Origin of the sequence: Flagellimonas baculiformis, assembly GCF_033441575.1 — a bacterium.
GTDB lineage: Bacteria > Bacteroidota > Bacteroidia > Flavobacteriales > Flavobacteriaceae > Flagellimonas > Flagellimonas baculiformis.
The window spans coordinates 115,344-156,667 of sequence record NZ_JAUZVW010000011.1 but is presented as its reverse complement, the minus strand read 5'-3'; the positions used below and the strand labels follow the sequence as shown (position 1 = coordinate 156,667).

General features: G+C 46.9%; 35 protein-coding genes and 1 tRNA gene (1 of these 36 only partly in view). 19 read left to right on the top strand and 17 right to left on the bottom strand.

The window, feature by feature from the left end; genetic code table 11:
- Window positions 1–89 precede the first annotated feature (89 nt).
- Complete coding sequence (locus tag SD450_RS15360; protein ID WP_318345344.1) at window positions 90–386, top strand: hypothetical protein; 297 nt, start codon at window positions 90–92, stop codon at window positions 384–386.
- A gap of 277 nt (window positions 387–663) precedes the next feature.
- Here the strand turns inward: SD450_RS15360 and SD450_RS15355 are convergent.
- Window positions 664–736, bottom strand: a tRNA-Phe gene (locus SD450_RS15355).
- Between the two features lie 155 nt (window positions 737–891).
- Here SD450_RS15355 and SD450_RS15350 point away from each other — a divergent pair.
- From SD450_RS15350 to SD450_RS15320, 7 genes are all read left to right on the top strand, one after another.
- Window positions 892–1,620, top strand: a complete 729-nt coding sequence (locus SD450_RS15350; RefSeq protein ID WP_318345343.1) for a type III pantothenate kinase — start codon at window positions 892–894, stop codon at window positions 1,618–1,620.
- Window positions 1,621–2,898 (top strand): hypothetical protein, encoded by a 1,278-nt coding sequence (locus tag SD450_RS15345; RefSeq protein ID WP_318345342.1) that lies wholly within the window; start codon window positions 1,621–1,623, stop codon window positions 2,896–2,898.
- A gap of 103 nt (window positions 2,899–3,001) precedes the next feature.
- On the top strand, window positions 3,002–4,372 hold the full coding sequence (locus SD450_RS15340; protein WP_318345341.1) for a tetratricopeptide repeat protein: 1,371 nt from the start codon (window positions 3,002–3,004) through the stop codon (window positions 4,370–4,372).
- A 1-nt stretch (window position 4,373) separates the two neighbouring features.
- The gene (gene lptC / locus SD450_RS15335; RefSeq protein WP_318345340.1) at window positions 4,374–4,979 is read left to right on the top strand and encodes an LPS export ABC transporter periplasmic protein LptC; all 606 of its coding nucleotides are present in this window, start codon (window positions 4,374–4,376) and stop codon (window positions 4,977–4,979) included.
- Complete coding sequence (locus SD450_RS15330) at window positions 4,976–5,179, top strand: hypothetical protein (protein ID WP_318345339.1); 204 nt, start codon at window positions 4,976–4,978, stop codon at window positions 5,177–5,179. The genes lptC and SD450_RS15330 overlap by 4 nt, the downstream gene beginning before the upstream one ends.
- Window positions 5,180–5,181: 2 nt before the next feature.
- A complete protein-coding gene (locus SD450_RS15325) occupies window positions 5,182–6,471 on the top strand; it encodes a hemolysin family protein (RefSeq protein ID WP_318345338.1) in 1,290 nt (429 codons plus the stop codon).
- 84 nt (window positions 6,472–6,555) lie between these two features.
- Window positions 6,556–8,676, top strand: coding sequence for a peptidylprolyl isomerase (locus SD450_RS15320; protein ID WP_318345337.1), 2,121 nt, complete (start codon window positions 6,556–6,558; stop codon window positions 8,674–8,676).
- Between the two features lie 83 nt (window positions 8,677–8,759).
- Here SD450_RS15320 and SD450_RS15315 read toward each other — a convergent pair whose 3' ends face one another.
- The 4 genes from SD450_RS15315 to SD450_RS15300 form a co-directional block, all read right to left on the bottom strand.
- Window positions 8,760–9,341 (bottom strand): hypothetical protein, encoded by a 582-nt coding sequence (locus SD450_RS15315; RefSeq protein ID WP_318345336.1) that lies wholly within the window; start codon window positions 9,339–9,341, stop codon window positions 8,760–8,762.
- 127 nt (window positions 9,342–9,468) lie between these two features.
- Window positions 9,469–10,197 carry a subclass B1 metallo-beta-lactamase gene (bla, locus tag SD450_RS15310; RefSeq protein ID WP_318345335.1) on the bottom strand — a complete coding sequence of 243 codons (729 nt, stop codon included), beginning with the start codon at window positions 10,195–10,197 and terminating at the stop codon, window positions 9,469–9,471.
- A complete protein-coding gene (locus SD450_RS15305) occupies window positions 10,194–11,105 on the bottom strand; it encodes a GYDIA family GHMP kinase (protein WP_318345334.1) in 912 nt (303 codons plus the stop codon). Before SD450_RS15305 ends, bla begins: the two co-directional genes overlap by 4 nt.
- Window positions 11,102–12,421 (bottom strand): hydroxymethylglutaryl-CoA reductase, degradative, encoded by a 1,320-nt coding sequence (locus SD450_RS15300; protein ID WP_318345333.1) that lies wholly within the window; start codon window positions 12,419–12,421, stop codon window positions 11,102–11,104. The genes SD450_RS15305 and SD450_RS15300 overlap by 4 nt, the downstream gene beginning before the upstream one ends.
- A 179-nt stretch (window positions 12,422–12,600) precedes the next feature.
- Between SD450_RS15300 and SD450_RS15295 the strand changes: the two genes are divergently transcribed.
- Both SD450_RS15295 and SD450_RS15290 read left to right on the top strand, forming a co-directional pair.
- Window positions 12,601–14,760, top strand: coding sequence for a S9 family peptidase (locus SD450_RS15295; protein ID WP_318345332.1), 2,160 nt, complete (start codon window positions 12,601–12,603; stop codon window positions 14,758–14,760).
- A 19-nt stretch (window positions 14,761–14,779) separates the two neighbouring features.
- Window positions 14,780–16,282: a peptide MFS transporter gene (locus SD450_RS15290; protein ID WP_318345331.1), complete on the top strand. Its 1,503-nt coding sequence runs from the start codon at window positions 14,780–14,782 to the stop codon at window positions 16,280–16,282.
- Here the strand turns inward: SD450_RS15290 and SD450_RS15285 are convergent.
- From SD450_RS15285 to surE, 5 genes are all read right to left on the bottom strand, one after another.
- Window positions 16,275–18,293 (bottom strand): ComEC/Rec2 family competence protein, encoded by a 2,019-nt coding sequence (locus tag SD450_RS15285; RefSeq protein WP_318345330.1) that lies wholly within the window; start codon window positions 18,291–18,293, stop codon window positions 16,275–16,277. The genes SD450_RS15290 and SD450_RS15285 overlap by 8 nt on opposite strands.
- A gap of 17 nt (window positions 18,294–18,310) precedes the next feature.
- Window positions 18,311–18,871 (bottom strand): C40 family peptidase, encoded by a 561-nt coding sequence (locus SD450_RS15280; protein WP_318345329.1) that lies wholly within the window; start codon window positions 18,869–18,871, stop codon window positions 18,311–18,313.
- Between the two features lie 33 nt (window positions 18,872–18,904).
- Window positions 18,905–20,017 carry a lipid-A-disaccharide synthase gene (gene lpxB / locus SD450_RS15275; RefSeq protein ID WP_318345328.1) on the bottom strand — a complete coding sequence of 371 codons (1,113 nt, stop codon included), beginning with the start codon at window positions 20,015–20,017 and terminating at the stop codon, window positions 18,905–18,907.
- Between the two features lie 90 nt (window positions 20,018–20,107).
- Window positions 20,108–20,395, bottom strand: a complete 288-nt coding sequence (locus SD450_RS15270) for a hypothetical protein (protein ID WP_318345327.1) — start codon at window positions 20,393–20,395, stop codon at window positions 20,108–20,110.
- Complete coding sequence (gene surE / locus SD450_RS15265; RefSeq protein ID WP_318345326.1) at window positions 20,382–21,164, bottom strand: 5'/3'-nucleotidase SurE; 783 nt, start codon at window positions 21,162–21,164, stop codon at window positions 20,382–20,384. Before surE ends, SD450_RS15270 begins: the two co-directional genes overlap by 14 nt.
- A 204-nt stretch (window positions 21,165–21,368) precedes the next feature.
- On the opposite strand from surE, the gene SD450_RS15260 reads away from it, so the two are divergent.
- Both SD450_RS15260 and SD450_RS15255 read left to right on the top strand, forming a co-directional pair.
- Window positions 21,369–23,540, top strand: a complete 2,172-nt coding sequence (locus SD450_RS15260; RefSeq protein ID WP_318345325.1) for a carboxy terminal-processing peptidase — start codon at window positions 21,369–21,371, stop codon at window positions 23,538–23,540.
- Window positions 23,541–23,611: 71 nt separating this feature from the next.
- Entirely contained in the window at window positions 23,612–24,409 is a 798-nt protein-coding gene (locus SD450_RS15255; RefSeq protein WP_318345324.1) for a DNA/RNA non-specific endonuclease, read from the top strand.
- Here the strand turns inward: SD450_RS15255 and rodA are convergent.
- From rodA to SD450_RS15220, 7 genes are all read right to left on the bottom strand, one after another.
- The gene (gene rodA / locus SD450_RS15250) at window positions 24,406–25,689 is read right to left on the bottom strand and encodes a rod shape-determining protein RodA (RefSeq protein WP_318345323.1); all 1,284 of its coding nucleotides are present in this window, start codon (window positions 25,687–25,689) and stop codon (window positions 24,406–24,408) included. The genes SD450_RS15255 and rodA overlap by 4 nt on opposite strands.
- Entirely contained in the window at window positions 25,679–27,547 is a 1,869-nt protein-coding gene (locus tag SD450_RS15245) for a peptidoglycan D,D-transpeptidase FtsI family protein (RefSeq protein ID WP_318345322.1), read from the bottom strand. The genes rodA and SD450_RS15245 overlap by 11 nt, the downstream gene beginning before the upstream one ends.
- A gap of 59 nt (window positions 27,548–27,606) precedes the next feature.
- Complete coding sequence (locus SD450_RS15240) at window positions 27,607–28,113, bottom strand: rod shape-determining protein MreD (RefSeq protein WP_318345321.1); 507 nt, start codon at window positions 28,111–28,113, stop codon at window positions 27,607–27,609.
- Entirely contained in the window at window positions 28,106–28,921 is an 816-nt protein-coding gene (gene mreC / locus SD450_RS15235) for a rod shape-determining protein MreC (RefSeq protein WP_318345320.1), read from the bottom strand. The genes SD450_RS15240 and mreC overlap by 8 nt, the downstream gene beginning before the upstream one ends.
- 65 nt (window positions 28,922–28,986) lie before the next feature.
- The gene (locus SD450_RS15230; protein ID WP_072875703.1) at window positions 28,987–30,015 is read right to left on the bottom strand and encodes a rod shape-determining protein; all 1,029 of its coding nucleotides are present in this window, start codon (window positions 30,013–30,015) and stop codon (window positions 28,987–28,989) included.
- A 54-nt stretch (window positions 30,016–30,069) separates the two neighbouring features.
- Window positions 30,070–31,599, bottom strand: a complete 1,530-nt coding sequence (gene purH, locus SD450_RS15225; protein ID WP_318345319.1) for a bifunctional phosphoribosylaminoimidazolecarboxamide formyltransferase/IMP cyclohydrolase — start codon at window positions 31,597–31,599, stop codon at window positions 30,070–30,072.
- 92 nt (window positions 31,600–31,691) lie between these two features.
- On the bottom strand, window positions 31,692–32,144 hold the full coding sequence (locus tag SD450_RS15220; protein WP_318345318.1) for a GAF domain-containing protein: 453 nt from the start codon (window positions 32,142–32,144) through the stop codon (window positions 31,692–31,694).
- Window positions 32,145–32,274: 130 nt separating this feature from the next.
- Between SD450_RS15220 and SD450_RS15215 the strand changes: the two genes are divergently transcribed.
- From SD450_RS15215 to SD450_RS15185, 7 genes are all read left to right on the top strand, one after another.
- On the top strand, window positions 32,275–32,661 hold the full coding sequence (locus tag SD450_RS15215) for an HYC_CC_PP family protein (protein ID WP_318345317.1): 387 nt from the start codon (window positions 32,275–32,277) through the stop codon (window positions 32,659–32,661).
- A 93-nt stretch (window positions 32,662–32,754) separates the two neighbouring features.
- Complete coding sequence (locus SD450_RS15210; protein ID WP_318345316.1) at window positions 32,755–36,492, top strand: efflux RND transporter permease subunit; 3,738 nt, start codon at window positions 32,755–32,757, stop codon at window positions 36,490–36,492.
- Window positions 36,489–37,709, top strand: coding sequence for a TolC family protein (locus SD450_RS15205; RefSeq protein WP_318345315.1), 1,221 nt, complete (start codon window positions 36,489–36,491; stop codon window positions 37,707–37,709). Before SD450_RS15210 ends, SD450_RS15205 begins: the two co-directional genes overlap by 4 nt.
- Window positions 37,710–37,720: 11 nt before the next feature.
- The gene (locus SD450_RS15200; RefSeq protein WP_318345314.1) at window positions 37,721–38,047 is read left to right on the top strand and encodes a heavy metal-binding domain-containing protein; all 327 of its coding nucleotides are present in this window, start codon (window positions 37,721–37,723) and stop codon (window positions 38,045–38,047) included.
- Window positions 38,048–38,077: 30 nt separating this feature from the next.
- Window positions 38,078–38,629 carry a helix-turn-helix domain-containing protein gene (locus SD450_RS15195; RefSeq protein ID WP_318345313.1) on the top strand — a complete coding sequence of 184 codons (552 nt, stop codon included), beginning with the start codon at window positions 38,078–38,080 and terminating at the stop codon, window positions 38,627–38,629.
- A gap of 69 nt (window positions 38,630–38,698) precedes the next feature.
- Window positions 38,699–41,197 (top strand): heavy metal translocating P-type ATPase, encoded by a 2,499-nt coding sequence (locus SD450_RS15190; protein WP_318345312.1) that lies wholly within the window; start codon window positions 38,699–38,701, stop codon window positions 41,195–41,197.
- A gap of 7 nt (window positions 41,198–41,204) precedes the next feature.
- Window positions 41,205–41,324, top strand: partial view of a hypothetical protein gene (locus SD450_RS15185; protein WP_318345311.1) — the 5' portion only. 594 nt of this gene lie beyond the right edge of the window; 120 of the gene's 714 nt are visible here — the first part of the coding sequence; the start codon lies at window positions 41,205–41,207; its stop codon lies beyond the right edge, outside the window.

Genomic DNA, 41,324 nt, shown 5'->3' with positions numbered 1-41,324 from the left:
AAGGTGGGTCACTTTCGTCCGGCCAGCTATGGTCACTTTGAACCGGCGAGGGTGGTATACTATGTCCGGCGTTTCCATTAAGGGAAAGATTGAAAGAAATAATAGTAAATTACTTTGCTGAATACGAAAATAATAGCACGGAAAACACCTTACTTCTTATAGATGTATTGACTTGTCCTTATCTTGGTAAGGATGATTCAGAGGTGATAGAGTTTAGGAGAAAAGTATTAGAGGAAATAAATTTCTTTGATCAAGGAGAATCTAAAATCGTGAAAAACCAGATTGTTAAAGATATATATGATTATAGCCCAAATTGGTTTTTTAAGTGGGTTAACAGTGACCTAGGTATTGAATTAAATACTAAGAGAGGTCATGTTGTATATTAAAATACATAGGGCAAGCAGTTAACTTGTTAATTGCAGCTCCAAAAGCCTTGAATTACTGGTTGAATTTGGTAATCAGCACACACAAGCCCTTATAAAACTTTTATAGTTTTTTGAAGACAGAGGTGGAGTCTCTGTCTTTATTTTTTGCATCGCTTTAAACGTTGGATAAACTAGCCAATGTAAATGGAAAAGACATGTCGCAATACACAAATCGTACAAATATAAATGCAAAAAATCCGCAAATCACTGTATAACAGATTATTGCGGATTTTAAAAGTGGTACCTCCAGGAATCGAACCAGGGACACACGGATTTTCAGTCCGTTGCTCTACCAACTGAGCTAAGGTACCAGTATTTCAATTATGCCTACCATTTGGCGGGCCTGCCCGTCGCAGCGAAACTTCGTTTTGCGAAGGCGGGTGCAAATATAATTTCAAAAATAGGATATACAAACAAAAACAGGAAAAAAGGCATTGATTTTTTTCCATTTCCCGACCTTTGCCCTATGAATCTGGTCATAGACATCGGGAACACCTTGGTAAAGTATGCGGTTTTTCACAACGGCAAGCTGGTTTATACCGAAAGTTCGGAATCCGGGCTCTTCCTTTCCAAGGTGAAGGAGCTTTTTGCGGAGTTCCCCGAAACCGACCATGCACTCATTTCCTCCGTGGGCAAATTGGACCGAAAGGCGCGTGACATCGTTGCCCTCTTCTGCAAGGTGCATGTGCTCTCCAGTGCATCCAAGGTGCCGTTCAAGAACAGTTATGCCACACCGGAGACGTTGGGGGTGGACAGGCTGGCCCTGGCCACGGCGGCCTTTTACCAGAACCCGAGGGGAAACACCTTGGTGATCGATGCCGGCACCTGCATCACCTACGACATGGTCAACAACATCGGAGAATACATCGGCGGGGCCATTTCCCCCGGCGTGCAGATGAGGTACAGGGCCATGCACCAGCAAACGAAAGGCCTGCCGTTGCTCCAGCCCGAGGAGATCCTGGACTTTATCGGCAACTCCACCCAGGCGTGCATGCACAGTGGGGTGATCAACGGGGTTGCCCAGGAAGTGGACGGGATTGTGGACCAATATCGTTCCCGCTTTCAAGATTTAACAGTTATTTTAACAGGCGGTGATGCCCATTTTTTTGCCAAAAGGCTAAAAAACACCATATTTGCGAACCCCAAATTTCTCTTGGAGGGTCTAAATTACTTGCTGGAATACAACAAAAGCTAGATGGTTAAAAAAATATTGATCGCTTTTTTTTGCATGGGCGCCCATGGGCTCTTTGCGCAAAATGCCACCATATCCCCCTATTCATATTTTGGAATCGGTGACCTTCGGGACAATGGTTCCGTGGAAAATCAAATGATGGGCGGCGTAAGCATGTACGGCGACAGTATCCACATCAACCTCTCCAACCCTGCGGCCTATTCCAAGTTGAAGCTCACCGCTTACACGGCAGGAATTTCACGAACAGAATATCGATTGAAGGACTGGTCGGAGCAGCAGAACACTTCGGTGACCAACCTGGACTATCTTGCCATTGGTTTTCCCGTGGCCAAGAACATGGGTGTGGGCTTTGGGCTGATGCCGCTTTCGTCGGTAGGCTATAGCCTGAGGGACGAGACGACCAACAATGGGGCAGAGGTGATCAATGTGTACTCAGGGGAAGGAGGCCTGAACCGGCTATATGCTTCCATTGGTTATGAACCCATAAAGGACCTTAGTCTGGGGATCACCGCCAATTTTAACTTTGGGACCTTGGAATACCAAAGGATACAAAGTGTGGAGGGCGTCCAGTTCGGCACATTGGACAACAGGGAGTCCCGCATAAATGGGTACGACTTCAATTATGCCCTTAACTACACCCCAAGAATAAAGGACAAATACACGCTGTACACCTCCGTTTTGGTGAACACCCAGGGCAATCTGGTTTCAAGGAACACCCAGACGCTGGGATCTTTTTCGGTATCGACCGGGAGCAATATAGAAGTGATCGATGTGGATCTGGATGCCACCAATTTGAGGAACACGGAACTTAAGATACCTACCAAGACCACAGTGGGCCTCGGTTTTGGGGAAGACAGAAAGTGGTTCGTGGGGGGCGAGTACAGTTTTCAGCAATTCAGCGATTTTGAGAACAGGTTCTTGGGGCTGAGCAATGTGACCTACAACGATGCCAGCACCATGGCTTTGGGAGGGTATTGGATACCCGATCACACGGCGTTGACCGGCTATTTTAAAAGGGTCACTTATCGCGCTGGACTGCGCTACGATAAGACCGGTCTAGAGGTGAACAATAAAGAGATAAACAACTTTGGCATAACTTTTGGAGTTGGATTACCGTTGAGCGGTGCGACCTTCGACACCTACTTTTCCAACCTGAACCTTGGTTTTGAACTGGGAAGAAGGGGAACGACCGACGCAGGGCTCATCGAAGAAAGCTATCTGAAGATCAATGTGGGCTTATCCCTAAATGATAGATGGTTTCAGAAAAGAAAAATAAATTGATATAGCTTTTTTTTGAAAAAATGATAAATAACCACCCATAAAAAATCCAGTAAGCGGATTTTTTAATGAAAATTTGTACTTTAACCACTTTAAAATTAGAAAGATGAAAAAGAGACACTACTTAACAATGATAACGGTCGTGATGCTGACAGGATTAAGTATGGCCCAGGCACAGAACCCCGAGTGCATGACCAATCTTTCCATTTACGCCGAACATGCAAAGGTAAAGAACTACGATGCCGCCTATCAACCTTGGAAAATGGTGTACGAAAGTTGCCCGGACATCAATAGGGCCAACTTCACCTATGGTGAAAGGATCCTTTCCCATAAAATAGAAAATTCCACAGGTGCGGACAAGGACGCATATGTCCAAGAACTGATGTCGCTCTATGACAACAGTCTCAAATATTTCCCGACCAAGTTCACCAAAGCCGGAGTGGCCATGGACAAGGCACTGTTGCTGTATGAGAACAAAATGGCTTCGGACGAGCAGATTTTCAACATGTTGGACGCTGCTTTTAAAGAGGACAGGGCCAATTTCAACAACCCTAGGGCGCTTTACCTTTATTTCTCAGCCTTGGTGGATTTGCACGGATCTGGCAAGAAGGACCTTCAGGATGTGTTTGATACCTATGACGATGTCACAGCGAAAATAGAGGAAGAGAACAAGAAGCTTACGGATGTGATCACCAAGTTGCTTCCCAAAGATTCCTTGGGCACCTTGACCTCTACAGAGAAAAAAACACTCAGTGCCTACAGTACCAACTCCGAGTCGTACGGTAAAGTGGCCAGCAGTGTCGATTCCAAATTGGGTAGCCTTGCAGATTGTGACAACTTGATTCCCTTGTACGAGAAGAACTTTGAATCCAGAAAAGGTGATGTGAACTGGGTAAAAGGAGCCGTGGGAAGAATGTTCTCCAAAGACTGTACCGATGATCCCATGTTCAGAAAACTGTTCGAGGCACAATTGGCCTTGGATCCTTCGGCAAGTGCCTACCTCTATGGAGGAACGTTGAAGCAAAAGTCTGGGGACAACAAAGGAGCCATCGAGGACTTCAACAAAGCGGTGGAACTGGAAACAGATTCATATAAGAAATCCAATATCCTATATAAGATTGCGACAACGGTCAGAAAGACCAGCAAATCCCAAGCAAGGAACTATGCCCTGAAAGCTATCGATGCCGATCCAGCCAACGGAAAAGCATATTTGTTGATCGCCAACCTATATGCCAGCAGTGCCAACGATTGTGGAAGCACCCCTTTCGAAAAGAGGGCCATCTATTGGAAAGCTGCCGACATGGCCAGAAAAGCAGGAAGGGTTGACCCCGCTCTAAGTGGAACGGCCAGCCAAACAGCGGCCAGCTATGATGCAAAAGCACCTACCAAAGAGATGATATTCAGCTCCGGTATGGCAGGGAAGACCATCACTTTCAGCTGTTGGGTGGGAGGTAGCGTTACGGTGCCAAGCCTATAATGTGAAACGAAAGTCAAAAAATAATTTAAAGTGTTTTGCCACGGTATTTACCGTGGCAATCCTTTTTATGTCCTGTGGGGACGACTACGAGAGGGTGGGCGAGGAAGCAGTTAAACCCATTTTTCCACAAATGGTGGCACAAAATTTCACACTTACCTACACCGAGACCCTTGAGGCCATGAATGCACAGGATTCGGCAAAATCAAAGGTGATCGCTGTGCTCAGCAGCCCCATTTCAGAGGATTTTGACAACCAATCCTTTAAATTCCGTACCTTTCCCGAAGGACTCCAAGTGGATTTTTTTGATGATAAAAACCAAAAAAGTGTGATCACTGCCGACTATGGTATCGTATATTCACAGACCAATTTGATAGATTTGCAGGGAAATGTGGTCATTGAGACCCACGATGGAAAAAAATTGGAGTCAGAGCAATTGTTTTTTGACCGAAAGAACAATTGGATCTTTACCGAGGCCAAATTTAAATATACCAATCCGGAGGACGGTACGGTAATGGACGGTCAGGGAATGGATTTCAACAAGGATTTCAGTTTTTTCAAGGCGCACAAGACCTTTGGTCTGATGACTATAAAAGAAGAAGAGGAATGATCAATATTCTAAAGTACACCGAATACCTATACTTGGCCGTCGCGGTCGTATCCATCTACAAAATTGTGACGCTCTGGAGCATCGACCCCAAGGAAACCTATATTTTTATCTTCTTTGCGGTCGTGTCCATTGCCATGTTCGTATTCCGAAGAAGATATCGGAAACGTTTTGAACAACGACAAAAGGAAAACCAGAAATAGCCTTGGACACCTCGGTCATTATCATACTTTTTTCCCTATTGTTCTCGGCATTCTTTTCAGGAATGGAGATTGCCTTCATTTCTGCCAATAAGATCCACATAGAAATTGAAAAAAAGCAGGAAGGCATCGTGGCCAAGGTACTCACCTGGCTCACGGAAAAGCCATCCAAGTTCATTGCCACCATGCTCATCGGCAACAATATTGCCTTGGTCATTTACGGAATGTTCATGGGGGATTTGCTCATGGCATGGTTCCAAAGCCTGGTGCCCACGAGCGTTGCTTTTTTGGATGTGGTGTTGACGGATTTCAGCCTGGTTTCCCAAACCGTGATCTCCACCTTGGTCATCCTGTTCACTGCCGAGTTTTTGCCCAAGGTCATTTTTCAGATCTATTCCAACACCCTATTGAAGATCTTGGCCATACCCGCCTATATCTTTTACGTACTGTTCTCCATCATATCGTGGTTCGTTATCAAGGTTTCCGATTTCATACTGCGTGTGTTTTTCAAGACGGACGGGGATGAGGTACAACTTTCCTTCACCAAGCTGGAACTGGGCGATTACATTACCGAACATATGGAGACGGTGGAAGAGGAGGATGAGGTGGATTCGGAGATACAGATATTCCAGAATGCACTTCAGTTTTCAACTGTGAAGGCCCGTGAGGTGATGGTGCCCAGGACGGAGATCACCGCCGTGGAACTGAACGATACCCCAAAAAACCTGACCAAGCTCTTCACCGAGACCGGCTATTCCAAAATTTTGGTCTATAAGGACAGCATAGACGAGATCATCGGGTATGTGCACTCCTACGAACTGTTCAAAAAACCCAAGACCATCAAGAGCATTTTGATGCCGGTGGAATTTGTTCCGGAGACCATGATGATCCAGGACATCCTCAATGTGCTCACCAAAAAGCGGAAGAGCATGGCCGTGGTCTTGGACGAATATGGGGGAACGGCGGGTATCATGACCGTGGAGGATATCATCGAGGAACTCTTCGGGGAGATAGAGGACGAGCACGACACCATTGACTTCCATGAAGAACGGGTCGAGGAAAACCTCTACAAGTTCTCAGCCAGGTTGGAGGTGGACTATATCAACGAAAACTATAAACTGGAACTGCCCGAAGGCGAAGAATACGAAACCTTGGGCGGCCTCATCGTCAACAAGACGGGACACATCCCCGAGCAGGACTCGGAGGTCACCATCGACAATTTCACCTTTCAGATCCTAGAGGTGTCCAATACCAAAATAGACTTGGTGAGCGTACGGGTCCATACTGAGGATTAATGGTTTCCGTATCTTTTTACGCTTTCCTAATTGAAAAGAAAGTGGTATTTTCGCCCACTGAATTTAAAGAAAACTAGCAGTAAAATGGCAATATTAGAGAATATTAGAAAACGGACCACCGTTCTGATCCTTATCATCGGTTTGGCGTTGTTCGCATTTGTAATATCAGGCGTCTTCAGCAGCAACGATTTTGCTGGGGGCAAAGTAGGTTCCTCGATCGCCGAGGTAAATGGGGAGGATATTTCCATTGATGAGTTTAGGAACAAGGTAGAGACCGCTTCCAGGAGCTATGGTCCAAACTTCTCTTCCACGCAGTTGGTGAACATGGTGTACGATCAGGAAGTGCGCAAAGCGCTCTTGAACCAACAGTTCGAAGACCTGGGCATCGATGTGGAGAGCGATCAGATCATAGAATTTGTCCGGACTTCGGGATATGCACAGATACCCGACTTCCAGGATGAGAACGAGATCTTCAATGAAGCGGTGTTCAAAAGTGCCATTGCCGATTGGAGGGCCAACGACCCCCTTCGCTACGATGCTTGGTTGCAGGATGAAAAAGCCATTATAGAAGCGGCCAAAGAGCGTATGTACTTCAACCTGATCAAAGGAGGCGTTGGCGCAACACTTTCAGAAGGAAAGTTTGATTACAAATTGGCCAATGACAAAGTGGACATCCAATACGTCCGTGTCCCTTATTCCTCCATTCCGGACAGTACCATAGAAGTTTCCAAGAGCGAAATTGAAAAGTACATCAACAACCACAAGAAAAGGTTTGAGCAGGACAAGGCACGCGACATCCGTTTCGTATATTTTGAGGAAAAACCATCAGCTGCAGATGAGAGCAGTGTAAAAGAGGCCATTACCGCACTGCTTGACGATACTGTGGAGTACTCACAGGAAACCGATTCCAATGATACCATTGCCGGCTTCAGGAACACCACGGACATGGCGGCATTCTTGGACAGACATTCGGATATCAAGTTCGATACCATATATAAGGCAAAAAATGACCTTCCTTCTGTTGCTGCGGATACGTTGATGGCAATGCAGGTGGGACAAATCTATGGACCTTACAAAGACGGGGATTTTTATAAGATTTCCAAGGTAATGGACAGAAAGGCCAACGGAACCGTAAAAGCCAGCCATATCCTGATTGCTTGGGAAGGTGCAGAACGAGCCAATCCCGCCATTACAAGGACCAAGGAGGAAGCGGAAGCCAGGGCCAAGGAACTTTTGGCCGAGGCCAAGAAAGAAGATGTGGTCTTTACCTCATTGGCCAGGGACAATTCGGATGGTCCTTCAGCGCCACGGGGAGGTGATTTGGGATACTTTCAAGAAGGCATCATGGCCGATGAGTTCAACGACTTTAGCTTTGGAAACCCAACAGGCACCATAGGATTGGTAGAGACCCAATTTGGTTACCATATCATCAAAATTGATGATAAGCAGGATGTGATCCAAGTGGCCACATTGGCACGGGAGATCGAGCCTTCCGAAGAGACCATCAACACCCTGTTCACCGATGCTACCAAGTTCGAAATGACAGCTTTGGACTCCGAAGCTGAGAATTTTGGCGACATCGCAAGGGAAAGCAATTATACCGTAAGACCAGTGAACAAGATCAAGGAAATGGATGAGAACCTTCCCGGTCTTGGTTCCCAAAGAAGCATAGTGCAGTGGACATTCAACGAGGACACCAAGGTGGGCGATATCCGACGTTTCAATGTGAACAATGGCTATGCCGTGGTGCAATTGACCAAAAAGTACGATAAAGGCCTGATGTCCCCTGAGGATGCTTCTGCAACAGCATTGCCCGAAATCAGGAAAGAGCGCAAAGCGGAACAGATCATTGCCGCCAACAAAGGAAAGGCCATGGATGCCATCGCTTCCAGCAACAATGTGACTACGAGCAATGCATCGGCACTGACCGTAAAATCCCCCACCTTGCCCGGAGCAGGTAGGGAGCCTATGGTGGTGGGAACAGCTTTTGCCCTAGATCAAGGCCAGACTTCCGGATTGATCAAAGGTGAGACTGGGGTTTACATGCTAAAAGTGACCAAAAAAGAAGAAGCTCCCAACGTGGAGAACTACAGTACCTATGCCAACAGCTTGCGGGCCAGCACTGCAGCCAGGGTGAGCGGTTCTGTGTACAATGCCCTTAAGGACAAGGCAGAGATAGAGGACAACCGTGCTACCTTCTACTAGGATTTGCACCGATAGATTTTTTAAAAAAGCCCCCTTTAAAAAGAGGGCTTTTTTTTGTATCCTCATTCAGTGAACAGCGATGATTACCTGCTCTCCGATTCGTCCCATTTCATCTTGTAGCAAATGGAAAGGATTTTCCCCTCGGCATCAACGGTCACCTCAAAACCTTGCTTGGTCCGGAAATAGGCATCCCGGAGAAAATACCACTTGCCATGGGCGAAAAAGAACTCCCTTTTGTCCGGTTTCCAAGAAGGTAGGGGATAGGTCACGTCCAGCACACCTTGAAAATAAAGAGCTGTCTGGTCCGTAAGCTTAAAATCTTCCCGGATGTAACTTTGAAACTCTGGAAGGTCGGTGTCCCCATGGATCTGCTCAAAACTGTTTACCTTTTCCCCGGTATCGATCACGATCAACCTATTGATGTCCGTGTCCTTGTTGCTATAAAGATTTTTTGTTTCCTGTGTGATGTGGTACACCGCATATTTTAGGACCTGGGCTGTAGAGTCCGGGGATACTTCCCGATATGTTGTGATGGAGCTCTCCCTCATGAACTGATCCAGACGGTGAAGGGCCGATCCATCCCGTTGGGAAAGGATAACGGAGGGCAAAAGAAAGAGGATGGCCCAAAGGGATTTGCGTGCCAGTGATGTATGGATTTGGGTCATATCGATCAAAGGGTTTGATAAACAATTGTCAAACATAAGATCAATAATCCAGATGATCGGACCCCAATTGACGGATGCCCCGTTTGGGTTGACGGATAGATGAAAAGCTGGGGGAAATGTTAAAAAATCACTCCCTAAAAAGAGCTATGGTGTAATCGAGAAGTTCGCTGTCCCCACTTTTGCCATGACCTGGCACAACAAACGCGGTATTGGGGTATTTCGATTTGATTCTGGAAACCGTTTGGGACCATTCCGAAACATTGGCATCCTCTAAATTTCCTTTACCAGCCCCCGTGGATTTGATCAAACAGCCTCCGAACATCACATTTTCAGTCAGGAAATAGGCAATGATGTTGTCTGGAGTGTGGCCTTCACCGATATAGTCCAGAAGCACTTTTTCATCCCCTACCTCTAATTCCATAAAGTCAGCGAACCCATGTTGCGGACGCTTCCCTTCTTTTTCGGAGAGCAATGCAAGGGTCTTTTGATGGGCATATGAAGGAATGCCCCTTTCATGAAAGGTGTTGAGCCCGCCAACGCAATCATCGTGAAAATGGGTGGCCACAACAGCCTCTATCGCAATGTTTTGTGATTCCAACCATTTGATGAGTTCCTCAGATACCAAGCTGTCCACAGGGGTGTCCAGCACGATGGCCTTCCCGTCATCCACCACGATCATCCCATTGCAGGCCACCCTTCCAAAGCTCTCGGTCTCCAGATAGGAGATGTGTATGAAGGTGTGTTCCGTGAGCGGCACGATTTCCAGAGTGTCGGTTGTGAGGGCAATCTGCCTTTCTTTCTTTCCGCATGAGAAAAGGATAAGGCAAGTCAATAGGATAAACAACGTTTTTTTCATTGGAGGACCATTCTTGAATAGGGTACAACAGTTTCATAGCCTTTTGCCTTGAAGTAGGCCAAGGATTTTTCATCGCCTGTGGCCAGCACAAAATCACCGCCCCAAGCCCCAAGGCTTTTCACCGAGCCAAAATAATCGGGAAAAAGACGTTGCTTCACCGGGGCACATTGCAAAACTTCGGAAAGCAGGGCTTCGTGTTCTTCCATGAAGGTCTCGAATCCGGCCAAAGTAGAGGCAGCTATCATTTTTTTGGTGATGTTCGAAATGTTTTTTACCAATTCCGATGGATCTGACTGCTGTTTCCTATAGTTGGCAATGGCTTCTTTGCTGCTCTGTTTTTCATTGAGGTGGACAAAGTAGAGCGATTCTTTGAACAGCGGGTCAAAATCCACTTTTTCAACATGTGGGGCACCATTTTTTAACTGATAGGTTATCGGCGAATTGTATTGTGCGCAGGCAATATCGTACCCGCTTCCGCCAAACGCGTTCCATAGCAGTTGGTATGCATCCACCCGTGCCCATTGCGCCAAATTGTTGATGAGGGTCGAGGATGTGCCCAATCCCCATGATTTGGGAAAGGTAAGATGCGTTTCTATTTGAAGACCATCGCTATCGGGCAACAATAAAGGGTTTTGGGCATTGGCCTCCAAAAGCAAGGTGGTCAATGTTTGGGAAGTCGCTTCATCGGAAGTGGAAAGTGTGGCCAAATTTTCCAGGTCAAATTTTGCCCTGAACCAAACTTCATGGTTCTCATCAAAACTGGTCCATTCCAATATCCCCGAAGAAGTGGGCATCACCTCGAGGGATTGCCCATAACTTGTGGGAATGGCCAGCCCCAAGGCCCCATCCAAAATAGCATACTCCCCGGAAAGCAATAGTTTGCCGTTGCTGTAAAAGGCTTTTTTCATTGTTGTGATTTCATCTTTTCCAAAGCCTCCTTGACCGAGGCATTCGTCACCGTATGGTACTTGAAGTGTTCCACAAGTTGCTGCTTTTCATTTTCCGTGGCCCCCATCTGGTTGAGCATGTTCAACAAGTGCATCTTCATGTGTCCTTTTTGGATGCCCGTGGTCACCAGGCTTCGGATGGCGGCAAAATTTTGGGCCAATCCCGCAACGGCAACAATCTGCATCAATTCCTTTGCTGATGGATTCCGGAGGATTTCCAAGGCCAATTTCACCAAAGGGTGCAAAGAGGTCAACCCGCCTACCGTGCCAAGGGCCAAAGGCACCTCGATCCAAAAGCTGAAAATCCCATCTTCGATCTTGGCATGCGTCAAGCTCGAGTATTGCCCATCCCTTGCCGCATAAGCGTGCACACCTGCCTCAACTGCCCTAAAATCGTTCCCGGTGGCAAGGACAACGGCATCAATGCCGTTCATGATGCCTTTATTGTGCGTAACGGCCCTGTAGGGCTCCACTTTGGCAATGTCAACGGCCCTCACGAATTTTTTGGCAAATGTTTCCCCGGGCATTTCACTATTGCCCAAATCCGAGATAGGGCAACATACCTCTGCCCTTACGAGACAATGGGGAACATAGTTGGATAAAATGCTCATCACCACTTCAATGTTTTTTTCCTCTTCGGTGAAAACATCAAAAAGGAGCGCCTGCTCTTTAAAGGTTTTGGCAAATTGCTCCAGACAGGAATTGATGAAGTTGGCCCCCATGGCATCCAAGGTCTCAAAAGTGCAGTGGAGTTGATGGTACCCTTCTATTTTATCACTGAGATCACGAAGTTCAATAGTGTTGATGCCGCCCCCGCGTTTTACCATGTTCTGGGTGATGGAAGAAACACTTCCCAGAAGCTTTGGTTTTACCCAAGCGAAAAATTCGGATAGTTTTTTGGGGTCACCTTGGTATATAAAATGTACCTGTCCAATTTTTTCCGTACCCAGAATTTCCGTTTTAAATCCGCCGCGTTCCAACCAAAACTTGGCCGCCTTGCTGGCTGCCGCGACCACAGAGCTCTCTTCAATGGCCATGGGAACCGCATACAGATTGCCGTTGATCAAAAAATTGGGCGCAATGGCAAACGGCAGATAGTAATTGGAAACGGTGTTTTCTATAAACTCATCGTGCAATTTTTGGACTCGGGGGTCCATGTTCCAATACTGCTCCAAAAGTTGCTTCGTGGCCTTGGCATCCTTGGTGCAGTGGGTGGCTATCCAATCGATTTTTTGGGTTTTGGACAACTTGGAAAATCCTTCAACGGGAGCGTTCATAAAGTTGGGTTAAAGGAATCAAATATAAGGATAATACCATCTTTGGTCGTACTAAGTACAACAATTGGGTATGGACGGTCTGTTCCAAAAGCACTGTTCTTGTTGCACTTGCAACATTAAAGTTTATTTTTCCGATAAATATTAGTAAACTTGGGAGTTTTTAATCAATTTTTCACTTCATGAACAAACAGTCTCTCCTAGTCCTGCTCCTTTTGGGATTTTTGACTTTTTCCACGGCACAAAAGAAAAAAATAACCCTTGAAGAAATTTGGGGCGGGGAATTCAGGACCGAATACATGGACGTGCTCCGCTCCATGAACAACGGGACACAATACACCATTTTGAATACCGAACGTTCCCCACGTTCCAGCAGTCTGGACAAATATGATTACGAGACCTTGCAGAAGGTGGAGACCATTGTGGCCTCTTCGGAAAGTGTGCCCTATTTTTCATCCTACTCCTTTAGTGATGATGAGTCCAAGGTACTTTTGGCGACAGAGGTGGAGCCTATTTTTAGGCGTTCCAGTCTGGGCATTTTCTATGTGTACGATATCTCCTCCAAGGATTTGGTGAAAATCTCCGAGACCAAGATCCAAGAACCCACACTTTCCCCTGACGGAAGCAAAGTGGCCTATGTGCTCGATAATAACCTTTATATTTTGGATCTTTCTGCAAGGACCACAAAGCAAGTCACCACGGATGGGAGCAAGGGCACCATCATCAACGGGGTCACCGATTGGGTATATGAGGAGGAATTTGGGTTTGTGCGCGCCTTTGAGTGGAACAGTAACGGCACCAAAATCGCATTCTTGCGATTTGATGAGACCGAAGTTCCCCATTTTTCCATGGATGTGTATGGAAAAGAACTCTACCCCTATCAACATGAGTTCAAATATCCCAAGGCAGGCGAGAAGAATTCCGTCGTAACCCTTCACATGTATGATGTGGCCTCGGGTAAAATTTCAAATGTGGACATGGACGATCCATACTATATCCCACGGATCCAATGGATGAACAACCCCGACCACTTGAGCGTACAGACCTTGAACAGGCACCAGAACGATTTGAAACTCTACGCAGTGAATGCAAAAGATAATTCAATTTCCGTTTTGTTGGAAGAAACGGATGAAGCCTATGTGGACATTGATGACGACCTGACTTTTTTGGACAATGACAGCTTTATCTGGACCAGCGAGGCCGATGGATACAACCACCTTTACCTTTATGGAAGGGATGGAAAATTGAAGAACCGCATTACGCAGGGCCCTTGGGAAGTGACACGATATTATGGTTACGATGAAAAGCACGACCGTATTTTTTATCAGTCCGTGGAAAACGGTTCCATCAACAGGGGCCTTTATAGTATTTCCACCAATGGAAAGCGCAAAAAAGGCCTATCAACCGAAGAGGGAACCAATTCAGCCGCGTTCAGCAATGATTTCACCTATTACATCAACACCTATTCAAGTGCGAGCGTTCCTTACAGATTCACATTGCACGATGCATCCAGCGGTAAGTTGGTGAAGGAGATCAAGGACAACTCAGCTTTGCTGAACAAACTGGAAGAATACGAAATTGCCCCCAAAGAGTTTTCCACCATCAACATCAATGGGTATGATCTAAATATGTACATGATCAAACCCTCCGATTTTGACCCAAACAAAAAATACCCGTTGTTCATGTTCCAATACAGTGGTCCCGGTTCCCAATCGGTCTCCAACAGTTGGATGGGCAGTAACGATTATTGGCACCAGCTTTTGGCATCCGAGGGTTACATCGTGGCCTGTGTGGACGGTAGGGGCACCGGTCTAAAAGGGCGCGACTTTAAAAAATTGACCCAAAAGGAATTGGGCAAATATGAAGTGGAAGACCAGATTGCCGCGGCCCAAAAATTGAGTGAGCTCCCTTATATCGACGGGAACAGGACCGGCATTTGGGGGTGGAGCTACGGCGGGTTTATGTCCACCAACTGCATTTTGAAGGGCAATGATACTTTTGAAATGGCCATAGCCGTGGCGCCCGTGACCTCCTGGCGATTTTATGACACCATTTACACCGAAAGATACATGCAGACCCCACAGGAAAATCCCAGTGGGTATGATGACAATTCCCCGTTCAACTATCCAGAATTGTTGAAAGGAAAATATCTGTTGGTACATGGTTCGGGCGATGACAACGTTCACGTCCAGAACACCATGCGCATGATCGAGGCCTTGGTGCAGGCCAACAAACAGTTCGACTGGGCCATTTATCCCGATAAGAACCACGGAATCTATGGGGGCAACACCCGACTGCACCTCTATACCAAAATGACCAACTTCATCAAGGAAAATCTATAATCAAACCAACCAAATAATTATGTCAGATGTTTTAAAATCTACTGCGGGCAAACCTAAATTCAGACATCCAAGAGGATTGTATGTACTGTTTTCCGCTGAAATGTGGGAGCGCTTTTCATACTATGGCATGCGTGCCATCCTTATTTTGTTCATGACCACCGATGCCGCTCAAGAAGGGCTTGGTCTGACCACTGAAACTGCGGGTGCTGTTTATGGCCTTTATACTGCTTCGGTGTATTTGATGACCTTGCCGGGAGGCTGGTTGGCCGATAATATCTTTGGACAGCGAAAGGCCGTTTTTTATGGAGGTGTCTTGATTATGATAGGCCATTTGGTTTTGGCCATTCCAGGTTCCCCGATGATATTTTTCACGGGACTTGCTTTTGTGGCCTTGGGGACCGGATTGTTGAAAGGAAACATCAGTACCTTGGTTGGAGAGCTTTATGAAAATGAAGATGGTGCCAAACGAGATGCAGGATTCTCCATCTTTTATATGGGAATCAACTTAGGGTCTTTTGTTGGGCAGATACTGGTTCCCCTTTTGGCAGAATATAATTGGCATTTAGGTTTTGGATTGGCCGCTGTGGGGATGTTGTTGGGACTTATTTCCTATAAATTCTTCGCTCCAAAATATTTGGGGGATATAGGGATGGTGCCAAAGGTCAAACAATTGGAAAAAACTGGAAAAACCAATAAAAAGGGCACTTATGCGATAGTTGCCTTTGTTCTGGTTCTGTTGGTTGTTCTTCAATTCACGGGCAGTATAGATGTGACCACGGCAACGGGAATTGCCCAAGCTTTGGGGCTTATCATTGTGGTGATCACCATGGGATATTTTCTCAACATCCTTTTCAATGGAGGCCTTTCGGTTCCCGAAAAGAAAAAGGTGTCCGTAATATTCATCCTTTTTGTGGGCATTGCCATTTTTTGGTCAGGTTTTGAACAAGCAGCATCATCTTTGAATTTGTTTGCACGCGATTTTACCGATCGATTTATAGGAGGCTGGGAAATGCCTGCCGGGATGCTGCAATCCTTCAACTCAGGTTTCATCATCATTTTTGCTCCGATTGTAGGGGCCATTTGGGTAAAATTGGCCGCTAAGAACATTAACATCAGGACCCCGTTCAAGTTTGCCATTGGCCTTATTCTACTTGGATTAGGGTTTTGGGTGATGGTTGGAGCTGCCCATGTTGCGGCCAGTGGAGCCAAAGCAGGTATGTTTGCGTTGATACTTACATATTTTCTGCATTCCATTGGAGAATTGACCATTAGTCCCGTGGGACTCAGTGCCACTAGTAAATTGTCGCCACGAAAATATTTGGGCCAGATGATGGGCATATGGTTTGTTGGGGCAGCTTTGGGTAACTTGATTGCAGGACTGATCGGGGGTAACTTTGATCCCGAAAATGTGCTCGAAATGCCAAATATTTTCCTCAACGTTGTGTGGGTTTCGGTTGGGGCCGGATTGGTATTCTTTGCGGCCAGTCCGTTCATCAAAAAATGGATGGGGGATGTCACTTAATAGGTTTTAGAATCATAACATCAAAATCATAATATCCCTTTTCACCCGTGTAGTGGAAGGGGATTTCTTTTTGGGCACAGGTTCTTTGCCATTGGCGGACCATGTTCCTATAATTGCTCCCATCGGCCAAGATCATTTTGGGACCAATGGAATCCAACAACCGTCCCAGATTGATTTTTGGCGATTGGGTGAGCAACACATAATCGGGCTGTTTTTCCAAAGGAAATAGACCGAGGCTGTCCACGATGTATAACCTTTTTTGACCAATCAGATAGCTGTTTTTAAGTGGGGACAAGGTCGTATGTTGGATGCGCTCCGCAACAGCGTAATCCAAGGCCAGACTGCCCAGATTGGTACTGTCGGATGACAAAATCTGTAAATCCCTGCCAGTTTGATGAAGCAGGACCGTGTTTCGGGATTTATGGGCAAGGATGAGCGCCTCTTTTTGGTACAGTTGGGTCTCGTTCCAGATGTTCCAAGCTTGAAAGGCCATAATTCCACCAAAGAGTACCAAGGCCATTTTCCATTTGGGTTTGGACAAATAGGCGACCAAAGCTATAACGATGAAATAGCCCAGCAACAATTGTACGCCATCGAATGGAATGTCCTTGATGATAAAACCTTCTTGCCGGGCCACCCATCCCACAATGGAATTCATCATCCGGATGGTCCAATTGAACCCATCGACCAAAAAAGCGGGGAGCAGATCGGCCAATGCCAATGCAATGACCAAAACTCCCAGTCCCAATATCGATCCCAAAAAAGGGATGATGAGCAGGTTGGAAACAAAGAAAAGTGCCGGAAACTGGTGAAAATGGAACAAACTGATGGGCAACACCCCCAACTGGGCCGCAACGCTCACCGAAAGTAACTGCCACGTTTTTCGGATGACGATATTTTCCGGAAACCAGAACCGTTGCAGTTTCGGATAGATCCAAACAATGGCGAACACCGCTGCATAGCTCATCTGGAACCCCACTTGGAACAGGAACAATGGTTTCACCAACACTATGGACAGCATGGAAAGCACAATAATGTTGAATGAATTGGTTGGGCGGTTGAGGGACATGGAATAGGCCAAAAAGGAAAACATGGTCACCGCACGCACAATGGAAGGGGACAACCCTGCCACAAAGGCATAGGTCCAGAGCAACAGGACAATCACGGCCAGTTTCAAGGTTTTGCCCTTGGGCAAACGTTCCAATGGGGTCAAAAGAAATTGCAGCAACAGCAGCAAAATGCCCACATGGAGCCCGGAAACCGCCAAGATATGTACCGCGCCCGCATTTTTGTAGTTTTCATAGGTGTTTTCGGAGATGTCGTCCCGTTGGCCCAACAAGAGGGCTTGGATCACTGCGAGCTCATCGTCCCCGAAATTTTCCTTCTTCAATTTTGAAATGATGTGCTCCCTAAACCCTTGGGCCTTGCCCAAAAGCGTCGGGGATGGATTTTTTTCAATGATGATGGATTTATGGTCGGACCTGATCTGATGATAGACCCCTTGTTTTTTCAGATAATCCTTGTAATCGAACTGATGAGGGTTCAAGGGCGGTTGGATGGTTTCTGGTCTTGCCAGTACAAACACTTCATCATCGACCTTGAGTTTGGTCTTTCCTGAATCCGAAGGAAGCACCAAGAGCAGGTTGCCCTGTTTTTCTTCATTTCCCACAGAATTCACTTGGACCATATAGCGCTGGGTATATGGATTGGGTTTGAGCACCTCCCTCACCTTTAGGTGCCAGAGGTTTTCATTGGCCAGATCTTGGCTGGAATAATGGTGTGGCATACCATTCGATGTTGCCATCCCAACAACGAAGATGCCCAGACACAATGAAGTTGCCATGGTCGCCAGCTCAAAGTACGGGAACCCTTCCCTGGGTTGTCTTTTGCCCGTCCAAAAAAGAACGGGCAGCAAGAGGACCAAACAGGTCAAGGGCACGAGCGGTGCGACATCGGCATAAAAACCGACAACAATGCCCAAAATGACCCACAAGGTGAGTTTAATGGACACAAAATTGAATTGCTGCACTATAGGATGCGCATCGCCTTTACAAAAGCGTGGTTCCAGTATCCTTCCCGTAACGAGGATACCAGAACGCCCCTTGAGGTCGTGGCGTGGATGAACTGTATGTCATCGCCGTCCACTTCCACCACTAGGCCCACGTGGTTGATGCGTTTTCCTGTTTTTGAGGTCTGAAAATAGAGCAAATCGCCCTTTTGCACGTCTTCCACCCTTATTTTTTGGCCCTCCAAGGCCATTTGGTGGGAAGCTCGTGGAAAAGAGATGCCGTTTTCCTTTAAGGAAACATAAACCAAACCAGAGCAGTCCATGCCCTTATTGGTGGTGCCCCCATACTTGTACCGGGTTCCTGAAAAAGTCATTGCGGTGGAGATGATGGCTTCGGCCTTTTCATTTTTCCGTTCATCCTTTTTCCGCTCTTCCTTTTTGGGTCTGGGTACGGAGATGGTGTTTTCGGTGGACCCCTCTACCGAAACGGTTCGGGTCTTGCTGTAGGTTCGTTTCTTTTTACCGGGACCACAGGCCGCAACGGTAAAAATCAATAGTAAGATTATGGTTTTTCGTAACATCCAAGAATAGATTTACTTTCTTGGATGATAAAACTACGCATTTTCAACGATTAATCGGGCGGCCAATTGACTGGCCCCTTCTCCACCCAATTTTTCTTGGAGCAATTTATAATCGGACAGGATGCGCTCACGTTCGGGCCCTTCAATGATCTTGGAAAGTTCTTTTTTGAGGTTTTTTGTTGTCAATTCGCTCTGAATCAATTCCTTGACAACTTCCCGATCCATGATGAGGTTGACAAGGGAGATGTAGTCCAAAGTGATGATACGCTTCGCAATCTGGTAGGAGATCCAATTGCCTTTGTAGCAAACGACTTGGGGAATGCCAAAAAGAGCGGTCTCCAAGGTTGCCGTTCCGCTGGTGACCAATGCGGCATGGGAGTGTTTGAGCAAAGTATAGGTCTTGTTGGAAACATAGTTCACGGTGTCCCCTTTCAGAAATGGGGCATAGAAATCGTCCGAAAGGCTCGGTGCCCCAGCAATGACAAATTGATGGTCGGGAAAATCTTTTTTGACCGAAAGCATTACGTCCAACATTTTCTGCACTTCCTGTTTTCTGCTGCCGGGAAGCAGGGCGATAATGGGTTTGTCGGGGTCCAGATTGTTTTCCCTTCTAAAAGTTTCATTTTCCTGAAGCGGAGTGCCCACTATGGCATCGATCAATGGATGGCCCACAAAATGGACGGGATAGTTGTGCTTTTTCCCATAAAAATCTTTTTCAAAGGGAAGGATTACATACATGGCATCGATGTCCCGTTTGATTTTTTTGATTCGGCCTTCCCGTGAGGCCCAGATTTGGGGAGAAATGTAATAGTTGGTCCTGAACCCATTTTCCTTCGCCCATTTGGCTATCCGAAGGTTGAACCCTGAAAAGTCAATGAAAATAACGACATCGGGATGGAACTTCTGGATGTCCTGCTTGCAGTAGGCAATGTTTTTAAAGATGGTGGGTATGTTCTTGATGACCTCCAAAAAACCCATGAAGGCCATGTCCTTGTAGTGCTTGGCCAATTCGCCACCGGCCTTTTGCATCAGATCACCGCCCCAGCAACGGATTTCGGCCGATGGGTCTTCTTTCTTCAAGGCCTTGATGAGGTTGGACCCATGCAGGTCCCCAGATGCTTCGCCGGCTATGATGTAATATTTCATTTGTAAGTGTCAAATTCAACCATCAAGTTCAAGATTAAACCCAAGTAAATCCTATTAACATTGAATTTGTTCTTGTACTTGTTTTAGGCTTTATGTCATTACTTTATATATCAAAATTACCAAAGCCGTAACCAAAGTGGCCAGCATGACCCCTCTTGCCCTAAGGTCCCTTTTGATCCGTAGAAAGCCAAAAAACGCAATCAGGTTCAAGATGGCGCCCAGTGCCAACAAACTGCCAATATGTCCTTGGGCCACGGCCGCATGGAAGGTGTCCACGATGCCTAGGTCCGAAAACATCAGAATATAGAGCAACGTACCAAAGGTATTGGCAATGATGCCCACGATAAAACCGATCAAAATCTCTTTATTTTTGCCCATTTAAATTCCAATTGTTTATTTGCTGTATGGCATGATGTGCCGTTAGGTCAAATTGTGTGGGTACAATCGAAATATACCCTTGGGCCAAGGCCCATTCATCCGTATCCTGTCCCTTGTCCAATAGTTCAAATTCCCCCGTGAGCCAATAATAGTCCTTCCCCGACGGGCTTGTGCGCTTGTCAAACTGCTCTTTCCAATTGCCTCTGGCCTGTCTGCAGATCTTGATGCCCTTGGGCGCCTTTTCACTTTTGGGAATGTTCACATTGAGCACGGTTCCTTTGGGTATCCCGTTGGTCAATGCTTCCGAAACAATTTTTTTGACGGCCCCCAACGAAGGTTCAAAGTTGGCATCCCACGAATAATCACAGAGGGAAAAACCAATGGCGGGAATCCCCTCGATCCCTGCCTCGATGGCAGCACTCATGGTACCCGAGTAGATGACATTTATGGAAGAATTGGCTCCGTGGTTGATGCCGCTTACACAGATGTCCGGCGTTCGGTCCAAAATGACCCGAAGGGCCAGTTTTACACAATCGGCGGGGGTACCGCTGCAACTGTATTCAATGGGCGCGCCTTCCTTCTGGTCCACCACTACTTTCTTTGAAAAAAGGGTACTGTCCACAGAAATGGCGTGTCCCATGCCCGATTGTGGACTGTCCGGGGCCACTACGACCACCTCGCCGATCTCCTTCATGGTGCGTATCAGGGCCCTGAGCCCGGGAGCGGTTATTCCATCATCATTGGTGACCAGTATGAGCGGTTTTTCCATCCTGTATAATTAATGCTGTAAAAATACGTTTTTCAAAAGGATATGAACCCTTGGGCGTTTAACAAAAAATTAAAAGCGGCGTACAGAACTGGCACGGTTTTTTCTGTATCTTAGGGAATTCATACAAGTAGAAACGACGGATGACGCAATGATGATTTGACGGTATGAGGTCAGACAATTTCGCTCCCGAATAAAACCATATCTATGAAAAAGAACTTCATCTTGGCACTTTTGGTGATTCTTGTGGCAGTTGCCTCTTGCAGTTTTACCAATAAGTCTTTTGAAAACGATGACAAGGACAAGTTGCTCCTGGAATTGATTGCCTATGTATTGGAAAGGGGCCACTACGAGCCCAAGGACCTGAACGATGAATTCAGTTCCAATGTATTCGATGATTTCATCGACATCGTGGATCCCACCAAAAGATATTTTCTTGAAAGCGATGTAAGGGAATTTGAAAAGTACAGGTTCATGATCGATGATGAGATCAAGAATACCGACATCACTTTTTTCAACATTGTGTACCAGCGTTTGATGGTACGGATGGAAGAAGCCAAGGAAATCTATAAAGAAGTGCTTTCCGAACCTTTTGATTATACGGTCGATGAGAGCATCAATATCGATTATGCCGAACAGGAGTTCGCCTCCAGCAAAAAGGAACTTAAGGAACGTTGGAGAAAACAGCTCAAATACAACACCCTGACCGTTTTTGAAGACAAGATTGAAAATAGGATTTCCGATGCGGCAGGGGATGCGGATGCAGGAACCGATGCTGCCATAGCCTTCAATGAGATTCCGGGTACTGTGGACAAGGCACTCACTGAAGAAGAGGCAAGGGAGGTTACCCGAAATACCTTGGACGAGTTCTTCGATTTTGTGGATGATTTGGAACGCAAGGATTGGTTTGTGCAATACCTCAATACCATAGTGGAGGAGTTTGACCCCCACACCTTCTATTTTGCACCCGATGAAAAGGAAAAGTTTGATATCGGTATGTCGGGTAAGTTTGAAGGAATCGGGGCAAGATTGCAGAAAAAACCCGAAGGGGCCAAGATTGTGGAGATCATTTCAGGAGGTCCGGTCTGGAGGGACCAGACCCTTGAAGTGGGCGACGAAATATTGAAAGTGGGACAAGAAGGCGAAGAACCCATCAATATTGTGGGAATGCGCCTTGACGATGCCATAAAGTTGATCAAGGGACCAAAGGGTTCCGTGGTGCACCTGACCGTTAGAAAAGTGGATGGGACCATCGAAACCGTCTCCATAACTAGGGACGTTGTGGAGCTTGAGGAGTCTTACGCCAAATCCGCCACCATCGAAAGTGGGGATACGAAATACGGCCTCATCAACCTTCCTAAATTCTATGTGGATTTTGAAGACTATTCCGAGCGCAATGCCGCCACAGATGTGGCCAAAGAGGTGGAACGTCTCAAAGAAGCCGGTGCCGAAGGCATTATCTTGGATTTGAGGGACAATGGAGGTGGCTCCTTGAAGACCGTTGTGGAAATGGCAGGCTTGTTCATCAAGGACGGCCCCATTGTACAGGTACGCTCCTCAGGGCAGCGAAAAGAAATCCATGAGGACAAGGACGAACGCATCCAATGGGACGGCCCGTTGGTCATTTTGGTGAACGAACTGTCCGCATCTGCATCGGAAATTTTGGCTGCTGCCATGCAAGATTACAAAAGAGCGGTGGTTATAGGTAGCAAACAGACCTTTGGCAAGGGAACGGTCCAAAACGTGATTCCATTGGATAACATCGTACGTGGCAATGAACATGGAGACCTTGGAGCCATTAAGTTGACCACCCAAAAATTCTACAGGATCAATGGGGGATCTACCCAATTGGAAGGCGTCAAAAGTGATATTGTGGTTCCGGACAAGTACAGTTATATCGACCTTGGGGAGAGGGACCAACAGAATCCATTGGGTTGGGACAAGATCACACCGGCCGATTACAAGGAATGGGACGGTTATATCGATTTTGAATCTGCCGTGGAGAACAGCAAGAAACGGATGGCCAACAATCCACAGATCAAATTGATCGAGGAAAATGCCAAATGGATCAAGGAGCAACAAGACGAGAACGTCATTCCATTGAGCTATGATGCCTACGTGAGCAAAGCTGAGGAAGCCAAGCGCCAATCTGAAAAGTTCAAGACACTTAGGGACTATGATTCCCAATTATCTTTTGGCTCGCTCAATTATGAAACGGAACTCTTCACCCAAGACTCTGTGCTCAGGGAAAAAAGGGACAGATGGCACAAAGAGTTGGCGAAGGACATCTACGTGGAAGAAGCCGTGAACGTGTTGAAGGACCTTCACTTGAACAACATCAAAAATCAAGAACGAAAACTGGCCAGCGTAAAAGGATGACCAGTTTGTAAAAAATAGAAAGGACCGACCCTAAAGGGTCGGTTTTGTTTTTTCTATAAACCTGACCAAGATTGAGAACCAAGACCCTATACAGCATATTGATCGCTGTCTGCATTATCGGCTTTTGGCTGTTTGAGAATTTTTATACGCCTGACACCTATTCCAACCCGCAGCGTACCGATGCGCCCGCTGTCTATGCGGATTTTTTGCCAAGTTCCACCACAGGTGAAGTCGTCAAACATGAATTCTATACACTTTCCTATAGCGAACCCCACGAACAGGCTGAATGGGTGGCCTATGAGCTCAAAAAGAACCATTTGACCCATGATGACCGGAAACGGCCGTATTTTATTGAAGACCCAAAAGTGTCCAGTAAATCAGCCGATTGGAGGAACTACAGGGGCTCTGGATATGATAGGGGGCACTTATGTCCGGCGGGTGACAGACGGTTTTCGGAACAGGCCTACAACGAGACATTCTATACCAGCAACATCAGTCCGCAGGACAAGGAATTCAATGCTGGGGTGTGGAACCGGTTGGAGCAACAGGTCCGTACTTGGTGCAGAAGATATGGCGATTTGGTAGTCATTACTGGTGGAGTGTTGGAAGAAGGTTTGGAAGAGATTGGGGAAGAGGATGTGGATGTGCCCAGGGCATTTTATAAAATAATCCTTCGGAAAGAAGGGGAGCAAATGAAGGTCTTGGCCTTTTTGATGGACGCAAGGGAAAGTCAAGCCCCGTTGGACACTTTTTTGGTGCCCGTAACCACGTTGGAAGCCCGGACCGGATTGGATTTTTTTCAGAAACAGCCCAAATCTTGGCAGGACAGGCTGGAAAAAACAGTGGATGCTTCCGGCTGGGATTTCTAGATACCGTCCTTTAATCGGTTGGAATCCAGTTTTAGGAAGATGAACAGCAGCATCGAGAAAAAGATGAGCCCCGAGCCTCCATAACTAAAGAAAGGAAGGGGAACACCTATGGTGGGGAGCAACCCGATCACCATTCCGATATTGATGAAGTAGTGGAACACCAAAATGGAGATCACCCCATAACCATACATCCGACTGAAATCACTTTTTTGACGCTCCGCAAGATGGATCAACCTTAAAAAGAATATGGAGAACAGTAAAATAACGGTCACGGTGCCCAAAAAACCCCATTCTTCGCCCACTGAGCTAAAAATGTAATCCGTGTGCTGTTCCGGTACAAAATCGCCCTTGGTTCGGGTGCCTTCCAGAAAACCTTTTCCAATAAAACCACCCGATTCGATGGCCTTTTCAGACTGATAGGTGTTGTACCCGATGGTCTTTCGGATTTCCTCCAATTTTTTTTCATCCTTTTCCAAGCTCAGCCAAAGGGCAAAACGGTCTCTGTGGCGTTGTTCAAACACATGCTCGTACACCAAGTTTACCGATAGGGAGAAGAGAATGGATATGATGATGACCCCCACAACGGGCAGAACCGGAATTTTTACGGAAGCTCTTTTAAAAGTATAGACCAACAACGTCAGAATGACCAGCCCAATGGTGACCCAGACCGTGCCGAACATAAGCGTGGTCGCGAACAGCACGACCGTGACCAATAGAATTCCCAAATAATAGAGCGGAAATCCTTCCCTGAAGAGTACAAAGAACAGTGAAAAATAGATCAGGGCACTTCCAGGATCGGGTTGCGGCAATATGAGGAGTGCGGGCAACAGAATGATGATCAAGGCATACATTTGGTGCTTTCGGGTCCGGATGTCGGTCTGAATATCGCTCAGGAACTTGGCCAAGGCAAGGGACGTTGTCATTTTGGCCAACTCGGAGGGCTGTAGGTTGAAAAAACCAAGATCATACCATGAGGTGGCCCCGGCTATGGTTTTTCCAAAGACGAAAAGCCCCAAGAGCAGTACGATGGAAACCATATAAAAAATGGACGAGAACCGCTCAAAGAAACTGGATTCCACAAAGAGTACTAAAATGATGCCCAACACGGCAATGCCAAAAAAGAACAACTGCTTTCCGTAAAGTGTGGAGAAATCAAAAATGGAACCGTCCGCATCGGTCAGGGAAGTGGAGTAGATGTTGACCCACCCAATAAAGACCAAAAGCAAGTACAAAATAACCGATATCCAGTCAATTCTTCCAAAAGGACCCTTACCACTCACGCTGATTTATTTTGAAAGGTTCCCCACTGTAGGGTTTGGCATATTCATGCTCCAAGGTTTTTTCCAACATCTTTTTTTCCAGATCGGTCCGTGTGATTTCGCCCTTGATGTATTTTTCAATGAGAAGAGAGGCGATGTGCCCTGCATAACGTGCACCAAAATAGCCATTTTCAATATAAACGGCTATGGCAATCTGCGGATTTTCCACAGGCGCAAAGCAAACGAACACCGAGTGGTCCGTGAGCTGCATGCGTTCACCATCTATCCGCACAAAATTTTCCACCGTGCCGGTCTTTCCTGCAATGTCCACTCCGGGAATCTTCAGCCATCTCGCCGTTCCGTATTCATATACATTGGCCATTCCCTCTATGACGGGGTCAAAATGCTTTCTATCTATGGTAGTGTAGTTGGGTTCGGTGTATTTGGGGTCGATGGCTCCCGAACCTCCTATTTTCTTGATGATATGGGGCGTATAAAAATAACCACGGTTCGCAATGGCAGCCGTCATGTTGGCCAACTGCAAAGGGGTCGCAGCAACTTCTCCCTGACCGATGGAATTGGAAATGATGGTGGATGCGGCCCATCTGCCATCACCATACCATTTGTCATAATAACCTTTGTCCGGAATCCTGCCCGGCGCCCCCGTAGGAAGGTCGGTGCCCAAATAACCACCAAGGCCAAAACTCTTCATGTGCTTTTCCCAAGCATCCATCCCCTGATCTGTGGTTGGATATTTGTCATAAATTTTTCGGAACACTCCAGCAAAATAGGCGTTACAGGATTGGTAGATGCCAGAGTTCATGTCCCTTACCCCACCGCCGCAGTGGCAGCCCCTCAAAGTGTTCCCCACATAAAAACCGTGGTAGCACCTAAAGGTGGTTTCCGGAGATACGACCCCTTCTTGTAAGGCAATCAATGCATTGAGCGTCTTGAATGGGGAACCGGGCGAGGGTTGCGCCAAAATGGAACGGTCCCAAGTGGGTTTGGCAATGGAATCGTAATGCAGTTTGCTGTAGTTTTTGGAGCGTTCCCTGCCCACCAGTAGCGCAGGGTCATAGGTGGGGCCTGAAATCATGGCCAGAATCTCGCCTGTCTTGGGTTCTATGGCGACAACGCCACCCCGTTTGCCATGCATCAGCTTCTCGCCATATTCCTGGAGTTCTTTGTCCAAAGTGATCTGTATCTCATTCCCGGGCTTGGGCAAGGTGTCCAATCTACCTTCTTTGTAAGGGCCGATATCACGATTAAATCGGTCTTTTTGGATATGCTTTACACCTTTTCTGCCCCTAAGCTCCTCTTCATATTGTTTTTCAATGCCAGTGTGTCCCTTGAGTTCCCCGGCCACATAGTAGGGGTTATTCTTGAGTTCCCATTCGTTCACCTCGCTGATATAGCCCAGCACATTTGCCGCGCTGTGGGTGTTGTAGTAGCGCAATGATCTTTTTTGGATGTAGAAGCCCGTAAAATGGCGCATTTTTTCTTGCAGCTTCGCATAGTCTTCCTTGGAAAGTTGGGGGACCAATACAGAGGGCAGACGGGGCGAATAGTGCCGCGCAATATCCATCTTGGACACAAAAGTGGCCTTGTCAATGCCCAAAAGTGAACAGAATTCCAACGTGTCCAGAGGTTTTACTTCCCGTGGGATGACCATGACATCATAGGCAGGTTGGTTGCCCACCATGAGTTTGCCATTTCTGTCGTAGATGTATCCGCGTTCCGGATAATCATAGATTTTTTTGATGGCCGGATCATCCAATATCTGATCTGGGGAAAAACGAAAAAGCTGTAAATAGGAGAGCCTTCCTATGAAGGTGAACCCTATGATGACGATAATGGATGACAATAACAGCTTTTTCATAATCAATCGACTGGAGTTGAGCTCCCAGTTCTTTGTATTTCAACGAAGCAACTTCAATTTTATTCGCTTTTGGGACTAAAAAGTGAGCTGAAAAGCGTACAAAGTATTAAAGTTACGATACCTGTGGCAAAAACTTTCTTCAAAGTTAAAAGGAAGTGGGCGATACTTAAAATTTCCAGTGAAAAGAATAGCAAATGGTGAATCAAGATCAGCAAGGCCAGAAAGGTCACCCGCTGGATCTTGGTGGTATTCTTGAAACTGAAATTCTGGAACTCATAGTTCACCCCAAAACAGAACCTCATGATCACGGGCCTTGCATAGGCCACGGTCAAAGAGGCAATGGCATTCAAGGCCAAGGTGTCCGAAAAAATATCGATGATGAACCCCAACAGAAAGGAAACGACCATAAAAAGGGCCCTGTTGCTCTTGAGAGGGTACCAATAAAAGAAAATCACATAGACCATCGGGTTGATGAAGTCCATGAAATTCAAGGTGTTGAAAATCAAGACCTGGGCGAGGACCAATAGCACAAAACGGAATATGTTCAATAAAATGGTGCTATTCATTGGTGGTCTTTGCTTCGAGTTCTTGGATCTCTTTCCGATTTTTGTTCTCGATCAGGTACACATTCTTGATGTTCGCCATATCGTTGAAGAGTTCCACATCAATATTGTAGAAACTCTTGGATTCGTTCAGGTCATACTTTTTGATGGTCCCGATGGGAATGTTCTCGGGAAAGATGCTGGACATTCCCCCGGTCACGATGGTATCGCCCACCACCAAAGGCACCAAACGTGGGATGTCGATCAGTTGGGCCACAGTGTAGTCTTGGCTGGTCCAGATCAGGGACCCAAAATAATTGGTGCCCTTGATCTTCGCGTTGATGTTGGACTTTGAGTTGAGGATGCTCTGCACGGTGGAGAAATTGTTGGAAACATTTTCCACAATGCCCAAGATGCCCTGCGTAGTGATGACACCCATGTCCTGCTTCACGCCTTGATTTCTTCCCTTGTCTATGGTGAGATAATTTCTGGGAGAAACAAAACTGTTCTTGATGAGCTTGGCACTGATCACTTCATAGCTGACCATGGTGGAATCCAATGGCTGAACGCTGTCGTTCTCCAAATTGAAGAGCAATTTCCGCAGGTACTCATTCTCCTCCACCAATCTCCTGTTCTCTTCGCGAAGGCCAAAATAGGACGAAACATCAGCTCCCGAAGCGTAGATGCTTCCCGAAATCCATTTGGAAGAATTGAAAAATCTGGACTGATGGTAGGAGTGTGACCTGACCGTCATCACCAACGAAATGAGCGCAAGAAAGCAGTAGAGAAATGCATTTCTATAGCGTAGGATAAAGTTGATGATGCGTTGCATGCAATCGTATCGTTAAGAAAAATTTTGAACGCCTTCAAGGTAATGGAACCGTCCTGAAGACGGAACTATTTGATCAAAATACTTTTATAGCGTTCCAAGTTTTTAAGGGCAATCCCTGTACCACGTACCACAGCTCTCAAAGGATCTTCCGCTATGTACACGGGAAGGTCGGTCTTTTGTGAAAGCCTTCTGTCCAATCCACGGAGCATTGATCCGCCTCCGGCCAAATAAATGCCCGTGTTATAGATGTCCGCTGCCAGTTCGGGGGGTGTTTGGGAAAGGGTCTCCATTACGGCGTCCTCGACCCGAAGGATACTCTTGTCAAGTGCCTTGGCGATTTCGCGGTAAGAGACTTGGACTTGTTTGGGTTTTCCGGTCAAGAGGTCACGCCCTTGGATGGACTTGTCGTCCGGGGGCGATTTTAAATCTTCCGTTGCGGAACCGATCTCGATTTTTATGGCCTCTGCGGTGCTTTCCCCTACATAGAGGTTGTGCTGGGTTCGCATATAGTAGATGATGTCGTTGGTGAAGACATCTCCTGCAATTTTTACTGATTTGTCACAAACGATGCCTCCAAGCGCGATCACGGCAATTTCGGTGGTTCCCCCACCGATGTCCACGATCATGTTGCCCTTGGGCTGCATAATGTCCAACCCAATACCAATGGCAGCGGCCATGGGTTCATGGATCAGATACACTTCCTTACCGTTCACCCGCTCCGCAGATTCCCGAACGGCCCGCATTTCCACTTCCGTGATGCCGGAGGGGATGCAAATCACCATGCGCAGTGCAGGTGGAAACCATTTTTTCTTCAGTGCCGGGATGTTCTTGATGAACATGTTGATCATCTTTTCCGAAGCATCGAAGTCGGCGATCACACCGTCCTTCAAAGGTCTGATGGTCTTGATGTTTTCATGGGTCTTGCCCTGCATCATACTGGCTTCGCGTCCCACCGCGATGATTTTTCCCGATACACGGTCCCTGGCCACGATGGAGGGACTGTCCACAACCACCTTGTCCAAGTGGATGATCAGGGTGTTTGCGGTACCAAGGTCAATGGCAATCTCCTCGGTCATGAAATCAAAAAATCCCATAAAAAAGCGTCTATTTCGGATTAACGGTAAAAATTAACGGCTAATGTACTAAAATTAATGTTTAAAATGCCGTGTCCCGGTCATGACCATGGCCATTCCATTTTCATTGCAATAATCGATGCTCAACTGGTCCTTGATAGAACCTCCGGGCTGAATCACGCTTTTGATGCCTGCCTTGTCCGCAATTTCCACACAATCGGGGAACGGGAAAAAGGCATCACTGGCCATAACGGCACCGTTCAAATCAAAATTGAAGGATTGGGCCTTGTGAATGGCTTGGTTCAGTGCGTCCACACGTGAGGTCTGCCCAGTACCACTCGCACACAACTGTTTGTTTTTGGCCAATACGATGGTGTTGCTCTTGGTGTGTTTGCACAGTTTGGAAGCGAAAATCAAATCCTCAATCTCTTCTGGAGTCGGCTGTTTTTCGGTAACCGGGGTCAAGTCTTCCTTGGCATCGGTCTTGGAATCCTTGTCCTGCACCAATACCCCGTTCAAACACGTGCGGACCAAGGTTTCAGGGAGTTCTATTTCGTTTTGGACCAAGATGATCCTGTTCTTTTTGCCTTGTAAGATTTCCAACGCTTCATCGGAATAACTCGGAGCGATGACCACCTCACAGAAAAGATCGTGGATTTCTTCGGCAGTAGGTTTGTCAATTTCAACATTGGAGATCAAAATGCCGCCAAATGCGGAAACCGGGTCTCCTGCCAACGCATCCACATACGCCTGTTTGATGGTGCTTCGTGTAGCCAAACCGCAGGCATTGTTATGTTTAAGGATGGCAAAAGTAGGGTCGTCATTTTTGAATTCGCCGATGAGGTTAACGGCAGCGTCCACATCCAAAAGGTTGTTGTAGGACAGCTCCTTTCCGTGCAATTTGGTGAACATGGCCTCAAAATCGCCAAAGAAATACCCTTCTTGGTGTGGGTTTTCCCCGTAGCGCAACACTTGACCTTTGGTCTCGCTGATTTTCAGCACCGGTGCTGACTGGTCTTTGTTGAAATAGTTGAAGATGGCCGTGTCATAATGCGAGGAAACATTGAAGGCCTTTGCCGCAAAACGTTTGCGGTCTTCCAAAGTGGTGGTTCCGTTTCCTTCGGAGATCACGTTCAAAAAGTCAGCGTAGTCTTCCATGGAGGAAACGCAAAGTACATCCTTGAAGTTTTTGGCAGCCGCCCTGATCAGGGAGATTCCGCCGATGTCAATTTTCTCGATGATATCTTGTTCCGAAGCGCCACTGGCCACGGTTTTTTCAAAGGGATACAGGTCCACGATGACAATATCCAATTGGGGAATGTCAAATTCCTTCATTTGGGCCACATCGCTCTCATTGTCCTGTCTGTTCAAGATCCCACCAAAAACTTTCGGGTGCAACGTCTTCACGCGGCCACCCAAAATGGAAGGGTAACTGGTCACATCCTCAACGGGCACCACATCAATGCCGAGGTCACGGATAAATGTTTCGGTTCCCCCTGTGGAATAAAGGGTTACGCCCAAGTCGTTCAGTTTTTTTACGATGGGTTCCAGACCATCTTTGTGGAATACGGAAATCAGTGCAGCGGAGGCTTTTTTGGCAGTCATCTTCTGTGTCTTACAATCAATTTATTAAGCGCACAAAATTACCCCTTTTGTCACAAAAAGAAGAGTGGGTTATCAACAAAATAGCGGAAGTTTTACAGAATTTTGGCCACTTCTTGGTTGATGAATTCCAAAAAACGCTCATCGGCTGCTGTAAATGGGTCCGGGGTATTGGAATCGATGTCGATTTGCCCCACATTTTCACCGTTCACAAACAATGGAACCACAATCTCGGCCTTCACGGTGATGCTACAGGTGATATAATTGTCCTGGGCAGTCACATCGGGCACCACAAAGTTTTGGTTGCTCACCGCTACCTGTCCGCAAATGCCTTTCCCAAAGGGAATAATGGTGTGGTCGGTGGGCGCACCGGCGTAGGGCCCCAATTTCAGTTCCTGTTTGTTCCCATTTTTGAAATAGAACCCCACCCAATCGTAATAGGGAACATTGTTTTTCAAAAGTTCACAGATCTCACCCAAACGGGCATCCACTGATTTGTCTTTATCTTTTACGATTTCAAGGATTTTGGGCTCCAACGATTTTAGCATGAGGAATTTTTTTGCAAAGGTATTGAATAGGGGTTTTGTACGACAAAAAAGACGGAACTTACATCTTGAAAAGAGATAAAGTTCTGTTAAGCAAAACAATAAATGTTAATATTTTGTAGTTTTGTCGATAATGAAGCAGATTCTACATCAGTTCATATCATCCCTAATGGCCCTTTTGGTCTTGGTTTCCACGGTTTCATGGACGGTGGACAAGCACCTTTGTATGGGTCGGGTCATGGACATTTCTTTTTTTGCCCATGCTGATGATTGCGGTATGGACATGGATATGGAGTCTTCCTGTTGTGATGATGAATCGTTTACCGTCCAGGGACAGGACGATCTTAAAATGTCCTTTGACAATTTCAGTCTTGACCAGCAGCTTTTCTTGGTAAGCTTTGTCCATTCCTATTTTTACCTTTTTGAAGCGGAAGCGGAAGAGAACAATGCCTTTGTTGACTATTCCCCACCGCCACTGATACGGGACGTTCAGGTACTGCATCAGACTTTTCTTATTTGATCTATCATTGGTTTTTTCAACCCGATCCAACTTGGTCGGGCTGGCTCGTTTGTACAAGTTTTTGCCTTGGACTAATGCTTAAATCAAATCGCTATGCTGAACAAAAGCATCAAATTTTTAATAGAAAACAAATTAGTGGCCATTTTGCTGCTGGTCCTTTTTATGGGTTGGGGCATTGTGAATGCGCCCTTTGGCTGGGACACGGGGTTCTTGCCCAAGGACCCGGTTGCCGTGGATGCCATTCCTGATATTGGGGAGAACCAACAGATTGTATTCACCAAGTGGCCCGGCAGGTCACCACAGGACATCGAGGACCAGATTACCTATCCTTTGACTTCTTCCATATTGGGGATTCCAGGAGTAAAGACAATAAGGAGTTCCTCCATGTTCGGGATTTCCAGCATCTATATCATTTTTGAGGAAGAAGTGGAATTCTATTGGAGTAGGAGCCGTATCCTGGAAAAACTGAACTCCTTGCCGGACAACCTTCTTCCCGAAGGAGTAAGCCCAGCACTGGGACCGGATGCCACGGCATTGGGGCAGATCTATTGGTACACACTGGAAGGAAGGGACAAAGAGGGCAACGTGACCGGGGGATGGGACCTGCAAGAACTGCGAAGTGTCCAGGATTACTATGTAAAATATGCGTTGTCTTCGGCCAGCGGGGTATCTGAAGTGGCTTCAATTGGTGGATTTGTGCAGGAATACCAAGTGGATGTGGACCCCGAGCTGTTGAAGCAATACAATATTGGTCTTGATCAAGTTGTAAAAGCCGTAAAGCAGAGCAATCGTGACATTGGGGCGCAAACTTTGGAGATCAACAAAGCGGAATACCTTGTCCGTGGACTAGGTTACATTAAATCCTTGGAAGACCTAAAAAACGCAGCGGTCGCATCCACAGATTATACCGCCATTCGTCTAAAGGATGTTGCCCATATATCCTTGGGTCCAGCAGAACGAAGAGGCCTATTGGACAAGGAAGGGGCCGAAGTGGTCGGAGGGGTCGTTGTGGCCCGTTACGGGGCCAACCCATTGGAGGTCATCAACAATGTGAAGGAAAAGATCCAGGAACTCAGTGCCGGACTTCCTTCAAAAGAATTGAAGGATGGCACCACCTCCCAATTGACCATTGTTCCCTTCTACGACCGCACCGAACTGATACAGGAAACGCTGGGTACCTTGAACGAGGCATTGACGTTGGAAATATGGATCACCATTTTGGTCATTGTGGTCATGGTGTTCAATTTGAGGGCCTCCATTTTGATATCAGGGCTGCTCCCGATCGCCGTGCTCATGGTGTTCGTTTCCATGAAACTGTTCGGTGTGGATGCCAATATTGTGGCCCTTTCCGGTATTGCCATTGCCATTGGTACCATGGTGGACGTAGGGGTGATCCTCTCGGAGAACATCATTCGGCATATGGACGAGAACAGTGAGGGGCACTCCATAGACACAGTGGTCTATAATGCGACCTCGGAAGTCTCGGGAGCCATTCTAACGGCCGTTTTGACCACCATCATCAGTTTTATTCCCGTCTTCACCATGGTAGGGGCCGAAGGAAAACTTTTCACCCCATTGGCATTTACCAAGACCATGGCATTGACGGCTTCCATTATTGTGGCCCTGTTCCTGATTCCGCCCTTTGCGGCCATCATCTTCAAAAAGAAAAGCCAAAGCCCATTGCTGAAATATATAGGGAACGGAACCTTGATCGTGCTGGGCTTGGTGGCCATAGTGTTTGGACAATGGTTGGGATTGGTCTTGATGGCTTTTGGGATTTCTGGTATTTTGAAACTAAGAGAGGTCATTGATGGTAAACAGGTCAGTTTGGTCAATGTGATCCTTTGTGTCATTGCCATTATGTTCCTATTGGCAGCCTATTGGAGACCATTGGGGTTTGACCGAAGCATTGCGATCAACCTCATCTTTGTTGGGGTCATTTGTGGGATTTTGTTGGGAGGTTTTTATCTCTTCAGGAAATATTATAGCAGAATCCTGACTTGGGCTTTGGATAACAAGTTGATTTTCCTTTCCATTCCTATTGTGATCGTGGTATTTGGATTTTTGATCATGCGCAATACGGGTAAGGAGTTCATGCCTTCTTTAAATGAAGGATCGTTCCTTTTGATGCCCACCTCGTTGCCACATGCAGGCGTGGAAGAAAACAAACGCGTTTTGCAACAATTGGACATGGCCGTTGCCACTATTCCTGAAATTCAAACTGTAGTGGGAAAAGCGGGAAGGACCGAGTCTGCCTTGGACCCTGCACCCCTTTCCATGTACGAGAACATTATCCAATACCGTTCGGAGTATGAAAAAAATGCATCCGGAAGTCCACAACGATACAAGGTGAATCAAGACGGTTACTTTGTCTTGAAAAATGAAAAAGTGGCCTTTAATCCGAACAATCCCGTACAGAATGAACAGGACTACGCTGAAAGTCATGTGAGCGACCCCTTGCGTATTGACCGAGCACTTTTAGTGCCTGACAAGGATGGCGAATATTTCAGGAACTGGCGCCCAGAGATACAAAGCCCCGATGATATTTGGAACGAGATCGTACGGGTAACCCAAATACCTGGTGTCACATCGGCACCCAAATTGCAGCCCATCGAGACCCGCTTGGTGATGCTGCAGACAGGAATGAGGGCGCCCATGGGCATCAAGGTGAAAGGCCAGGATCTGAAGGAAATCGAAAAGTTCGGACTGCAACTGGAAAACATCATCAAAGAAGCGGACGGTGTGAAGGATCAAGCTGTTTTTGCCGACCGTATTGTGGGGAAACCTTATTTGTTGATCGATATTGATCGAGAAAAATTGGTCCGCTATGGCATTGTCATCGAAGATGTGCAACAGGTGTTGGAAGTGGCCATAGGGGGCATGGCCCTGACCCAGACCGTGGAAGGTCGTGAGCGCTATGCCGTTCGGGTACGATATCCGAGGGAACTTAGGGCCAACCCGACCGAATTGGGCAATATTTACGTTCCTGTGGAAAAAGGAAACCCTGTCCCCTTGAACGAATTGGCCACCATCCGATACGAACAGGGGCCGCAGATGATAAAGAGCGAGGACACCTTTTTGGTGGGCTATGTGCTGTTCGATAAATTGGACGGCTTTGCCGAAGTGGACGTAGTGGAAAATGCCCAGGACAAGATTTTGGAAAAAATCGAGAATGGGGAACTTGTGGTCCCAAAGGGAATCAGCTATCAGTTCACGGGTACCTACGAGAACCAACTCAGGGCAGAAAAAACACTCTCCGTAGTGGTGCCCTTGGCCTTGTTGATCATCTTTCTGATCCTCTACTTTCAATTTAGATCTGTAGCCACCTCGCTCATGGTGTTTTCGGGAATTGCCGTCGCCTTTGCGGGAGGTTTTCTCATGATCTGGCTCTATGGACAGGATTGGTTCCTGAACTTCAATTTTTTCGGGGAAAACCTAAGGGACCTTTTTCAAATGCACACCATTAACCTGAGTGTGGCGGTGTGGGTCGGATTCATAGCCCTTTTCGGTATCGCTACGGATGATGGGGTGGTCATGGCCACCTATCTTACCCAGACCTTCGACAGGAATGCCCCTAGTACATTGGAAGACATCAGGAGTTCGGTGTTGGAAGCAGGTGAAAAGCGTATCAGACCCTGCTTGATGACCACAGCTACCACCATTTTGGCCCTGCTTCCCGTACTCACCAGCACGGGAAGGGGGAGTGACATCATGATCCCCATGGCCATACCCAGTTTTGGGGGTATGTTGATCGCCCTGATCACCCTGTTCGTGGTCCCTGTACTCTACAGCTGGAAAAGCGAATTGCAACTTAAACTGCAGAACCGATGAAAAAGAAATTTATTTATATAGTCTTTGCACTTACTGCTTTTGGGGCAAATGCACAATCGTTGGAGTTCTATCTTCAAGAAGCTGAGCAGAACAGCCCCATGATCCAGGCTTTGGAGCTACGCTATAACATCGCAAAGGAAAAGGTGAGTGAAATGAACACTTTGCCCAATACCACCATTGCGGCAGGATATTTTGTAAGCGAACCAGAGACCAGAACAGGGGCGCAGCGGGCCAGATTTTCTGTATCGCAGATGTTGCCGTGGTTCGGAACGATTACCGCGCGGGAAAATTATGCAAGTTCCATGGCAGAAACGGAGTATGCTGAAATTGTGATTGCCAAACGAAAACTGGCCTTGTCATTGGCACAATCTTATTATAATTTATATGGGATTCAGGCCAAGCAAAAGGTGCTTCAGGAAAACATTGATTTGCTGGAAACATACGAAACCTTGGCCTTGACCTCGGTTGAGGTTGGAAAAGCTTCGGCGGTGGATGTGTTGAAACTTCAAATTCGCCAAAACGAACTGCAGCAGCAGAAAGAAGTGTGGGAGCAATCCTATTTGGCGGAGCAGGCCGTTTTCAATAATCTGTTGAATCGTGATGAAAGTATTGCGGTTGAAGTGGTGGATGAAATGGACATTCCCTTGGATGACCCTATGCTCAACAAGGATGATCTGAGCCTGAATCCAGAACTCCTCAAATACGATCAATTGTACGAGTCGGTCACACAATCTGAACTGCTCAACCAAAAGGAAAATGCCCCAAGTTTTGGGATAGGGCTCGATTACATCCCTGTTTCGGAACGGACTGATATGGCAATGAGCGATAATGGAAAAGATATTGTAATGCCGATGGTGACTTTTTCCATTCCCATTTTCAACAACAAATTCAAATCTGTTACCAAGCAGAACGAGCTTCGTCAAAAAGAGATCGAACTTCAAAAAACGGAACGGTTGAATGTATTGGAGAATGCCTTTGCCAAAGCGGTCGCGCAACGGAACGAAGCGCGTATTGCCCATGCCACACAAACCAAGAACCTACAACAGGCCAAGGACGCCGAAGAGATCCTGATCAAGAGTTATGAAACGGGCACCATTGATTTCAATGATGTACTGGACATTCAGGAACTGCAATTGAAATTTCAGACGAACCAAATACAATCCATACAGTTGTACTATGTACAATCTGCCATTATCAATTATTTAATTAACAAGTAAATATAAAAACCATGAGAACAAACATCAGAACAATTATCGGAATCACACTCGTATCGGCTTTGGTGCTGACTGCATCCTGCAAAGGAAAAACAGAGGAAAGCAAGGAAACCCCTACCGAGGCAACTATGGAGCACGAAGGCCATGATATGGGAGAAGAAGGGCACGACATGGACCACAAGGACATGGACGCCAAGCAAGGGAAAGAGTACACTTCTACGTATGTCTGCCCCATGCACTGTGAAGGAAGCGGCAGCGAAACAGAAGGGAAATGCCCGGTATGTGGCATGACCTATGTGCTGAACGAGGACAAGCCTGAAGGCGAGCAATCCCATAATTAGAAAAACCCTTTAATCCCAAGAGCAACCAAAATGCACATCAAGGTCAAAAATATGGTATGCGATAGATGCAAGAGCGTCCTGAAAAATGAATTTCAGAAGGCAGGCATTGATGTGGTACGGATTGAATTGGGGGAAGTGGAGTTAAAGGAAGGCGCCATGGCCCAAATGGAGCATATCCGGGAGATTTTGATACGGAACGGGTTTGAATTGATCGAAGATCAAGAAGACTCCTTCATCGCGGAGATCAAGAACCACTTGATCATTGCCTTGGAAAACAGGATACATCAAAATCTCTCGGATCATCTGTCCAGAAGCATGAAAAAGGAATACTCGGTGCTCAGCAAAATGTTCAGTGCCAAGGAAGGCGTGACTATAGAAAAGTATTTCATCCTCCTAAAAATCGAAAAGGTGAAGGAGCAGATCCAGATGGGCAGCAAGACCTTTTCCGAGATTGCGTACGATCTGGACTATGCCAGCAGCAGCCATTTGGCCAAGCAGTTCAAATCGGTGACGGGGATGTCCATGACGGATTATAGGAAAGTACAGCAATGGGACCGTAAATCCCTGGACCAAATTGTATAAAAGAAAACCAGAATTGTGAAAAGCTTTGGGCTGGGAATCAGGTAGTTTTGTAAGATAAAAACAAATAAGATGAAGCACACCTATCACATACACGGAATGAGTTGCAACGGTTGTAGGAGCCACGTGGAAGGGACCCTTTCCAAAGTAGAAGGGGTCACTGGGGTAGAGGTGAACCTGGAAAAGGCAGAGGCCGTGATCGAGATGGAGGCCCATATTCCCTTGGAGACATTCCAAAAAACCCTAAAAAATGACGGTGGACGGTACAGCATACACATGCCGGGGCACCATCATCAACCTAAGGAGGAGAAAAAACAACCTGTCAAAAACGGAACGGGCACCTTTTATTGCCCCATGCATTGCGAAGGGGATAAAACCTACGACAAGCCCGGGGACTGTCCGGTGTGCGGAATGGACCTCGTGGAAGAGCAGAACATGTCATCGGCATCCAAGGAAAAATGGACCTGCCCCATGCACCCGGAAGTGGTGGAGGACGGACCCGGTTCGTGTCCAAAATGTGGAATGGACCTGGTGCCCATGGCCCCTGAGACCAGTGCCGAGGAAAAGACATACAAGCGATTGCTCAAAAAGTTTTGGGTGGCCTTGGCCTTTACCATGCCCATCTTTCTGATTGCCATGAGCGAAATGCTGTCCAATAATCCGTTGTACCAGCTCATGGAACCAAAATACTGGAACTGGGTGCAATTTGCCTTGTCACTTCCCGTGGTTTTTTATGCCACATGGATGTTTTTTGAAAGGGCCTATCGAAGTATCAAGACCTGGAACCTGAACATGTTCACCCTTATTGGCATTGGTGCCGGGGTGGCCTTTGTCTTAAGTACGGTCGCATTGCTCTTCCCTGGTTTTTTTCCAGATCAGTTCAAAAGCGGGTCGGGCACTGTCCATGTATATTTTGAAGCGGCCACCGTGATACTCACTTTGGTGCTGTTGGGACAATTGCTGGAAGCCAAAGCACACAGCAAGACCAACAATGCGGTGAAGGAATTGCTCAAACTTTCCCCCAACAAGGCCCTAAAAGTGGTGGATGGAGAGGAAGTGGAAGTAGGGATAGATACCATTGAGATCGGGGATATCCTACGTGTAAAGCCAGGAGATAAGATACCCGTGGATGGCACCATCACAGAGGGGGAAACCTCGGTGGACGAATCCATGATCACGGGGGAGCCCATTCCCGTGGAAAAACAAGTGGACGACAAGGTCAGCAGTGGTACCATCAACGGGAACCAATCCTTTTTGATGAAAGCTGAAAAAGTGGGGAGCGACACGCTTCTGTCGCAGATCATCCACATGGTCAACGATGCGAGTCGAAGCCGGGCACCCATTCAGAATTTGGCCGACAAGGTTTCGGCCTATTTTGTGCCGACGGTGGTGATCATTTCCATACTCACCTTTGGTGCCTGGGCCATTTGGGGTCCACAACCGGCCTATGTCTATGCGTTGATCAATGCCATCGCAGTCCTGATCATTGCCTGTCCCTGTGCGTTGGGCTTGGCGACCCCCATGTCTGTTATGGTCGGGGTGGGAAAAGGCGCCCAGAACGGGGTGCTCATCAAAAATGCCGAAGCTTTGGAGAAAATGGCAAAAGTGGATACCCTTATCATTGACAAAACCGGGACCATCACTGAAGGTAAGCCCACTTTCGACCATATTGGCATTTTTGGTACAACGTATTCCAAAGAAGAGCTATTGCAATTTGTCATCTCGTTGAATGCCAATAGCGAGCATCCGTTGGCGCAGGCCACTGTAAAATATGGAAAGGAAAATGGCATAGCCGTGTCGAAGACCAAAGATTTCAATGCCGTGACAGGAATGGGTGTCGAAGGAAAAGTCAAGGAAACGGAACTGCACTTGGGCAATCTCAAAATGATGGAAAGAGCCAGGGCCGAAGTTTCCGATGATATGAAAGCCAAGGTAAAGAAATCCCAAGAAGAAGGAAAAACAATATCCTATCTGGCAGTGGATGGGGTGTGCGAAGGATACATTGCCATTGGTGATAAGATCAAGGAGACCAGTGCGGCCGCCATCAGGGCCATTCAGAAAAAAGGTGTGGCCGTGATCATGCTCACCGGGGACAATGCCAACACGGCCAAAGCGGTTGCCAGTGAATTGAACTTGGACGATTTCAAGGCGGAAACCTTGCCCGAGGATAAAATGAAGGAAGTGGAGCGCTTGCAAGGCGAAGGAAAAGTGGTGGCCATGGCAGGGGACGGCATCAACGATGCGCCTGCATTGGCCAAAAGCGATTTGGGCATTGCCATGGGCACCGGGACCGATGTGGCCATAGAGAGCGCCATGATCACCTTGGTAAAAGGGGACCTGCACGGTATCGTAAAGGCAAGGAACCTGAGCGAGGCCGTGATGAAGAACATCAAACAGAACCTGTTTTTTGCCTTGATCTACAACACCATCGGGGTTCCAGTGGCGGCAGGGGTGCTCTATCCGTTTTTCGGGATTTTGCTTTCCCCTATGATTGCGGCCCTCGCCATGAGCTTTAGCTCCGTATCGGTGATTGCCAATGCACTTAGACTTCGAACTAAATCAATCGACTAAAACTAAAATGGTAAAACGAAAAACAGCGGTTAAGATTAGAAAGGTCCACCGATATTTGGGGTTGTTTTTGGGTATCCAATTCATCATGTGGACGGCCAGTGGCCTCTACTTCAGTTGGACCGACATT

Excerpts from the sequence above, each read along its gene's own strand:
- SD450_RS15320 (WP_318345337.1), top strand. The coding sequence starts at position 6,556 with ATGGCAATATTAGAGAATATTAGAAAACGGACCACCGTTCTGATCCTT.
- SD450_RS15230 (WP_072875703.1), bottom strand. The coding sequence starts at position 30,015 with ATGGGATTTTTTGATTTCATGACCGAGGAGATTGCCATTGACCTTGGT.
- SD450_RS15300 (WP_318345333.1), bottom strand. The coding sequence starts at position 12,421 with ATGAACGCTCCCGTTGAAGGATTTTCCAAGTTGTCCAAAACCCAAAAA.
- surE (WP_318345326.1), bottom strand. The coding sequence starts at position 21,164 with ATGGAAAAACCGCTCATACTGGTCACCAATGATGATGGAATAACCGCT.
- SD450_RS15195 (WP_318345313.1), top strand. The coding sequence starts at position 38,078 with ATGCACATCAAGGTCAAAAATATGGTATGCGATAGATGCAAGAGCGTC.
- SD450_RS15290 (WP_318345331.1), top strand. The coding sequence starts at position 14,780 with ATGTCAGATGTTTTAAAATCTACTGCGGGCAAACCTAAATTCAGACAT.
- SD450_RS15330 (WP_318345339.1), top strand. The coding sequence starts at position 4,976 with ATGATCAATATTCTAAAGTACACCGAATACCTATACTTGGCCGTCGCG.
- SD450_RS15280 (WP_318345329.1), bottom strand. The coding sequence starts at position 18,871 with ATGTTACGAAAAACCATAATCTTACTATTGATTTTTACCGTTGCGGCC.
- lpxB (WP_318345328.1), bottom strand. The coding sequence starts at position 20,017 with ATGAAATATTACATCATAGCCGGCGAAGCATCTGGGGACCTGCATGGG.
- SD450_RS15240 (WP_318345321.1), bottom strand. The coding sequence starts at position 28,113 with ATGAATAGCACCATTTTATTGAACATATTCCGTTTTGTGCTATTGGTC.
- SD450_RS15295 (WP_318345332.1), top strand. The coding sequence starts at position 12,601 with ATGAACAAACAGTCTCTCCTAGTCCTGCTCCTTTTGGGATTTTTGACT.
- SD450_RS15270 (WP_318345327.1), bottom strand. The coding sequence starts at position 20,395 with ATGGGCAAAAATAAAGAGATTTTGATCGGTTTTATCGTGGGCATCATT.
- SD450_RS15245 (WP_318345322.1), bottom strand. The coding sequence starts at position 27,547 with ATGAAAAAGCTGTTATTGTCATCCATTATCGTCATCATAGGGTTCACC.
- SD450_RS15345 (WP_318345342.1), top strand. The coding sequence starts at position 1,621 with ATGGTTAAAAAAATATTGATCGCTTTTTTTTGCATGGGCGCCCATGGG.
- SD450_RS15210 (WP_318345316.1), top strand. The coding sequence starts at position 32,755 with ATGCTGAACAAAAGCATCAAATTTTTAATAGAAAACAAATTAGTGGCC.
- SD450_RS15215 (WP_318345317.1), top strand. The coding sequence starts at position 32,275 with ATGAAGCAGATTCTACATCAGTTCATATCATCCCTAATGGCCCTTTTG.
- bla (WP_318345335.1), bottom strand. The coding sequence starts at position 10,197 with ATGAAAAAAACGTTGTTTATCCTATTGACTTGCCTTATCCTTTTCTCA.
- SD450_RS15220 (WP_318345318.1), bottom strand. The coding sequence starts at position 32,144 with ATGCTAAAATCGTTGGAGCCCAAAATCCTTGAAATCGTAAAAGATAAA.
- SD450_RS15200 (WP_318345314.1), top strand. The coding sequence starts at position 37,721 with ATGAGAACAAACATCAGAACAATTATCGGAATCACACTCGTATCGGCT.
- SD450_RS15205 (WP_318345315.1), top strand. The coding sequence starts at position 36,489 with ATGAAAAAGAAATTTATTTATATAGTCTTTGCACTTACTGCTTTTGGG.
- SD450_RS15260 (WP_318345325.1), top strand. The coding sequence starts at position 21,369 with ATGAAAAAGAACTTCATCTTGGCACTTTTGGTGATTCTTGTGGCAGTT.
- SD450_RS15305 (WP_318345334.1), bottom strand. The coding sequence starts at position 11,105 with ATGAAAAAAGCCTTTTACAGCAACGGCAAACTATTGCTTTCCGGGGAG.
- SD450_RS15340 (WP_318345341.1), top strand. The coding sequence starts at position 3,002 with ATGAAAAAGAGACACTACTTAACAATGATAACGGTCGTGATGCTGACA.
- purH (WP_318345319.1), bottom strand. The coding sequence starts at position 31,599 with ATGACTGCCAAAAAAGCCTCCGCTGCACTGATTTCCGTATTCCACAAA.
- SD450_RS15315 (WP_318345336.1), bottom strand. The coding sequence starts at position 9,341 with ATGACCCAAATCCATACATCACTGGCACGCAAATCCCTTTGGGCCATC.
- SD450_RS15190 (WP_318345312.1), top strand. The coding sequence starts at position 38,699 with ATGAAGCACACCTATCACATACACGGAATGAGTTGCAACGGTTGTAGG.
- mreC (WP_318345320.1), bottom strand. The coding sequence starts at position 28,921 with ATGCAACGCATCATCAACTTTATCCTACGCTATAGAAATGCATTTCTC.
- SD450_RS15350 (WP_318345343.1), top strand. The coding sequence starts at position 892 with ATGAATCTGGTCATAGACATCGGGAACACCTTGGTAAAGTATGCGGTT.